The sequence below is a fragment of the Pseudomonas sp. SJZ077 genome (assembly GCF_007993905.1).
GTDB lineage: Bacteria > Pseudomonadota > Gammaproteobacteria > Pseudomonadales > Pseudomonadaceae > Aquipseudomonas > Aquipseudomonas mandelii.
Genome location: NZ_VIUJ01000015.1, coordinates 112322 through 168236 on the forward strand (window position 1 = coordinate 112322; position 55915 = coordinate 168236).

54 protein-coding genes and 3 pseudogenes (2 of these 57 cut by a window edge) are annotated in these 55915 nt (G+C 57.4%); 25 read left to right on the forward strand and 32 right to left on the reverse strand.

Annotation, left to right across the window (positions count from 1 at the left end):
- The 5 genes from FBY01_RS21605 to FBY01_RS21625 all read left to right on the forward strand — a co-directional run.
- A protein-coding gene (locus FBY01_RS21605; protein ID WP_084321445.1) for a xanthine dehydrogenase family protein subunit M crosses the window boundary here: on the forward strand, window positions 1-48 show its final stretch. Its footprint begins 759 nt before the window's first position; 48 of the gene's 807 nt are visible here — the last part of the coding sequence; the start codon falls outside the window, past its left edge; it ends in the stop codon at window positions 46-48.
- 2 nt (window positions 49-50) lie between these two features.
- A complete protein-coding gene (locus tag FBY01_RS21610) occupies window positions 51-557 on the forward strand; it encodes a (2Fe-2S)-binding protein (protein ID WP_145309397.1) in 507 nt (168 codons plus the stop codon).
- Window positions 557-2095: an AMP-binding protein gene (locus tag FBY01_RS21615; protein ID WP_145309395.1), complete on the forward strand. Its 1539-nt coding sequence runs from the start codon at window positions 557-559 to the stop codon at window positions 2093-2095. Before FBY01_RS21610 ends, FBY01_RS21615 begins: the two co-directional genes overlap by 1 nt.
- 19 nt (window positions 2096-2114) lie before the next feature.
- The gene (locus FBY01_RS21620) at window positions 2115-2918 is read left to right on the forward strand and encodes an enoyl-CoA hydratase/isomerase family protein (RefSeq protein ID WP_064596713.1); all 804 of its coding nucleotides are present in this window, start codon (window positions 2115-2117) and stop codon (window positions 2916-2918) included.
- A 185-nt stretch (window positions 2919-3103) separates the two neighbouring features.
- On the forward strand, window positions 3104-4456 hold the full coding sequence (locus FBY01_RS21625) for an MFS transporter (protein WP_145309393.1): 1353 nt from the start codon (window positions 3104-3106) through the stop codon (window positions 4454-4456).
- On the opposite strand, the gene FBY01_RS21630 is transcribed toward FBY01_RS21625, so the two are convergent.
- On the reverse strand, window positions 4449-5234 hold the full coding sequence (locus tag FBY01_RS21630; RefSeq protein WP_145309391.1) for an alpha/beta fold hydrolase: 786 nt from the start codon (window positions 5232-5234) through the stop codon (window positions 4449-4451). The genes FBY01_RS21625 and FBY01_RS21630 overlap by 8 nt on opposite strands.
- 90 nt (window positions 5235-5324) lie before the next feature.
- Here FBY01_RS21630 and FBY01_RS21635 point away from each other — a divergent pair, with 90 nt between their 5' ends.
- Window positions 5325-6296 carry an XdhC family protein gene (locus tag FBY01_RS21635; protein ID WP_145309389.1) on the forward strand — a complete coding sequence of 324 codons (972 nt, stop codon included), beginning with the start codon at window positions 5325-5327 and terminating at the stop codon, window positions 6294-6296.
- A gap of 188 nt (window positions 6297-6484) precedes the next feature.
- Window positions 6485-7339 carry an AraC family transcriptional regulator gene (locus FBY01_RS21640; RefSeq protein WP_010459419.1) on the forward strand — a complete coding sequence of 285 codons (855 nt, stop codon included), beginning with the start codon at window positions 6485-6487 and terminating at the stop codon, window positions 7337-7339.
- Between the two features lie 103 nt (window positions 7340-7442).
- Here the strand turns inward: FBY01_RS21640 and FBY01_RS21645 are convergent, their stop codons facing one another.
- Complete coding sequence (locus tag FBY01_RS21645; RefSeq protein WP_010459421.1) at window positions 7443-7733, reverse strand: DUF6388 family protein; 291 nt, start codon at window positions 7731-7733, stop codon at window positions 7443-7445.
- 70 nt (window positions 7734-7803) lie between these two features.
- On the reverse strand, window positions 7804-8547 hold the full coding sequence (locus tag FBY01_RS21650) for an SPOR domain-containing protein (RefSeq protein WP_145309387.1): 744 nt from the start codon (window positions 8545-8547) through the stop codon (window positions 7804-7806).
- Between the two features lie 586 nt (window positions 8548-9133).
- Between FBY01_RS21650 and FBY01_RS21655 the strand changes: the two genes are divergently transcribed.
- Window positions 9134-9730: a cation:proton antiporter gene (locus FBY01_RS21655; RefSeq protein ID WP_145309385.1), complete on the forward strand. Its 597-nt coding sequence runs from the start codon at window positions 9134-9136 to the stop codon at window positions 9728-9730.
- Between the two features lie 109 nt (window positions 9731-9839).
- Here FBY01_RS21655 and FBY01_RS21660 read toward each other — a convergent pair whose 3' ends face one another.
- Complete coding sequence (locus FBY01_RS21660) at window positions 9840-10823, reverse strand: LLM class oxidoreductase (RefSeq protein WP_145309532.1); 984 nt, start codon at window positions 10821-10823, stop codon at window positions 9840-9842.
- Window positions 10824-11579: 756 nt separating this feature from the next.
- Between FBY01_RS21660 and FBY01_RS21665 the strand changes: the two genes are divergently transcribed.
- On the forward strand, window positions 11580-12887 hold the full coding sequence (locus FBY01_RS21665; RefSeq protein ID WP_145309383.1) for an OprD family porin: 1308 nt from the start codon (window positions 11580-11582) through the stop codon (window positions 12885-12887).
- A gap of 319 nt (window positions 12888-13206) precedes the next feature.
- Window positions 13207-14022, forward strand: a complete 816-nt coding sequence (locus FBY01_RS21675) for a CmcJ/NvfI family oxidoreductase (RefSeq protein ID WP_145309381.1) — start codon at window positions 13207-13209, stop codon at window positions 14020-14022.
- Between the two features lie 230 nt (window positions 14023-14252).
- Here FBY01_RS21675 and FBY01_RS21685 read toward each other — a convergent pair whose 3' ends face one another.
- From FBY01_RS21685 to FBY01_RS21705, 4 genes and pseudogenes are all read right to left on the reverse strand, one after another.
- A complete protein-coding gene (locus FBY01_RS21685; protein ID WP_145309379.1) occupies window positions 14253-15353 on the reverse strand; it encodes a low temperature requirement protein A in 1101 nt (366 codons plus the stop codon).
- 520 nt (window positions 15354-15873) lie between these two features.
- Entirely contained in the window at window positions 15874-16401 is a 528-nt protein-coding gene (locus FBY01_RS21695) for a thioredoxin domain-containing protein (protein ID WP_010459441.1), read from the reverse strand.
- Between the two features lie 17 nt (window positions 16402-16418).
- On the reverse strand, window positions 16419-16955 hold the full coding sequence (locus tag FBY01_RS21700; RefSeq protein WP_017338525.1) for a redoxin domain-containing protein: 537 nt from the start codon (window positions 16953-16955) through the stop codon (window positions 16419-16421).
- Window positions 16956-16991: 36 nt separating this feature from the next.
- Window positions 16992-17297 (reverse strand): annotated as a pseudogene (locus FBY01_RS21705) (TolC family protein); the annotation flags it as partial.
- Between the two features lie 431 nt (window positions 17298-17728).
- Between FBY01_RS21705 and FBY01_RS21715 the strand changes: the two are divergent.
- The 3 genes from FBY01_RS21715 to FBY01_RS21725 all read left to right on the forward strand — a co-directional run bounded on the left by FBY01_RS21715 (window position 17729) and on the right by FBY01_RS21725 (window position 22974).
- Window positions 17729-20491 carry an ATP-dependent Clp protease ATP-binding subunit gene (locus tag FBY01_RS21715; RefSeq protein WP_145309374.1) on the forward strand — a complete coding sequence of 921 codons (2763 nt, stop codon included), beginning with the start codon at window positions 17729-17731 and terminating at the stop codon, window positions 20489-20491.
- 125 nt (window positions 20492-20616) lie between these two features.
- The gene (locus FBY01_RS21720) at window positions 20617-21051 is read left to right on the forward strand and encodes a phosphate-starvation-inducible PsiE family protein (RefSeq protein ID WP_049870760.1); all 435 of its coding nucleotides are present in this window, start codon (window positions 20617-20619) and stop codon (window positions 21049-21051) included.
- 141 nt (window positions 21052-21192) lie between these two features.
- Window positions 21193-22974, forward strand: coding sequence for a monovalent cation:proton antiporter-2 (CPA2) family protein (locus FBY01_RS21725; protein WP_145309372.1), 1782 nt, complete (start codon window positions 21193-21195; stop codon window positions 22972-22974).
- A gap of 22 nt (window positions 22975-22996) precedes the next feature.
- On the opposite strand, the gene FBY01_RS21730 is transcribed toward FBY01_RS21725, so the two are convergent.
- Window positions 22997-23887: a LysR family transcriptional regulator gene (locus FBY01_RS21730; protein WP_010459455.1), complete on the reverse strand. Its 891-nt coding sequence runs from the start codon at window positions 23885-23887 to the stop codon at window positions 22997-22999.
- A 110-nt stretch (window positions 23888-23997) separates the two neighbouring features.
- Here FBY01_RS21730 and FBY01_RS21735 point away from each other — a divergent pair, with 110 nt between their 5' ends.
- On the forward strand, window positions 23998-25005 hold the full coding sequence (locus tag FBY01_RS21735) for a zinc-binding alcohol dehydrogenase family protein (RefSeq protein ID WP_145309370.1): 1008 nt from the start codon (window positions 23998-24000) through the stop codon (window positions 25003-25005).
- Between the two features lie 83 nt (window positions 25006-25088).
- The gene (locus FBY01_RS21740; RefSeq protein WP_102593886.1) at window positions 25089-25397 is read left to right on the forward strand and encodes a putative quinol monooxygenase; all 309 of its coding nucleotides are present in this window, start codon (window positions 25089-25091) and stop codon (window positions 25395-25397) included.
- 55 nt (window positions 25398-25452) lie between these two features.
- Here FBY01_RS21740 and FBY01_RS21745 read toward each other — a convergent pair whose 3' ends face one another.
- Window positions 25453-26436, reverse strand: coding sequence for an LLM class oxidoreductase (locus tag FBY01_RS21745; RefSeq protein ID WP_010459461.1), 984 nt, complete (start codon window positions 26434-26436; stop codon window positions 25453-25455).
- A gap of 249 nt (window positions 26437-26685) precedes the next feature.
- Entirely contained in the window at window positions 26686-27243 is a 558-nt protein-coding gene (locus FBY01_RS21750) for an ATP-dependent Clp protease proteolytic subunit (protein WP_145309368.1), read from the reverse strand.
- Between the two features lie 264 nt (window positions 27244-27507).
- Between FBY01_RS21750 and FBY01_RS31950 the strand changes: the two are divergent.
- Window positions 27508-27669, forward strand: a pseudogene (locus FBY01_RS31950) (general stress protein); the annotation flags it as partial.
- Between the two features lie 459 nt (window positions 27670-28128).
- Window positions 28129-28410 (forward strand): annotated as a pseudogene (locus FBY01_RS31955) (hypothetical protein); the annotation flags it as partial.
- A 53-nt stretch (window positions 28411-28463) separates the two neighbouring features.
- Here the strand turns inward: FBY01_RS31955 and FBY01_RS21765 are convergent.
- From FBY01_RS21765 to FBY01_RS21805, 9 genes are all read right to left on the reverse strand, one after another.
- A complete protein-coding gene (locus FBY01_RS21765) occupies window positions 28464-29045 on the reverse strand; it encodes a hypothetical protein (RefSeq protein WP_145309530.1) in 582 nt (193 codons plus the stop codon).
- 96 nt (window positions 29046-29141) lie between these two features.
- The gene (locus tag FBY01_RS21770; protein ID WP_224795519.1) at window positions 29142-29396 is read right to left on the reverse strand and encodes a LysR substrate-binding domain-containing protein; all 255 of its coding nucleotides are present in this window, start codon (window positions 29394-29396) and stop codon (window positions 29142-29144) included.
- A gap of 713 nt (window positions 29397-30109) precedes the next feature.
- The gene (locus tag FBY01_RS21775; protein ID WP_145309364.1) at window positions 30110-31126 is read right to left on the reverse strand and encodes an AbrB family transcriptional regulator; all 1017 of its coding nucleotides are present in this window, start codon (window positions 31124-31126) and stop codon (window positions 30110-30112) included.
- A 189-nt stretch (window positions 31127-31315) separates the two neighbouring features.
- A complete protein-coding gene (locus tag FBY01_RS21780; RefSeq protein WP_010459492.1) occupies window positions 31316-31534 on the reverse strand; it encodes a PLD nuclease N-terminal domain-containing protein in 219 nt (72 codons plus the stop codon).
- Between the two features lie 173 nt (window positions 31535-31707).
- Window positions 31708-33123, reverse strand: a complete 1416-nt coding sequence (locus tag FBY01_RS21785) for a cytosine permease (protein ID WP_145309362.1) — start codon at window positions 33121-33123, stop codon at window positions 31708-31710.
- Between the two features lie 286 nt (window positions 33124-33409).
- The gene (gene argE, locus FBY01_RS21790; RefSeq protein ID WP_145309360.1) at window positions 33410-34558 is read right to left on the reverse strand and encodes an acetylornithine deacetylase; all 1149 of its coding nucleotides are present in this window, start codon (window positions 34556-34558) and stop codon (window positions 33410-33412) included.
- The gene (locus FBY01_RS21795) at window positions 34555-35232 is read right to left on the reverse strand and encodes a DUF1028 domain-containing protein (RefSeq protein ID WP_010459498.1); all 678 of its coding nucleotides are present in this window, start codon (window positions 35230-35232) and stop codon (window positions 34555-34557) included. Before FBY01_RS21795 ends, argE begins: the two co-directional genes overlap by 4 nt.
- Before the next feature lie 156 nt (window positions 35233-35388).
- Window positions 35389-35805 carry a RidA family protein gene (locus FBY01_RS21800; RefSeq protein WP_017338215.1) on the reverse strand — a complete coding sequence of 139 codons (417 nt, stop codon included), beginning with the start codon at window positions 35803-35805 and terminating at the stop codon, window positions 35389-35391.
- A gap of 24 nt (window positions 35806-35829) precedes the next feature.
- Window positions 35830-37140 (reverse strand): NAD(P)/FAD-dependent oxidoreductase, encoded by a 1311-nt coding sequence (locus tag FBY01_RS21805; RefSeq protein ID WP_145309358.1) that lies wholly within the window; start codon window positions 37138-37140, stop codon window positions 35830-35832.
- 269 nt (window positions 37141-37409) lie between these two features.
- Here FBY01_RS21805 and FBY01_RS21810 point away from each other — a divergent pair, with 269 nt between their 5' ends.
- A complete protein-coding gene (locus FBY01_RS21810) occupies window positions 37410-38393 on the forward strand; it encodes a GlxA family transcriptional regulator (protein ID WP_077750153.1) in 984 nt (327 codons plus the stop codon).
- A 29-nt stretch (window positions 38394-38422) separates the two neighbouring features.
- On the opposite strand, the gene FBY01_RS21815 is transcribed toward FBY01_RS21810, so the two are convergent.
- Together FBY01_RS21815 and FBY01_RS21820 are read right to left on the reverse strand one after the other, a co-directional pair.
- Complete coding sequence (locus FBY01_RS21815) at window positions 38423-38911, reverse strand: copper chaperone PCu(A)C (protein WP_145309357.1); 489 nt, start codon at window positions 38909-38911, stop codon at window positions 38423-38425.
- Window positions 38911-39516, reverse strand: coding sequence for an SCO family protein (locus FBY01_RS21820; protein WP_010459508.1), 606 nt, complete (start codon window positions 39514-39516; stop codon window positions 38911-38913). The genes FBY01_RS21815 and FBY01_RS21820 overlap by 1 nt, the downstream gene beginning before the upstream one ends.
- A gap of 328 nt (window positions 39517-39844) precedes the next feature.
- Between FBY01_RS21820 and FBY01_RS21825 the strand changes: the two genes are divergently transcribed.
- Together FBY01_RS21825 and FBY01_RS21830 are read left to right on the forward strand one after the other, a co-directional pair.
- Window positions 39845-40045 (forward strand): YbdD/YjiX family protein, encoded by a 201-nt coding sequence (locus FBY01_RS21825; protein WP_145309355.1) that lies wholly within the window; start codon window positions 39845-39847, stop codon window positions 40043-40045.
- A 191-nt stretch (window positions 40046-40236) separates the two neighbouring features.
- On the forward strand, window positions 40237-41043 hold the full coding sequence (locus FBY01_RS21830; RefSeq protein WP_145309353.1) for a hypothetical protein: 807 nt from the start codon (window positions 40237-40239) through the stop codon (window positions 41041-41043).
- A gap of 39 nt (window positions 41044-41082) precedes the next feature.
- On the opposite strand, the gene FBY01_RS21835 is transcribed toward FBY01_RS21830, so the two are convergent.
- The 4 genes from FBY01_RS21835 to FBY01_RS21850 all read right to left on the reverse strand — a co-directional run bounded on the left by FBY01_RS21835 (window position 41083) and on the right by FBY01_RS21850 (window position 44793).
- Window positions 41083-41826 (reverse strand): hypothetical protein, encoded by a 744-nt coding sequence (locus tag FBY01_RS21835; protein ID WP_145309351.1) that lies wholly within the window; start codon window positions 41824-41826, stop codon window positions 41083-41085.
- Between the two features lie 254 nt (window positions 41827-42080).
- Window positions 42081-42329: a hypothetical protein gene (locus FBY01_RS21840; protein ID WP_145309349.1), complete on the reverse strand. Its 249-nt coding sequence runs from the start codon at window positions 42327-42329 to the stop codon at window positions 42081-42083.
- Between the two features lie 189 nt (window positions 42330-42518).
- Window positions 42519-42944, reverse strand: coding sequence for a hypothetical protein (locus FBY01_RS21845; protein ID WP_145309347.1), 426 nt, complete (start codon window positions 42942-42944; stop codon window positions 42519-42521).
- A 172-nt stretch (window positions 42945-43116) separates the two neighbouring features.
- The gene (locus tag FBY01_RS21850; protein WP_145309345.1) at window positions 43117-44793 is read right to left on the reverse strand and encodes an MFS transporter; all 1677 of its coding nucleotides are present in this window, start codon (window positions 44791-44793) and stop codon (window positions 43117-43119) included.
- Between the two features lie 332 nt (window positions 44794-45125).
- Between FBY01_RS21850 and FBY01_RS21855 the strand changes: the two genes are divergently transcribed.
- Window positions 45126-45794 (forward strand): ATPase, encoded by a 669-nt coding sequence (locus FBY01_RS21855; RefSeq protein WP_145309343.1) that lies wholly within the window; start codon window positions 45126-45128, stop codon window positions 45792-45794.
- 276 nt (window positions 45795-46070) lie between these two features.
- Here the strand turns inward: FBY01_RS21855 and FBY01_RS21860 are convergent, their stop codons facing one another.
- A complete protein-coding gene (locus FBY01_RS21860) occupies window positions 46071-46952 on the reverse strand; it encodes a serine hydrolase (RefSeq protein WP_145309340.1) in 882 nt (293 codons plus the stop codon).
- A gap of 113 nt (window positions 46953-47065) precedes the next feature.
- Between FBY01_RS21860 and FBY01_RS21865 the strand changes: the two genes are divergently transcribed.
- The gene (locus FBY01_RS21865; protein WP_010459523.1) at window positions 47066-47854 is read left to right on the forward strand and encodes a DeoR/GlpR family DNA-binding transcription regulator; all 789 of its coding nucleotides are present in this window, start codon (window positions 47066-47068) and stop codon (window positions 47852-47854) included.
- Window positions 47855-48057: 203 nt separating this feature from the next.
- Here FBY01_RS21865 and yghX read toward each other — a convergent pair whose 3' ends face one another.
- Window positions 48058-48945 carry a YghX family hydrolase gene (yghX, locus tag FBY01_RS21870; protein ID WP_010459524.1) on the reverse strand — a complete coding sequence of 296 codons (888 nt, stop codon included), beginning with the start codon at window positions 48943-48945 and terminating at the stop codon, window positions 48058-48060.
- A 59-nt stretch (window positions 48946-49004) separates the two neighbouring features.
- Window positions 49005-49850 (reverse strand): LysR family transcriptional regulator, encoded by an 846-nt coding sequence (locus tag FBY01_RS21875; protein WP_145309338.1) that lies wholly within the window; start codon window positions 49848-49850, stop codon window positions 49005-49007.
- Window positions 49851-49993: 143 nt separating this feature from the next.
- On the opposite strand from FBY01_RS21875, the gene FBY01_RS21880 reads away from it, so the two are divergent.
- On the forward strand, window positions 49994-50941 hold the full coding sequence (locus FBY01_RS21880) for a DMT family transporter (protein WP_145309336.1): 948 nt from the start codon (window positions 49994-49996) through the stop codon (window positions 50939-50941).
- Window positions 50942-51418: 477 nt separating this feature from the next.
- Window positions 51419-51778, forward strand: a complete 360-nt coding sequence (locus FBY01_RS21885) for a DUF6124 family protein (protein WP_010459527.1) — start codon at window positions 51419-51421, stop codon at window positions 51776-51778.
- Between the two features lie 953 nt (window positions 51779-52731).
- On the opposite strand, the gene FBY01_RS21890 is transcribed toward FBY01_RS21885, so the two are convergent.
- A complete protein-coding gene (locus tag FBY01_RS21890) occupies window positions 52732-52995 on the reverse strand; it encodes a DUF2790 domain-containing protein (protein WP_010459529.1) in 264 nt (87 codons plus the stop codon).
- Window positions 52996-53170: 175 nt separating this feature from the next.
- Window positions 53171-53584, reverse strand: a complete 414-nt coding sequence (locus FBY01_RS21895; RefSeq protein ID WP_145309334.1) for an ester cyclase — start codon at window positions 53582-53584, stop codon at window positions 53171-53173.
- 101 nt (window positions 53585-53685) lie between these two features.
- Here FBY01_RS21895 and FBY01_RS21900 point away from each other — a divergent pair, with 101 nt between their 5' ends.
- The gene (locus tag FBY01_RS21900) at window positions 53686-54564 is read left to right on the forward strand and encodes a LysR substrate-binding domain-containing protein (protein WP_010459531.1); all 879 of its coding nucleotides are present in this window, start codon (window positions 53686-53688) and stop codon (window positions 54562-54564) included.
- Between the two features lie 59 nt (window positions 54565-54623).
- On the opposite strand, the gene FBY01_RS21905 is transcribed toward FBY01_RS21900, so the two are convergent.
- Window positions 54624-55915, reverse strand: partial view of an L-lactate permease gene (locus FBY01_RS21905; RefSeq protein ID WP_010459532.1) — the 3' portion only. 472 nt of this gene lie beyond the right edge of the window; 1292 of the gene's 1764 nt are visible here — the last part of the coding sequence; its start codon lies off the right edge, out of view — the gene reads right to left on this strand; its stop codon occupies window positions 54624-54626.

Genomic DNA, 55915 nt, shown 5'->3' on the forward strand with positions numbered 1-55915 from the left:
CGCCAACTGATTCGCGAGCTGGGTCACCAGCTGATCGAAGGAGTCTGAACATGCGTGTACCTGCCGACCAAACCTTTCCGATTCGCCTGGAACTCAACGGCCGCTCCCGCGAAGCGCTGGCTGAACCGCGGACCCAACTCTGCGACTTCCTGCGCCACGACCTCGGTGCCACCGGTGTCCATGTCGGATGCGAACACGGTGTCTGCGGTGCCTGCACGGTGCTGGTGGACGGAGTCGCCATGCGTTCCTGCCTGATGCTCGCGGTACAGGGGCACGAGCGGCGTATCGAGACCGTCGAGTCGCTGGCTGACGACGACACTCTGAGCGACCTGCAACAAGCCTTTCGCCGTCATCACGCCTTGCAGTGCGGCTTTTGCACTGCGGGCATTCTCATGTCCTGCGTGGATTTTCTCGAGCGGGTACCCAACCCGGACGAGACCCAGGTACGCGACATGCTTTCAGGGCATCTATGTCGCTGCACGGGGTACACCGGCATCGTCCAGGCCGTGCTTGAAGTCGCTGCCCAGCGCCAAACGAACAAAGGGGTAAAACAATAATGTTCGATCTCGGACGCAGTTTCCTCGCTGCCGTTGAACGCCGACCGCATGCCGTGGCGGTCAGTGACGGTGCGTTGAAGAAAACCTATGAAGACTGGTTCGTCGATATCCAGAGCGCCGCCTGGGGCTTGCAATGCCTTGGGCTGCAACGCGGTGACCGACTGCTGGTAGTGATGCAAAACCGCTGGCAGATGGCAACCCTGCATTGGGCCTGTCAGTTTGCGGGCATCGTCATGACCCCGTTGAACTGGCGTTCGACTGCCGAGGAACTGGGCTACTGCATCGAAGACGCGCAAATCCGTGCAGTGGCTTACGACGACGCGACCGTGACCGCCGTGGCCGGTTGCAGCGCCGCCACAAGGCTGCCACGGATCGCCACCGGTCTGCGTGCCGCCAACACCGACCTGAGTTTCGAGGAACTGTGTTCGCAGACCCCCTCCGGCATCATTTTGCAGGCCGACGCCGAAGACTTTTCACTGCTGCTGTACACCTCCGGAACCACCAGCAAGCCCAAAGGCGTGCCGCGTCGGCACCGTAGTGAACGCGCCGCGGCGGTTGCCCACGTAGCGCAAAACCTCTACCGCCAGGGCGAGTGCACGCTGGGTGTCATGCCGCTTTACCACACCATGGGCGTGCGTTCGTTGCTGTCCATGGCGCTGATCGACGGGCATTTCGTCTGTGTGCCGAAGTTCGATGTGGAGGCCACGCTGCAGGCCATCGAGCGGGAAAAGGTCAGCAACCTGTACCTGGTGCCGACGCTCTACCACATGCTCATCGAACACCCGGCCTTTACCCGCGAGCGAGTCGCCAGTGTGGAGAAAATCGGCTTTGCCGGTGCACCGATGAGCGACGGTTTGATGCGTCGCGTCGAGCGGGCATTTCAGCCGCAATTGTTCGTCAATCATTACGGCAGCTCGGAGATCTACACCTTTACCATCGACCAGCAAGCCAACCTCAAGCCCGGTTCGTCAGGGCGCAGTGCAATGAACCAGCGCGTGCGCGTGGTGCCGATCGATGCCGAAACGGTGGACGTACAGGTCAACCCATTGGAGGAGGGCCAGATCATCGCCGACCTGGCGAGTGACGAGGCGTTCGAAGGCTACCTGAACCGTCCCGAAGCGACCGCCAAGGCATTGCGTGACGGATGGTATTTCACCGGTGACATCGGCTACTTCGATCTGGAGGGCGATCTGTTCGTCACGGGGCGTGTCGATGACTTGATCATCACCGGCGGCGAAAACGTCAGTCCGGCAGAAATCGAAAACATGCTCTCCCTGCACCCGGCAGTGGAAGAGGTGGTGGTGGTCGGTCTGCCCGACGAGCAGTGGGGCAAGATCATCGCCGCGTTTATCAAGCTGCGCGCCGACGTCTCTGAAGGCGACCTTGATGCCCATTGCATCGCTTCGGGCCTGGCCAAATTCAAGCGGCCACGGCGTTACCAGTTCATCGATCAGATTCCCAAATCTCCAGTCGGCAAGGTGCTGCGGCGCGTGCTGCTGGCCCAATTCCAGGAACAGGCCTTGAAGGCCATCAGCTAATCATCCAGAGGAAACTCTCATGCAACAGCAAGCGATCCAGCAATTTCTCGACACTCAGTTCGATGGCTTCCAGGTTGAAGTCGATGTGTCCCGCGAGCGCGCCGACATCATCCTCAACCGCGCACCGTTGAACGTCATTTCCATGGGGCAGCGTGATGAACTGCGCCAGGTCTTCGAAGCCCTCGATGCACACAAAGGCGTGCGCGTCATCGTGCTGCGCTCGGTGGGCGAACACTTCTCCAGCGGTGGCGACATCAAGGGCTTCCTCGAAGCGTCGCCAGAGCACGTTTCGAAACTGGCCTGGAACGTCGCGGCACCGGCACGTTGCGAAAAACCGGTGATCGTGGCCAACCGGGGTTACACCTTCGGCGTCGGTTTCGAACTGTCCCTGGCCTGCGATTTCCGCATTGCTTCGCAAACCACTCGCTACGCCTTGCCTGAGCAGAACCTCGGTCAGATCCCGGGCTCGGGTGGCTCTGCGCGCCTGCAGAAAATCATCGGCATCACCCGCACCAAACACATGGTAATGCGCGCCAAACGCATCACCGGCGACCAGGCCTACGCCTGGGGTATCGCAACCGAGGTCGTGCCGGATACCGAACTGGAAAGCACCGTCGATGCGTTGGTCGATGAACTGCGACGCTTCTCGCCGTTGGCTCAGCGCACGGCGAAAAAACTGATCAACGACAACGAAGATGCGCCGCTGACGGTCGCGATTGAAATGGAAGGTCACTGCTACAGCCGTCTGCGTAGCTCCAAGGACTTCAAGGAAGGCGTCGAAGCGTTTCACAGCAAGCGTGCGGCCGTGTTCATCGGCGAATAAATGCGTACCGGCGAGCAGGCCCGGGAGTATGTCGGTAGCGGCGTACACCCCTACGGAGCGGGGCCTGCCGCTCCTTCAATGCAACTGGAAGGGCACATCAAGGTATCACCGCTGACCTGCTGATTCCCCGCAACCCGCCCACCGGGATGCAGAACGTTTCGATTCACCGTTTGTGTGAGGCAACCATGACTACGACAACAACAATAACTGCACCACCTAACAGCGCCGCTATCGATACACCACAGATTCCACCGGGCAAGGCCTTGCTCGCGGCATTTGCCTCGACATTCGGCTGGGCGCTGGATTTGTTTGACCTGTTCATTCTGCTCTATGTGGCGCCGATCATCGGCCGCCTGTTCTTCCCCTCGGACACCCCGACACTGTCGCTGGCCGCAGTCTATGCCTCGTTCGCCGTGGCCTTGCTGGTGCGTCCCCTGGGCTCGGCGATCTTTGGCGCATATGCCGACAAACACGGCCGCAAGCGTGCGTTGATGGTGTCGATGGTCGGCGTCGGTATTTCAACGGCACTGTTTGGCGCGTTGCCGACCATTCATCAGGTCGGCATATTGGCCCCGATACTGTTTTTGGTCTTGCGGGTGATTCAGGGCATTTTCGTGGGCGGCATCGTTGCCTCCACTCACACCATCGGCACCGAATCCATCTCGCCGCGCTATCGCGGCTTGATGTCCGGGTTGATCGGTGGCGCCGGTGCCGGCATGGGCGCGCTGTTGGCGTCATTCACCTATCTGGTGTTGTCAGAGATCTTTCCCGGGGAGGAATTTGACGTCTGGGGCTGGCGCTTCATGTTCTTCTGCGGCCTGCTCAGCACATTGTTCGGTCTGGTGATGTTCCGTTACCTGGAAGAGACCCCGGTCTGGCAGCAACTGCAACAAGCGCGTAAAACCAAGGGGCCGGCAGTAGTTGTCGTGTCGCCGCTCAAGCGTCTGTTCGGTCGCGAGTACCGCGGCGTGATGCTGGTCAATCTGCTGATTACGTTCGGAGGCGGTGCCACGTATTACCTGGCCTGCGGTTATCTGCCGACATTGCTCAACGTGGTCGCCAAAGTGCCTCATGCGCAGACTTCGCAGCTGCTCATGTACGGGTCGGTGGCAACCATTGTCGGAGCACTGGCCTTCGGTTACCTGAGTGACCTGATCGGTCGCAAGAAGACTTTCCTGCTGCTGGGTGTGATCAACCTGGTGAGCCTGCCGATGATGTTCCTTGGTGTCGCCGAATCGGGTTCGCTGACCCGTACTGCGCTGTATTGCGTGGGCATAGGCTTCATAGGTGGGGCGATCATCGCGCCGATTCTGATCTTTCTCAACGAACGCTTTGCCACCGAGCTGCGAGCCAGCGGCACCGGATTGTCCTGGAACATCGGTTTCGCCCTCGGCGGAACCATGCCGACCTTTGTGTCCCTGGTCAGCGGCAGCCCGGCGCAGATCCCCATGGTGTTGGCGATTTTCGCTGCCGGTCTGTCGGTGATCTATCTGATTGGCAGCGTGGTGATTCCAGAAACCCAAGGCAATTTCAAATAATGCCGGGGAGGTGCTCCAGGAACTCGCAGATCAGCCGCAAAGTCCGCTCGGGCGCTTCGGTTTGGGGAAAGTGCCGACAGTCATCCAGCAACACACAGCGGCACGGTCCAGGCACCTGTCGCTGGATGACCACCAGTTGCTCGGGCGTGGCGTAGTGGTCTTCGCGACCCTGAATGACCAGCAGCGGCTTTTCGATGTAAGCCAGCTGCGCTTCGAGATCGTCCAGGGAAAAGTCCGGGTGCAACCAACTGTCGCTCCAGCCGTGAAAAGCGCCATCGACATTGGTCCCGTGATGGCGTGCCAGGCGCTCGCGCAGTTCGCCCTGATGCCACACCTTAGTGGTATGGCGAATGCCGTCGAGGCTCTCAGCCTCGACAATCACGTGAGGCGCCAGTGCAATGCTGCCCAACACCCGTGGATCGTCGGTAGCGGCATAGGCAAGGACGATGGATGCGCCGTCACTGTGACCGAGCAAGACCACTTGCGGCAGTTGCAAGGCATCGAGCAGCTGCCGCAGTTCACGAGGGCCGTCGCTGCTCAGGTAGTTCAGCGGACGCGGCAGGGTTACCGGGCTCGATTGCCCATAACCCTGACGGCTGTAAGTGACTACACCGTAACCGCTGGCCTGGGCCAGGCGCTGGGGGAAGTCTTTCCATTGATCGGCGCTGCCGAGGCCTTCGTGCAACAGCACAAGCGTCGGTCGCGATGGGTCAGCCGCAGGAATTTGGCGATATTCCAGGCGCAGCGGCCCAAGTTGCAGAAATTGTTGTGGCGACATGTTGAATCAACGATTGAACAAGGTTGCTCGCAGGTTACCGTAAACGTAACCCTGCATGCAGCACCACGCTTTGCTTGAGGTACAGAAAACATGCGTCATCTCGATGTTCAGGTGATCGACCAGGCACTGCAATGGGCTCGCGAAGGGCAGGCCCAGTGGCTGTGCACAGTGCTGTCCACCTATGGCTCGGCGCCGCGTGCGCCGGGTGCGATGCTGGTGACCAATGGCACAGGCGAACACGTCGGCTCGCTGTCGGGTGGCTGCGTCGAGGAGGAGTTTCTCGAAAGCCTGACGCGCGGTGAGTTACGCGAACCGGCGCAGATCGTCAGTTATGGCGACAGCGTCGAGCAACGCCACCGTCTGCGATTGCCCTGTGGTGGCGTGCTGATCGTGCTGGTCGAGCACCGCGCTGCCAGTCTCGAATGGATCGCCCACCTGGAGAGTCTGCAAGCGGCGTTGCTCGGCCAGCGCCGTCTGATGCGTCACGTCGAGCTGAGCAGCGGTGCCTTGCGCCTGGACCCGGACACCGGACACGGCAGCGAGCGGGTGCAAGTCGTCGACGAAAGCGTGCGTATCAGCGTTGGCCCGGCGTTACGACTGATTCTGGCAGGGCTCTCGCCGGTCGCTGAAGTCTGCGCCGGTTTTGCCCGTGCCATCGGCTGCGAAGTCATCGCCTGCGATCCCCGGGAAGAGATGCTGCATATACATCTCGAAGGTGTGGAGATGCAACGTGTGCTGCCCTCAATGTTCATTGCCGCCGGAGGTTGCCATGCGGCGACCGCGGTGGTGGCGCTGACTCACGATCCGCGAATCGATGATCTGGCGCTGATGGAAGCGGTCCACACCCCGGCGTTTTACATCGGTGCCATGGGTTCTCAGGCAACCTCGGCCAAGCGCGCCGAGCGGCTCAAACGCATCGGTGGTCTGACGGATGAACAGATTGCCCGTTTGCACATGCCCATCGGCCTGGATCTGGGCAGCAAGGCCCCGGCGGAAATCGCTCTGGCGGTGGTGGCCGATATCCTGCGCGTTTATCACGGGAAAGAACGCCATGCCTTGTAAGGCGGTTTTTCCGACGAGTGTAGGGGCTGCGAAAGTCGAGGTAGACGCTCGGTCATTCGCGCGCGATAGTGGCCAGCCACGTGTTGCTGAACCATTGAGTGACCGTCGGGGTTGAGAAATAGATAGACGCCCCGATGATATGCATTGTGGTCGGTAACAATATCGCTTCTAGCGAGCGGAGGAATCTGATGTCGATTGCCCAACGGGTTTTCCACGGCAGGTTTGGACGGGTCGCCTTGCTGAATATGGATCGTTCGCTGGTCACCCACACCCATTCCGAATGCCATGTCCTGGTTAAAGTGTCCGGTGAAGACACTTACTTCAACGTCAACGGTCGGCGGGTTCCGCTCAGCGATCGCACGGCGGTGCTGGTCAACGCCTGGGAGCCGCATTTCTACGATCCGCAGCCGGGCGCCGGTGCCACCCTGATCCTTGCGCTCTACATCGAGCCCGCCTGGCTAGCCACTGCCCAGCAGTCGCTGGCGCTCAGCGGTCGGCCGGACTTTTTTGCCCGGTCGTGCATCGAGCTGTCGAGTCGTAATCGCACCTTGGCCGACATCCTGGTCGCCGAAGCGCATGGCTGCGGGATCGTGCCGAAAGAACGCATGGAATTCATGCTGTTCGACTTCCTGATCGAACTGATCGAGGACTTTTCCAGTTGGCGGCATTTGTCGATGCTGGGTGCGCCGAACTCAGGTGAGTTCCGGGACGCGCGCGTGCGCCGTGGCACCGCCTGGTTGCTTGAGCACCTCGATGATCCGACCCCGATCGACAACGCCGCGCGGGCTTGTGGACTGTCTCGGGCGCACTTCTTTGCGCTGTTCAAGAAAGATACCGGCATGACCCCGACCTTGCTGCTGAACGACGCGCGCATGCGCCGGGCTTTTACTTGGCTGGAGCGTGAGCGCAGTGGAACGTTGGGCCTGTTGTCGGAGAACCTCGGGTTCTCCGAGCAAGGTCATTTCACACGGTTTTTCCGCCAGCACATCGGAGCTTCTCCCAGCCAGTATCGGCGTGTAGTGGATTGTTATGCGACGGTTTGAACCGAGAGGAGGGCGGGGGTATTGGGCAATACTCCCGCCGATGAAGTTAGTCTTTCAACTTGAAGCTGACGGCTTTTATAGGCTACGTAAGTTGTAACATCTATTAATTGTCCAGAAAGTCATAAATCTCTTTCATGCGTTCTTCGCGCATCAACTCAAGTTCTTCCTTGGTTTCGGCCACCCACTGCAGGATAAAGTCCCAGCAATCGCAGCCGTGCGCGTCGGCTTCTGCTTCAAATGCTTCTTTCAGAAATTTAAGGCGATATTCTTCCGGCGAGAGCCCACAGTTTTCAGCGAGGCTGTAGTTCAGCTCGCTGAGTTCAAGTTGGATCCATAAGTTGGCGTCCAGAAACTTTTTCAGGGCGAGTTCGGCTCTAAGTTCTTTTGCGATCATGAATGCTCTCTTGTGGAATGCAATAAGTAGCTGGTTGTTCGAGGTCGGCCCAGCGATAAATCGGACTGTGTCAATTTCCTGCCATCATCCATCCTCGAACGCCATGACTTTCACTCAACTCTTTCACGACGCGAGCCGCGTCCTGCTTTTGTTTATACGGGCCGATGACGACAAAGTTGTTTTCTTTACGCGCTACCGGCAACTCCAACTGTTGAATGGCTTTTACTGCGCGATGGCGACTGGGTGTGTTCAATGCAATTTCGACCACCCAAACGCCGGATGAAGGCGTGGTTGAAGCTTCTTTTTTAGGGTGGAGAATATAGCCGCCGCATGTCAAGCACGGGCGTTCCAGCGTGATTAGCGAGCCTGGAATGGTACGAAAGACATGCCATTGCGTATGAATGGTTTTTTTACGAGCGAAGAGTGCCAAGAGCAGGCCGGTGAAAGCAATCAGACCGCTTAGAATAATTGTCCATTTGTGTGCCTGTGTGGGCAATGAAGGCAGCGTAAGTACTGTAGTTTCATCTGGCTTTTCCATCAAAAACTGTACGGCCTCAGCCTCCGTTGAGTCGGGTATGCGGGATTCGTTTTTCGCAAGGTGCGCGAGCCCGTCGGAATCTTTTGCACTGAGCTCTGCCGCAACTTTATTTGCGGTGTCATCGAATAGTTGTTCGAACTTTGTCACTTTTTGCTGGATGTGTGAATTGTCGACGTTATTTTGACAAGTTTGTCCTGTGGACGTGTAGGTCCATAGTAGTGCTGATAGTTGCCCAAAAACGCCAGTTACCAGGAAGCCCAAGCCAAGCTTTCGCACGACACCATCTCCAAATCAAATGAATTGTTATTTGTCCCGTTTGTTCTGATAAAACAAGGTTCTATTTTTGATCCTGGGATGGTCTAGATTCTTGAGCGCGTCAGTGTGCCCAAGCGCCAAAACGAGTTGGCTGCTTTTTGTTGTTTTAAAGAACATCGGGCATGCACTTTATAGACTGTTGGTTGACGAAAAAGGCTCAGGTGATCAAAAAAAAGCCGTATCAGATGGATTTGATGAGGGCCAATTAAAACACTTATATTTAAGGTTAATATCGTGGCCAAAGTACCTGGCCAAAGATTCAAGCCAAGCCTGCGCGCTCGGTATAAATGAAAGGATTGTTAGCCGGCCCTTTACGGTACGGACGGGGAGAAGCAACTGAATTTTTTGTCACCCTTTCAAACGATGCCGGTGTGCTGCACTACACTTCAGGTGTCATTCCTACCCTGGAGAGTTCCTGGTGAACCCTCCAGATATTGTGCTTGGTCCTGAAAAAATTGCGGGACTGAGCGCTGAGCTTTAAAGCTCTACTCGACACGCCTGGCCGTGGACGCATTACCGGTCCTGATGTGGGATGAGGGTCAATGCCATGGCTGTTGAAGGCAATGCAGGTCAATTATTTGCTGTCGTCACTTTGCTTGCCGCCGCCGTGGTGGCAGTGCCGCTGCTCAAACGCATCGGGCTCGGCTCAGTGGTCGGTTACCTGGCGGCGGGGCTGATCATTGGCCCCTTCGGACTGCAACTGATCAATAACCCCCACACCATCATTGAGGTGGCCGAGCTGGGTGTGGCGATGTTTCTTTTTGTGATTGGACTGGAGATGAAACCCTCGCACCTATGGGATCTGCGTCGGCAGATCTTTGGGCTGGGCAGCCTGCAGGTGGTGGTCTGTGCTGTTCTGCTCACTTTTGTCGGCATGGCTTTTGGATTCCCTTGGCAGGTGTCATTTGTCTGCGCAGCGGGCTTTGTACTCACCTCCACGGCCCTGGTTATGCAAGTTCTCTCGGAACGCGGTGACATTACCGAGCCGAGAGGGCAGCACGTCAGCGCTCTGATTGACCAAGGTGTTCTGCAGACCACTGTGGGCGAGCACTTCGGTGCGATTAATGCGGCCAACATGCGTCGTGCCCATGCGCTGGTCGAGAGCGGCAAGGCCCGGGGCAAGATCGTTCTAGAAGGTTTCTGACTTCACTCCTCGGGCGGGCTCGCTTGCGGGCCTCTGAACCGCCTGCGGCATCACTGCCATTTTTTATGTCGCAGAGTGGACGATGAATCCGTCCAGTAACGTATTGGTTTCAGTTCGCTTCAGAACGAGGCTGTACTCCGAATTGCGCAACGATGTGAGTGCCCAGCTCCTCAATGACTTGCGCAGCAGGGCGCTTTCCGTATTTGAGATTCAGGATAACGTGGTCCACTCCGATTTCCTCAAGCGACTCCAGCAAAAACCGGAGATGGTAGTGTCCAAGTTTGAACCCCAAATGAATGCGAGTGGGTGGCGTGGACGGGTTCTCATCGAGGTCGATGTAAAGCGACTGAGTGAAGGGCTTATAGACGGAACCACATTGCTTCATGACCTCCATCCGCCAATCTTCCACGATCAGTCGCTGCATTTTCGGCGCGCGTGGATAGTTGATCCATCCGACGCTTTCGCGCGCGATCCAATCCAGTGACTGGCGGCTATGCCCGGTTACGAGCATTGGAATCACTTGGGTTGTGGGTTTCGGAATGAGGTCTGCGCCCCGCAGCTCACCACCGCTCCAGCGGATGGGTTCGAAGCTGGTGCTGTGGGCTCGGCGAATCACCTCGTAATGTTCTCGAAAGACTTCTCCGCGCCTTTCGGCATCGACGCCAAAAGCCGAAAATTCCACAGGGCGATCGCCGGAAGCTACCCCCAGAATCAAGCGACCTGCGCTCAACTGATCGATGCTGGCTGACGCCTTGGCCGTGTGCAGTGGATGGTGTAAAGGGATGGCAATGGATGCGGTGCCAAGCGTTATCTCTGACGTATGAGCGGCTATATAGCCCAGGTAAACCCAAGGGTCGAAGACTTGGCCGACATCGCCGAAGCCAGGGTCGCGAAGAGGCACATCGCGAAACCAGAGCGCGCAAAAGCCCAGCTCCTCGGCTCGTTTGGCCAATGCGACCTGGTTGAGCATGCTCGGAGTGTCCCCATCGAAGGCCTCCAAAGGAAAGAACAATCCCAGGCTCAAATGACCCGGAGTGAAGGTTCGGCTGAACCCTCGATGCTCCTGATAAGGAATCGTGCTCGGCCGATACATACTAATCTTCCTCAATGGGGAGAACGTGAACAGCGCCCCTGTTTCCAGAGGTGCTGCGGCATCGGTCGCTTGGGAACGACAGGTGGGGTAGTGGGTGCAATCTTTGCCCGTTGCGCCGTACATGCTGGTCGGGTCGACCGGAGTGAGGGGCCAGTTGCTGGCGATACGCGCGGGCAGGTCCGGATTGGCATTGAGCGGGCGGTCAAAATAAATCAGATCGTTCCAACCCGATACATCGCCTGAGCAAAAGCATGGGGACCATCCAACAAGCGTAGGCGGCATTGCGGGGGAACCGCCATGTTCGTCGTCCGTCTCGGTACCTGTCGCAGATGATTACACCGCAGTCTGGGCCTTGGGCGTCGTGATCGGCGCGCCGCGGGTTGCTATAGAGGACAGTCGTCAGGTCAGCCCGCTGAGCCTTTGGGTACTCGACCGACAATTGGGTCCGGCCCCAATCCTGAAATTCAGACGATAAGATAAATTTTCAGACTGCAACGCAGAACTCCATTTCCCTAGGCAAGGCACTCCCTGCGCCTTTCTCACACAATCCGCTCTATCGCTATCGCGTTGCATAACAGAAACAGGTGCGATGAGCGACTTTGGAACTTGCATTAACAATATTAACTTGATGCAGGAGGGGCGAGGCATCGTCGATTTCTCGTTTTGAGCAGGATGTTAAGAATAATAAAAAAACGCGCACCTGAAAATCTTGCGTTGCTTCTATTACTTTAAAATAACAAATGGAGCGCTATATAAATGAGTGGAAAAACAATAACTGCAAGTTCGGTGTTTCTTAGTATTACCCTGAGTGCCCAGGTGCATGCGGACTTCCTGAGTGATAGCAAAGCCACCTTGGGAATGAGAAACTTCTACTTCAATAACGACAACCGCGATGGCGTCGCCGCACCTTCCAAAACCGAAGAATGGGCGCAGGGTTTCATGTTGGACTTCAAATCGGGCTATACCGATGGCATGGTTGGCTTTGGTGTCGATGGCTTGGGGTTGCTGGGGGTTACCTTGGACAGCGGCAAAGGACGGCATGTCGGCAGCAGCATGATGCCTTCTGACAGTGACAACCGTGCCGTCGACGAGTGGAGCAGGCTGGGGCTGACCGGAAAAGTCAAAATGTCGAAAACTGAACTTCGCTACGGCACCTTGATTCCGAAACTCCCAATTCTGGTCGCCAACGATGGGCGCGTGCTTCCGCAAACCTTCGAGGGCGTTCAAATCACCTCGAGCGAGCTCAATAGCCTGACCTTGACTGGAGGTCGGATCGAACATGCAATAGGACGTGGTTCGAGCGATCAGACGGGGCTGGCCGTTGCTGGTGGTACGCGGGAAAGCAATCAGTTTGACTTCGCCGGGGGCGATTGGAAAGTCACCAAGGATCTGACAGCTCAGTACTACTACGCCAGCCTCGACAACTACTATACGCAGCATTTTATGGGATTAATTCACACCCTTGCCCTCTCGGACAATCAGTCCCTTAAAACCGACCTGCGCTATTTCAAAACTGACTCGTCAGGGGCAAATAGCTCCGGGACGTCAGGCTACAGAATGAGTGGCTACACCAAAAACGGTAGTGGAGAGATCGACAACCGTACCTGGAGTGCCGCGTTGATTTACACACTGGGTGGTCACGCGATTACTGCGGGGTACCAAAGTGTGTCGGATGGCAGCAACTTCACTCAACTCAGTCAGGGTAGCCTGGTAGACAAGGGCGCCGGTGGAGCAAGCCTGTATCTGTATACAGACCGCCTGATCCAAACTTTCACCCGTGCAGGCGAGCGCACAGCTTTCGGTCAGTATGCTTACGACTTCGCCGCTCTGGGTGTCCCTGGCCTGAAAGGCTCGGTCATGTACCTCTCCGGCGATAATATTAAAACTACGTCAGGCAACAACCAAAAGGAATGGGAAAGAGACATTAGTCTGGACTACGTCCTTCAATCCGGAGCGCTCAAAGGCGTCGGGTTCGGCTGGCGTAACGGCAAGTCCAACAGCGAAGCATCTCGAAACGTAGATCAGAATCGAGTTTTTGTAAGCTATAGCATTCCGCTTCTCTAGATAGTGGTGCGGGAAGTTTGATTTAACCAACGTCCGAACCCGTTATGGCAGACAAACGATTGTAAAGGGCGGGCCGGGATATCGGATGCTCATGATCGGCGCAGACCCGGAGTGCGACACGCCAGTCATGGTCAAGCTGGTCGTCGATGCCGAGGTAAGAGTGGTCCTTTTCTACCGGTCGGGTGCCATGCACCTCGGGCTGCATTTGATAGTGTCCATTCGAAGGCATACGATTGAGCTGGAAGGTGTCTACGTACAAGTTACAGATCCGCCACGGTGACACCACGCCGGAAGCGGTCAGCAGACCGGGAGGTGTTACTTGAAGCACACAACTGATACGCCCGCTAGCGTCATCACGACACTTACCTACCTGGTCAAGCACGATGCGAAGCCCTATGTGCATACCGAGGCTTTGACCGGTGACAGTGAACCGCACTACTTTGCCGAGCAGGAGGAGCGCGAGGTCACGATACACAACGGTCGTCCGTTGGCAGGCAGCCTGTCTCTGGACAAGCAGGGGTTTGAGCTCCATCGGCGGGATACGGTGGTCGACGACCTCTACGACGATGCCTTGGTGGAAAGCGTCTACTATGACGAGGTCAAGGCCTTGATCAAGGAGCTGACGGGCGCGAGCCGGGTCGTCATCTTCGACCACACCAGGCGCAGCGACGCCGAGGGGCGGGATATTCGCGGCCCAGCCAGCCGTGTGCATAATGACTACACCGAGCGCTCGGGTCCTGAGCGTATTCGCGACGTGCTGGGCCTGGATCAGGCCGCCGCACTGGTGTCGGTGGCCCAGATTAACCTCTGGCGCCCGATGAGCGGGCCCGTCAAGCGCTCGCCGCTGGCCGTGCTGGACGCCTCGACGCTTGACTCCAATGACCTGCTGGCCACCGACTTGGTCTATCCGGATCGTATCGGTGAGATCTACCACCTAGCCTACAATCCGCAACAGCGCTGGTACTATTTTCCGGACATGCGCCGTGACGAAGTCTTGCTGATCAAGGGGTATGACTCACGTCACGACGGCCGTGCCCGCTTCACGCCCCATACCGCCTTCAAAGACCCCAATACGCCGCCGGGAGCCCCGCCGCGCGAGAGTATCGAAGTTCGCACCCTGGCCTTCTTTGATTAGGTTTTTGCCGCTTGGCGCGGGCCTCCCGCCGCGCGGTGTTTCCCCCCCGTGCTTTACCAGGCGACCACCCGCTTCTCGTTGGTAGGGATGTATAGCGACTGGGTGAAGGGCTTGAACAGCTAACCACATTCGGCACGATCCGCAGTGCGCCAGTCCTCGACAATCAGCTGCTGAGTCTTTGGTGCGCGCGGATAGCTGATTCACCCGTGATATGGCTTAATTATAAAGATTCAACGATACCTGAAATTTAGGAAAACATAGCAGATCATGGTTGCTGTCAGGCCGACCAATATGTACTCGACGCGGGGTAGGAATATAACCAACCCACCTAGAGAAAACACGATCAAGGTGTTTTGTAGTATGTATTTTCTTATTTTAGGTACCGCTATGAAGTAGCCATATTGCTTGCCTAAGAAAAATAAAGCCATGCCGATGATTGACGTAATCTGGAAATCGCGCATCGCAATGTCATTCAAGATCGCATGCCTGATCAAATTTGCGAGAAGTGCTAGCCCCATAAATAGAAAAAGGTGCGAGTAGATTAAGGAGTGTCCACTCATACTACTTTCGTTTTTGCTCAGTAGGTAAAAGCTATCAAAATAGATCCACCAGATACTGCAAGTCATGATAAATCCGGTGATTGCCGCCATCACATTATAACGATCCCATTGAATGTCAGATAACCCTCCAGAAAGGCTAATTACCGACTCGCCCAATAAGATGAGGGTGAGTAAACCTAGTCGTTCAACCAAGTGTTCTGTATGTGCGGGCAATGGCTTTAGCTTACCCCAAGAAAATAGAGGGAGCAGAATGTCAAGTAAAATCCCAATGTAAGCGACAAAGTAACGCATAGGTGGGTCAAAAAGAATGGATGAAAGACTAACAACTGCGCTAACTAACAGGGCGAAGCCAAGCCTGGAGGAGAATTCGCTACGGTGATCGAATTTATTTATGGACGAAATGTACATAATACTGATGATGGCACGTATACCAAAATAGCAGGCAATGACAAGCGCATAGTTTACTTCCAATTCTTCCCCAATCCGTGCAGACAGCACAATGAGCAGCAACATTAAAAATAATGTTGCCAAGCGGTGAAGGTTACTGTCTGTATCAAACCTATTTGAGTAAATCGTGTGGCTGGACCAGATCCACCATAATGGAACAAAAAGCAGTAAAAATGTCCATAATTGCTCCTGTTCAAAGTGGCCGTGATGAAGATGTCCAAGAGTATGCGTAACCTTGCCAATTGCAACAACAAAAATCAGGTCAAAAAACAACTCTAACCATGTGGCGTGTCGATTTTTTTCATAATACTTCAAAGATTTCATTCGCTGCTGGCTCCGTGTGCACCTCTTTAATGTAGAAGGAAACTAACGGATAAGCGAACGGGTGGACGGGTATAGGCGTCAACCTTGGGGACGGTCGCAAAAACTGAGTGCAACACCTGACCTAGTCCACCACCACGTCTGTTCGTACGGTCAATACAGAATCCAGCGTGCCATCGGGCCGATAGCAACATTGCGCACGGGCGGACCTTAGCGGGCAACTGGGCTGCTGTTCCGCCAACCATTCATTCAGCGCCTCGACCAGGACACGCGCCTCGACTATGGAATCTTCCGAGCTGTCAAAAATTAACATCGCCATTTTTTATGTCCTCGGTTCGCTGGGCTGATATTTTCGTGCCGCTGCTTTACGAGCGATGCTTATCGTTGGCAGCACCGTGGATTCCTCAATCTCCCGTATTGAAATATTATCGAATGCACACCTGGTGCGCGTGCGCAATGGGGCACGTTCGCCCTCGGCTACGGTGTGGGTGATGCCAAGCGATTTCACTATCTAGCGATTTCGTCAACTCACTAACGAAAGCTCAATCATCTGACTCATCTCGGTGAACTCTGGAGCCCCGTCATAGCGAAGCCCGTCAATGTAAAACGCTGGGGTGCCATTCACGCCGCTCCGTACGCCGCCATTAAAATCGGATTTTATTTTGGGTACGTAGGTACCGTCTTGCATGGCAAGATAGAGTTCTTCGTCGGAGAGGCCATGTTTTAGAGCGATGGCCCGAAACAGCGGCAGGCCCAATCGATCCTGATTTTCATACAATTCGTCGTGCGCCTCCCAGAAGAATCCTCGACTCCCGGCAAACTCAGCGGTGACAGCTGCAGCCATCGCATGCGGGTGAGCAGTGGTCAGTGGAAAATTACGGAACACGAACAGCAAATCATCGCGAAAATGCTGTTGCAGATTCTTGACTATCCAATACGCTTCAGCGCAATAGGGACATTGATAGTCGCCAAATTCCACCAGTGTGACCTTGGCATGCGCACTTCCCTGGCGATGGTCGCTGGCACTTACCGGGACTTTGAGAGTGGCCATGGGATCACCTGTTAATTTTAGGTTGGCGTGCTTTGTGATGAATTCGCCAGAGCATCCAGCGCATCCAGAATGCCGTCCGCCCCCGGATTGATTGCCATTGGTGAGATGTAGCTCCAGGCGATCACTCCCTCCTTGTCAATCACGAACAACGCCCGCTTACAAACTCCCAGGTGGGAGTCGTACGCTCCATACTGTCGCGCCACAGCCCCTTTGGGCTCGAAATCGGCGAGCAGGCTGAAGTGAAAATTCCGATCTTTGGAAAAGGCCTGATGACACCAAGCGCTGTCAACCGAGATACCCAGTAGCGTCGCACCGTATTCTCTGAATGTGGGTAGCAACTGGTTGTACAAGGTCAGTTGGTCGCCACAAACCGAAGTCCAGTCTGCGGGATAAAACGCCAGTATCACGGGATTTCCCTTTAGCTCGCGTAGCGACAACTGCTGATCAGGGGTTGCGTACAGAGTGAAGTCGGGCGCGACAGTGCCGGCCGGCAGCGGCCCCTGAACCAGGTCGCCATTCGTTTCTTTCGCATCATCCAATTCTGAAGTGTGCATGGCTTGAGCCCTTATAGATGGGCGGTTGGGGTCTGCTCAGCGGGATACGACTTGCCCGGGGGGATAACTCCATCCACCGCCAAGTGATTTATAAATGGCGACGATGCCTCGATACACCTCGTTTGAGGCCTGAGCCTGAGTGTCTTCGGTTGCGAGACGTTCACGATCCGCATCAAGAAGCACGAGGAGATCCGCCGTGCCTTCGCGGTATTGGATTGAGGCCAGGTTGGCAGCGGAAAGGCTGGATTCGCTCTGACGCACCATTGACTATAGTCGTTGTTGGCGCTTGCCGTAATCGCTGAACGCGTTCTCCGTTTCCTCCAATGCCGGCAAGACCTCGCGCGCTCGTTCTTTTGCTGTCATTTTCGGCGGCTTTTTTATCCGATGGTTTTGGTGCGAACCGCAATCATGTCCTTGCTGATCGATTCGCCCCTGCGAATTCCGACATCGAAGCGTTGCTCGATCACGCTGGTGATTCCATAGCCTCATTTGCTGATGAGTTGGTGGTTTACGACTGGCGGTATTTTTGAGCACGAATTTATCAGACGTCGTTCGTCGGTATCCTGGGTCGCCCATAGCGTGTTTTGATGAGATCCGACTATCGTTATTGGATGGCGTAGTCTGCCGAGACTGCCATTCCCTCCAACGTAATCGTCTTCCTGAGCAATCTCAGCGTATTGCGGATCTCATGCCCCTGTTGCTTGAGCATCGTTTACGGGGACGTAGATCCATCCGAATGAGTCCGTGTTATCCATCTTTGGAGACAACTCATCATGGCTACTCTCTGTGAAATATGTAATGCGAGACCCGCTGTAGCGCGAGTGACCGTATCGCAAAATGGCCAAGCCAGGACAATGTCCATTTGCGACCACGATTACCGTCAACTCTTACGCCATCAAAGCATGTTGAATCCATTCGACTCTCTACTGGGCGGGGGTGTGTCCCGCTTTTTCGACAGCATGGGCGGAGCAAAGGATCAAGCGGGTGATGACTTCAGGCTCTCTGCGCAAGTGCCTCGAGAATCTGTCGATGCAACCGATGCATTCAGTTCCCAGACGCTGGAAATCCTGCAACGCGCGGGTGAGAAAGCCCATGAGCTCAACCGTAGCGAGCTCGATACTGAGCATTTGTTGTATGTGCTTGCGGATACCGATGTGGGTACGGCGTTGCTTAAGGAGCTGAAGCTTTCTCCGGACGAGATCAAAGGCTACATCGATCAACATGCTCAGAGGGGCACAGCGGAGGCCCAGGCCCCGGTGGACCAGATGAGCATTTCGCCACGGTTAAAGAAAGTTTTCAATTTTGCGTTCCAGGCATCTCGTGATTTAGGACATTCGTACGTTGGCCCAGAGCATTTGTTGATCGGGCTTGCCTCTGTACCAGAAAGTATCGCCGGGACATTGCTTAAAAAATACGGCGTAACGCCTGAAGCCTTGCGGCAGAAGGTGGTCAAGGTGGTGGGTAAGGGGGCTGAGGATGGGCGAGTCGACACCCCGACGGGAACACCGACACTCGACAAGTTCGGTCGCGACCTGACGTCACTGGCTCGTGAGGGCAAACTCGATCCCGTACTGGGGCGCGCGCAGGAAATCGAAAATACCATCGAGGTGCTGGCGCGGCGCAGAAAGAACAATCCGGTTCTTATCGGCGAACCTGGCGTCGGTAAAACAGCCATCGTTGAAGGGCTTGCACAACGAATAGTAAAGGGCGATGTCCCTGAGATTCTGCGTGGCAGGCGGCTTGTTGAAGTCAATCTGAACTCAATGGTTGCGGGCTCTAAATATCGTGGTGAATTTGAGGAGCGAGCCAAGCAACTGCTTGATGAAGTCGCCGCAAAAAGCTCGGAGCTTATTCTGTTCATCGACGAGTTACATACGATCGTTGGCGCGGGGCAGGGTGGTGAGGAGGGCGGCCTCGATATTGCCAACGTACTCAAACCCGCATTGGCACGCGGAGAGCTTAGCTTGATCGGTGCGACGACACTCAATGAGTATCAAAAGCACATCGAAAAAGACGCAGCGCTTGAACGACGTTTTCAGCCTGTGCTGATAGCCGAACCCACCGTAGAACAGACCATCATTATCCTGCGTGGGCTGCGCGACAAGCTTGAGGCTCACCATCAAGTCACATTCGCCGATGAAGCATTTGTGGCGGCAGCAGAGCTGTCGGATCGTTACATCACCTCGCGATATTTGCCGGATAAAGCCATAGACCTAATCGATCAGGCCGCGGCCCGCGTTCGAATCAGTTCCTCGTCAAGGCCGGCCAGCATCCAGGAGCTGGAAGCCGAGATTACGCAACTTAAACGTGAACAGGATTATGCATCCTCCCGTAAACGTTTTGATGAATCCAAAGGCTTTGAAGAACGCATTGGTCAAAAACAAGCGCAACTGGGAGAGGAAACAGAAGCTTGGCAGCGCAAGACAGGTTCCGAAACCCTTGAGGTGACCCTGGAGTCAATTGCCGAGGTGTTGTCCCGTCTCACCGGTATTCCTGTGACCGAACTTACGCAGGAAGAGCGTCAAAAGCTTTTGAATATGGAAGACACTTTGCGTGATCGGCTGGTGGGGCAGGAAGATGCTGTGCTCGCAGTCAGCGATGCCGTTCGGTTGTCTAGGGCCGGTCTTGGCCAAGCCAACAGACCTATTGCCACGTTTCTCTTTCTTGGCCCTACGGGCGTCGGCAAAACTGAACTTGCCAAAGCGTTGGCGGAAACGGTGTTTGGTGACGAGCAATCGATCATTCGTATTGATATGTCGGAGTACATGGAGCGTCATGCAGTTGCTCGGTTGATCGGTGCGCCACCCGGTTATGTGGGATACGACGAGGGCGGTCAGTTGACAGAGCGTGTCCGCCGCAAGCCCTACAGTGTGATTCTGCTCGACGAGATCGAGAAGGCGCATCCCGATGTGAGCAACGTATTGCTTCAGGTATTCGACGATGGGCGTCTCACGGACGGCAAGGGACGTGTTGTGGACTTCAGCAATACGATCATCATTGCCACCAGTAACCTGGGCTCTCCCATCATCATGGAGAATCTCGAGCGCCCTGAAGATGAACGCCTTACGGAAAAAGCGTTACGTAATGAATTGATGGGAGTCTTGAAAGGGCATTTTCGTCCCGAATTCCTGAACCGTATTGATGACATCATCGTGTTTCATGCCCTTACCCGTGACAACATCCGATCGATTGTGAACATTCAGCTTGATCGGGTCATTCGAACCGCAGCTGCACAGAACATCACAGTGAAAATTGATGGTTCACTCATCGATCATCTGGCGGATGTTGGTTATCAGCCTGAGTTTGGCGCGCGCGAGTTGAAACGTCAGATTCGCCAGGCCGTCGAAACGCGGCTTGCGAAGGAAATGCTCGCTGGCAAGCTGCAAGCCGGCGACAGTGTTGAGTTGGGTTACGACAAAGAGCGTGGCGAAGTGGTCTTCAAAAAGGTCGAGGTGGATGCGTCAAAGACTTCCGAAAAGGGTAGTCCACCTGGCCAATCGGATGATCTGACACCTGCCGCGGAGACTGGGACTTAGCCTCATGCTTGGACGGGCCCGGCAGACTGAAGACGCAAGTGTGGAGGGTTATCGTGTCAAAGCCTGATTCTGAAAGGCGTGAGCGCAACTCGACGCTGAAAAATTTCAGACTTCAGTGGGCGCTGATGAGTGCTTACGAACGTTTCGAACAATTGGTTGTTCTTGCGCTCAGTCTCATCATCGCGTCTGTGATTATGATGGCGCTACTGCAGCTCTGTCGCAGGGTCGTGCCGTTGTTGATCAGTGGTGCGATTGATCCTCTGGACCACGATGTTTTCCAGGCCCTCTTTGGCTCAATCTTCACCGTGCTGATAGCCCTGGAGTTCAAGCATTCGATTGTGCGCCCCGCCTTAAGACGCAACAGCATCGTTCAGGTTCGCACAGTGCTGTTGATCGCCCTGCTGGCGCTCAGCCGGAAGTTCGTTATTCTCGATTCTGCCGCTACTCCTGCGCTCACCATTGCCGCACTAGGATTTGCCACCCTGGTACTCGGCATCGTCTGCTGGCTCTTACGAGAGCGTGATAAGGATGACTTACGAGAAAGTGATAAGGATGAATAGCTACAATTCTTGGTGAACGCTCCGGATCTGGTGCTTAGTCCTGAAGAATTTGCAGAACTGAGCGCTCAGCTTGAAAGCTCTGCTCAACACGCCTGGCCGTGGACGCATTACCGGTCCTGATGTGGGATGAGGGTCAATGCTATGGCCGCTGAAGGCAACGTCGGACAATTATTTGCTGTCGTCACTTTGCTTGCCGCCGCCGTGCTGGTAGTGCCGCTGTTCAAACGCATCGGGCTCGGCTCAGTGGTCGGTTACCTGGCGGCGGGCCTGATCATTGGCCCCTTCGGACTGCAACTTTTCAATGACCCCCACACCATCCTTGAGGTGGCCGAGTTGGGCGTGGTCATGTTTCTTTTTGTGATTGGCCTGGAGATGAAACCCTCTCACCTATGGGACCTGCGTAGGCAGATCTTTGGGTTGGGCAGCCTGCAGGTGGTGGTCAGTGCATGTCTGCTCACTTTTGTCGGCATGGCTTTCGGATTCTCTTGGCAGGTGTCATTTGTCTGCGCAGCGGGTTTTGTACTCACCTCCACGGCTCTGGTTATGCAAGTTCTCTCGGAACGCGGTGACATTACCGAGCCGAGAGGGCAGCACGTAGTGTCCATTTTGCTGTTTGAAGACCTGTTGATAGCCCCTTTGCTGGCGGTGGTGGCATTTCTGGCGCCCACGGAGTTGGCGAATGGACCCACGTCTCCACTTTGGCAGCGCATAGGTATCGCAGCGCTGTCCTTGGGTGCATTGGTGGCCATCGGGTTGTGGCTGCTCAATCCCCTGTTTCGGGTATTGGCCCAAGTCAAAGCGCGCGAGGTAATGACTGCCGCTGCGCTGCTGGTTGTGTTGGGCGCAGCGTTGCTGATGGAACTCGGCGGTCTTTCAATGGCGATGGGGGCTTTCGCGGCCGGTGTGTTGCTGTCCGAATCCACTTTCCGCCACCAGTTGGAGGCCGACATCGAGCCGTTTCGCGGCCTGCTGCTGGGGCTGTTTTTCCTCGGCGTCGGCATGTCGCTGGATCTGCAATTGGTGGCCGAGGCCTGGAAGCTCATCATCTCCGGCGTGCTGGCGCTGATGGTGGTCAAGGCGCTGTGTATTTATGCGGTCGCGCGCCTCGCGAAAAGCGGTCATGACGACGCGCTGGATCGCGCCTTGCTGATGGCGCAGGGTGGCGAATTTGCTTTTGTGCTGTTTGCCGAAGCGCTCAAACTCAGGGCCATCAGTCCTGAAGTCAACGCCAATATGACGGCTATTGTGGTGCTCTCCATGGTCATAACGCCGGTGACTTTATTGCTGTACAAACGGTTTGCTCGCGCGCGGACCGTTTCCCTGGACGGTGTGGAAGCCGCACAGAATCTGCGCTGCAATGTACTCATCATCGGTTTTGGCCGTGTGGGGCAGATTGCCTGCCAAGCGCCGCTCGCTCAGGGAGCGAAAATTTCCATCATCGATATAAATCCAGAGGTCATCCGCGCCGTGACACCCTATGGTTTCAAGGTCTATTACGGCGATGGCGCCCGCCATGAAATATTGCACGCCGCTGGCGCCCATCACGCTCGCGCCATCATTGTTTGTGTGGACGATAAAAAAGCCGCGACTCGCATTGTCGAAAGTACGCGGCACTTCTGCCCGCAGGTGAAATTGGTGGTACGCGCTTTTGACCGCGAACATGCGCTGGAATTGGTCAAACACGACGCCGACTACATAGTGCGGGAAACCTTTGAGGCCGCCCTGCTGCTCGGCCGTCAGGCCGTGCTGACTCTGGGTGCGTCGGAGCACGAAGCCGACGCAGTGATCGACGAAGTGCGCAAACGCGATGCCGAACGTTTTGCCTTGGAAACATCGGGCGGGCTGTTTGCCGGACGAGCGCTGGTACTGGGGAATATTGAACGCATTGATCCGCCGGACCACGACGCGCGGGATGCTCCGTGAGCATCAATCGCAGTCATTCGGTTCAACTGCGCTCCAGAGCAGAAAACTGGCTACTCAACCACGTATAAAGCTGAGAAACCGCAGGGCTGATCTGCTTGCGATGCGGGCATACCAGACTCAACGGTGACGCTTCGCCAGGATAATCCGGCAGCAGCACAAGCAGACGCTCTGCGGCGACATCTGCACTGACATCCAGCCAGGATTTGTTGGCGATACCTTCACCTTCCAATGACCAGCGCCGCACGACATCGGCGTCATCGCTGAACAGTGGCCCCGAAACCTGCACGGTTTGTCCGCCCAGGTTCCACTTGTCGTAGACCCGGCCATTTTGCAGATAGAGCAGGCAGGCATGCTTGCTCAAGTCATCCGGTGTTTGGGGAGAACCGCAGCGTTGCACATACTCCGGCGAGGCAACCAACACCCGCTGGTTCCACGGTGCAAGCGGCAGTGCCACGTAGTTGGCGTCTTCATTCGGGCCGTATCGAATCGCCACGTCCACCGGGTCGCGAAACAGATTGGCCATCTGGTCCGACAGGAAAAAACGCAACGTCAATTCCGGATGCTGACGGCGGAACAGCGTCAACCACGGCAGCAGTATGTTGCGCCCCAGATCGGATGGCGCTGTCACTTGCAGTACGCCCCGCAGCGTGGCGTTCTCACCACGCAGGTTTTCCTCGCCTTGCTTCAGGGTCTCAAGCACTGAGTGGGCGGTGGGCAGATATTGCTCGCCCTCGGCAGTCAATCGCAGGCTGCGAGTGGTACGGGCGAACAGGCGCACGTCCAGTTCGCGTTCCAGACGTTTGATGGCGGCGGCTACCTGACCAGGCAGTAGATCAGCCTCCAGCGCCGCTGCGGTGAAACTGCCCAGCGCGGCACTGCGGATAAATAAACCAAGATCATCGATGCGGATCATTTTCACTCCTGCAGTGAAAGTGTTGGCGCATTCTGCTTGTTTTTCTTTGTACATGGGAAGTCGAAGATGGCTGCAAGTGAGCGCATCAACCCTTCAGACAGCGAGTTTCCATGAAAGCCATCACCTTTACCCAACACGCCCTGCCCATCGACAATCCACAAGCATTGATCGACATCAGCCTCCCGGTGCCCAGGCCTGGCCCACGGGATCTGCTGGTCGAAGTTCGCGCGGTATCAGTGAATCCGGTCGATACCAAGGTGCGCGCCGGAACTTTCACAAAAGAACCGAAAATCCTCGGCTGGGATGCCACAGGCATTGTCCGCGAGGTCGGCTCTGAGGTGACGCTGTTTCAGCCGGGTGATGAAGTGTTCTATGCAGGCTCGATTGCCCGCACCGGCAGCTACAGCGAATTCCATTTGGTCGATGAGCGGATCGTCGGGCACAAGCCTCGTTCATTGAGTGCAGCCGATGCGGCCGCGTTGCCGTTGACCTCAATCACTGCCTGGGAATTGTTGTTTGACCGGCTCGGTGTCGTCGAGGGTTCGGGGGAGGGCAAGTGCCTGTTGATCACTGGAGCGGCTGGCGGCGTCGGTTCGATGCTGGTGCAACTGGCCCGACAGTTGACCCGCCTTACCGTCATCGGTACCGCCTCACGCCAGGAAACCGCTGATTGGGTGCGGCAGTTGGGCGCGCATCACGTGATTGATCACAGCCAGCCACTGCTCGCACAGTTGCAAGCGCTCGGCGTGGCGGAGATCGACTATGTCGCCAGCCTGACTCACACCGAACAGCACTTTGCACAACTGATTGACGTGCTCAAGCCGCAAGGGCGCCTGAGTGTGATTGACGATCCCGAAAGCCTCGACGTGATGCCGCTCAAGCGTAAGTCGCTGTCGTTGCATTGGGAGCTGATGTTCACCCGGTCCCTGTACGAAACCCCGGACATGATCAACCAGCATCACCTGCTCAATCGGGTCAGCGCTCTGATTGACCAAGGTGTTCTGCAGACCACTGTGGGCGAGCACTTCGGTGCGATTAATGCGGCCAACATGCGTCGTGCCCATGCGCTGGTCGAGAGCGGCAAGGCCCGGGGCAAGATCGTTCTCGAAGGTTTCTGATTTCACTTAAGGCGGGTCGCTTGCGGGCCCGCTGAACCGCCTGCGGCATCACTTGCCATTTTTTTAATGTTGGAGCGTTGACGATGAATACGTCCAGTAACGTGTTGGTATCGATTGCCGTGCTCAAGGCCAAGGCAGGCAAAGAACTGGCATTGAAACAGGAATTGCTGGCGCTGGTAGAGCCGACCCGCGCAGAGCCGGGCAATCTCGACTATGTGTTGTTCGAGTTGCGTGATGAGCAGGGCACGTTCTACATGCGCGAGGCTTTCAGGGATCAGGCGGCGCTGGATGCGCATTTTTCGATGCCTTACTTTCAGCGCTTTGCCGCGACGGCAGATGACCTGCTGAAAGAGCCGTTGCAACTGATATTCCTTGAGCAGGTATCGGCTTGATCATTCAACCTGCTGAACCGCACCACCTCGGCCGGGCGTGGACGCGGCCGGCGTATCAATTTGCTCCAGGGCGCGGCTTTACTCCGAATTGCGGAACGAGGTGAGCGCCCAGCTCCTCAATGACTTGCGCAGCAGGGCGCTTTCCGTACTTGAGATTCAGGATAACGTGGTCCACCCCGATTTCCTCAAGCGCCTCCAGCAAAGCCCGGAGGTGGACGCGTCCAAGCCTGAACCCCAAATGAATGTGAGTGGGTGGCGTGGACGGGTTCTCACTGAGGTCGATGTAAAGCGACTGAGTGAAGGGCTTATAGATGGAACCACATTGCTTCATGACTTCCAGTCGCCAATCTTCCACGATCAGTCGCTGCATTTTCGGCGCGCGCGGATAGTTGATCCATCCGACGCTTTCGCGCGCGATCCAATCCAGTGACTGGCGGCTATGCCCGGTCACGAGCATTGGAATGACCTGGGTTGTGGGTTTCGGAATGAGGTCTGCGCCCTGCAGCTCACCACCGCTCCAGCGGATGGGTTCAAAGCTTGTGCTGTGGGCTCGGCGAATCACTTCGTAGTGCTCTCGAAAGATTTCTCCGCGCCTTTCGGGATCGACGTCAAAGGCCGAAAACTCCACTGGGCGATCGCCGGAGGCTACCCCAAGAATCAATCGACCTGCGCTCAACTGATCGACGCTGGCTGATGCCTTGGCCGTGTGCAGAGGATGGTGTAAAGGGATGGCGATGGATGCGGTGCCTAGCGCTATCTCCGACGTATGAGCGGCCATATAGCCCAGGTAAACCCATGGGTCGAAGACTTGGCCAACATCGCCGAAACCAGGGTCCCGAAGAGGCACGTCGCGAAACCAGAGCGCGGAGAAGCCCAGTGCCTCTGCTCGCTTGGCCAATTCGACCTGGTTGAGCATGCTCGGAGTGTCCCCATCGAAGGCCTCCAAAGGAAAGAACAATCCCAGGCTCAAATGACCCGGAGTGAACGTTCGCCTGAACCCTCGATGCTCCTGATAAGGAACCGTGCTTGGCCGATACATAATCATCTTCCTCAATGGAAGAACGTGAACCGCGGGTCGACCGGATTGAGAGGCGAGTTGTTGGCGATATGCGCGTGCAGGTCCGGATTGGCAAGGAACGGGCGGTCAAAGGCAATCAGATCGCTCCAGCCCAATACTGATCACTCAGCAACAGACTTAGATTCATGCAAGAAGCGTAGGCGGTTTTGCAGAGAACCGCCATGTTCTGGGCGTGCGGAACTCGGATTTTGGCGCCAAGACTAAGATTGATCATCCACCACTGACCTTCCAATGTTTCACGTCATCCGCAAACACCATCTGCTTCATCTCATGCGCTATGCCATAGGCCAGCGATTCATGGGCGGCGATGACCTTTTCCTCCGCGGACAAGCAATGAAAAATGTCGAGTTTGGTCGCTGCATCAGCGGTTTCGAGCATGAAGATTTGCACGTAGCGCGCAAGGTCATTGTCGAGACTGGACAGGTATTCCCGCAGTCGTTGATGGTCGACGGATTTTTGGCTGAAGTACCAGTTCATCGGGTGAATCAAAAAGCGTGCGTGAGGCGATGTGATGCGCCGGCCTGCCGCCAGAAACATGATGATGCCCATCGATTCGATATTGCCGGCGTTGATTGCACAAAGCGGTACGGGCAAGGACTTCAGGAACGTGTAGAGCGTGAAGCCAAAATTGGTGCTGCCCCCGCAAGTGGACAGGTTCAGGAGAAGGGAGGTGGCACCCTGGTCGATAGCTTCAAGGCAGCAATCCCTGAAGCGCTCGGTCGTTGCCTGGTCGATCTGGCAATGAAAATGCACGATGTGTTCAGTCATTGATTGACCTCCTGGGTGCGATGCGGGGGAGGGCTTCCAAGCGCTATTGAGTCTAGTAAACATCGCTTATTCAGGGCGAAAAACCGCCGTAAGGTGACACCGACGAATGGGACAGCCGTCAGTCGACTGGTCGCCGTTTCCAATGGAACCAAACGCCCGAATCCGCTCGTCGCGAGCCCCGTATTTCCGTTCAAACTTTCCGTTTTGTGGATCCTCCGAATTGTACGGGCCCATGCTCGTGCCAACGATGTAGAGGTGAACAAAATGGCCAATACAGGAAATAACAATCCAGGCAATTTTTCCAATGATCCTGACAAGGCTTCAGAAGCCGGAAAGAAAGGCGGAGAAGCGTCTGGCGGCAACTTTGCCAACGATCCACAACGCGCGTCTGAAGCGGGTCAAAAGGGAGGTCAAGCTTCTGGCGGACAGCCCTCGCGCGATAAAGACAGCATGTCCGGAGGTGGGCAGGGTACAAATCGCGGAGGGGAATTTGCCGATGATAAGGAAAACATGTCCAAGCCAGGCCAAAAAGGCGGCCAGGCTTCCGGCGGACAACAGTCCAACAAGGCTGATCAATCGTCCAGCGGCGGGCAAGGAAGCGGACGCGGTGACAATTTCGCCGATGACCGCGATAAGTCGTCTGGAACGGGGCGCAATGATGATGGGATGAGCGGAGGTGGAGGACGTAGGTCTTGATGTCGTCTGAGCCGATCAAGCCCCGAATTTTCGGGGCTTGATATCGATGGTAATGCTCGTCTTATCTTGCTTAAGTCATGCTGATGGGGCTAGATCGCCTTCACCCATGTCTCCTCGCTAGGATCAATTTATGCCACTGAGATTTCACAAGATGCACGTCAATGGCGATGATTTCGTTGTGGTGGACTCGCCATTTCGGGCACTTACCAAGGCGGGCGTATCCGTATCGGTAATCAGGTTGGGCGCGTGACAGGCCCCGATACTATTGAGCTTCTTTATCAGTGTTTGACCACGGATGGCGAGATTCTTGCCGGCTGGTCTCGTGGCACGGTCGGCGTGGATCGCGCAGGACGTACCACGCTGACCTTCGTATGGGGTTGGTTGTCGGGTGCGACTGGAGGAGGGGAGTCGAGTTACGTGGAGCTTGCCGCGCTTCAGTACGTTGCCCCAGTGGGGGAGACATTTACATAACGCGTGCGATGGCGAATATTGCGCGGTTTCTTTCGCCGCCTTAGACATCACTGTTACGTAAGGTCAAATCGCTCCAACGCATAATCCTTACCTGCCAAGGTCAGTTCAAAAATGGTGGCGCCAAACGTACCTCGGGTCACTTTTTGCGTCACCAGACGTTTAGCCTGGAGTTGCTTTAGACCGGCTTCAACTTCTACCGTGCTGAGGGAGACAAGTTTGCAAACCGAGTTCAAGTTTGCAACTTTTCTGAAGTTCGCATGATAGGCCAAAACTTCCATCAGCAGCGTTTGGTTATCGGTCAATTTTGGAAACTGAGGGTTGTTCTTTTTGTAAACCTTTCGCTCTATCTCGTGTAACTCGCCGTCAGTTCCATCAGGGATGCGGACGTAGTAAATCGCTACAGACAGCGTGCTGATGAAAATCGCGATAATCACCAGCAACGACCAATTCGGCATTGGCGTTTCCAGCAAAAGCCAATCCCCCAAACGTAGCAGCCAGCTCGTGGTGTCGGCCAACAATGTCAGGTCGAAATAAGTTTCGAGCGACGTTATGGCCACCCAAGCGACAACGAAAATGCCAGCCAGGAAGGCCATAGCCTTGGGCGTGAACGAGGAATGCTTGCCTTGTGCTGCCATGCTACTCGTCTCGACCGCAGAAACTGATGCTATCAGCATAGCAGTGGAAAAGCGGGCGTCTGGCACCTCACCTGCAAGGTCCAGCATTTGGCCTTATCAAACCAACGGACTCCCGCGCATCCCCCGCGCCGGATCATCCAGCAACCTGAATTGCTCCACCATGAAATCAATCAACATCCGCATCGACGGCAGCATCCCTTGCCGGCTCGCAAACACCGCATAAATCATCTCGGTCCGCGGTGCCCAATCAGGCAACACCACCACCAGCTGCCCGCGCTCGATAAAGTCATGCACCAGCGACATCGGCATCTGCGCAATGCCGACGCTGTCTATCGCCGCGCAGCGCAGCATTGGATGAGGTCGTCCCTCAGGTATTGTTATCGCCGCCGCTCCCTGTAGGAGTGAGCCTGCTCGCGATGGCGGTGGATCAGCCAACATTTCTGTTGAATGTAAATCCGCTATCGCGAGCAGGCTCACTCCCACATTGGATGGTGTCGTCCCTCAGGTATTGTTATCGCCGCTGCCCCCTGTAGGAGTGAGCCTGCTCGCGATGGCGGTGGATCAGCCAACATTTCTGTTGAATATAAATCCGCTATCGCGAGCAAGCTTGCTCCCACATTGGATGGTGTCGTCCCACAGGTATTGTTATCACCGCTGCTCCCTGTAGGAGTGAGCCTGCTCGCGATGGCGGTGGATCAGCCAACATTTCTATTGAATGTAAATCCGCTATCGCGAGCAGGCTCGTTCCCACAGGCCTCGCGCTGCTCGGCAGCGGCTACACGTCCAGCATCTGATCCGTATTTTCCTTCGCCATCTGCCTCTGTCATGCACCCACCCTCACGCTCACAATGACAGCACGGTCCGCAGTCGCGCACTCACTGCACCGTAAACTCATAATGTAGGAGGCCCCATGGGCAAGATGGCAATTTTCCTCGGTGGATTTCTGGTGTTAACCATTTTGATTGGTGCCCTGGCCACCATCTCTCCCGTTTAGTCCCGTCCTCCTGGCAGCACAAAGCAAAATGCCTCCACATCGGGAGGTGTTTGCGATTTGTGTTCGGCAATCACTCCGCCCGCCAGCGCCGCGCCTGCACAATCAGCGCCGGGGCAAAGTGCAGCACGACCATTCGCACCAAATGATGCGTCAGGATGAACACCACATTCAGCCCGCCACTGAACGCGACGATGGCGATGGTTTCGATGGCGCCCGGCATATACGCCAGCCACAACGACATCGGATCGCTGCCCAGCAACTGCCCGGCTACACCGGCAAACGCGGCGGCGATCAGCAACATGAGGCCGACGGCGAGCAGCCCGGCGCGGCCATGGCGGACCAGCTCGGCGAAGCTGATGTCCTTGAATTTCGAGCCAATCAGCACGCCGATCAGCACGGAGGCGGAGTCGACACTCCACTGCGGCAGGTGGAATGTCTGGAGGTAGCCCAGCTTGATGCAGGCGGCGGTGAGCACGATGGCGGTGAGCATGAACGGCGCTGGCACGCCGACGCTCAACAGCACGCGGCCGAGCAGCAGGCACAAGGCGATCAGCGACAGCAGGGTCAGCGCCGTGCTCACGTTCAGCGGGCTGCTCTGGGCCAGCGCCACGTCGACATGCCCGGGAATGCAAAAACTGACCAGCAAGGTGATCGACAACAGGCGGACCAGGTGCACGACGATCACTTTGCTGGACGCGCGTTCAGACTCGATCAAGTCGAAGACGGCGGCGAGTGCGCCGGGGTACACGGATAACAGCGAGTCCTTGAGGTTCCAGCCCGAGACTCTGAACAACCAGAAACCGGCCACGGAACTCTGGACCATCAGGCACAGCAGCATGAAGCCGAGGCTGGGCAACATGGCCGCCACGGTGTGGTTGTCCCACGAGGTAAACATCAGGCCGGTCGCAATCCCCAGCACGATTTGCACATAGCCAAGGCCGAAGGGCAGGGTGGGGGAAAATCGCAGATTGCTGGCGATCAACGCGCTCGCGAGTATCGAGCCCAACAACAGGCCGTGGGGGATACCGGCGTATTGCAACACGGTGCCGACGCCGGTGGCGATCAGCAAACACACCAGGGTTTTCATGAGTCTTCCTTGATTCGTGAAGTGCGCCAACGCTTCCATTTGGGCCGTGCACGTTTTCCCACTTAATGGCGTGAGGCGTCAAGTATGTGCGTCTCAGTGTTGTCAGTGTGAGTTACCGGGTATGGCGAGCGGCCGTCCGTGGGCCCGCCCCTGTCGATCAGAAGCGGGTTATCGCGAACCCTCCCGACTTCATTGCCTGGCCTGGGGTGAATGCGGGTTGTGGTCGGTGTGTTTCGGTCCAGCCAATGCCCACGCCACCACCCCAATCAGCGGCACAAACACGATCACCACGATCCACAAGAGTTTGTTGGTCGATTTGCCTTCGGCTTTGCGCACTCGGTTGATTGCCCATAGCTCGACCAGCAACAGAACGGCTGTCAGCACGATCCAGATTGTTTCGATTTGCATGAGTCACCCTCCAGATAGTCCTTTTGTTAGGTGAGTCGTGGTGGGCAGGGTTCATTAAATTTTGGTGGAGGCTTGTGCTGGGTTGCTCGCGAGGGTGATCTGTCAGTCAAATCTGTTTTGACTGTCAGGGCCTCATCGCGAGCAGGCTCGCTCCTGCAGGGATTGCGGGGGCATTAGATCGAGTTGGCGAGTTTTCCGGTGGAGAGACGGCGTTTGTAGGCGCTGTCGCGGTTGGCCAGCCAGTAGTAGAGCGGTGAGGTGATGAGCAGGCCGACCAGCCAGGACAGGTCAGCGCCGTTGATGTGTTCGGAGATGGGCCCAACGTACAGCGGCGTGTTCATGAACGGAATCTGCACCGCGATCCCGATCGCATACGCCAACAACGCTTGCGGGTTGTAGCGTCCATAGATCCCGCCATCGACCTTGAAGATCGAATCGATGTCGTACTGACCTTTGTGAATCGCGTAGAAATCGATCAGGTTGATCGCGGTCCACGGCACCAGCACCACGAGCAGCACCAGCACCATGTCGACGAAATGCCCGATGAAGTTGGCGGAGGCGCCGACGGCGGCGAAGCAGCACGCGGCGAGGATGATGAGGGAGAGGACGGCGCGGCTTTTGGCGGTCGGGATCCAGCGGTAGGCGAAGGTTTGCACCAGGGTGATGACCGACAGCACAGCGCCGTAGAGGTTGAGGGCGTTGTGGCTGATGACGCTGAGCAGGAACAGCACGAGCATCAACGGGCCGATGGAGCCGGTGGCGAGTTTGACCGCGTCCATGGTGTCCATGCCCACGGGCGTGGCGAGGACGGCGACGGCGCCGAAGATGAACGAGAGGCTGGAACCGAGGACGGTGCCCAGGTACGTGGTCCAGAACGTGGCGGCCACGGGCACGTTGGACGGCAGGTAGCGCGAGTAGTCGGAGACGTAGGGGGCGAAGGCGATTTGCCAGAGCGCGGCGAGGGAGACGGTGGCCAGCCAGCCGGAGATGTTGAAGCTGCCACGGGTGAGGAAATCGGCGGTCTGCACGTGGGTGAAGATGTAGCCGAAACCAAGCACGATGCCGGCGCCCAGCACCCAGGTGCCGATGCGGTTGAGTACGTGGATGAACCGGTAGCCGATGATGCCGATGATGCCGGAACCGAGGGCGCCGATGACGATGCCGACCGGCACCGGGACGCTGTCGACCACGCCGTGCAGGGATTTGCCGGCAAGAACGATGTTGGAAGCGAAGAAGCCGATATACATGATGCCGGCGATCAGCACCACCAGCAGGGCGCCGAGGGAGCCGAACTGGGCGCGGCTCTGGATCATTTGCGGAATGCCCATCTGCGGGCCTTGCGCCGAGTGCAGCGCCATCAGCACGCCGCCGACCAGGTGGCCAACGAGGATGGCGACGATGCCCCACACCAGGTTGAGGTGGAACATCTGCACGCCAAGGGCGCCGGTGACGATGGGCAGCGGGGCGATGTTGCCGCCGAACCAGAGGGTGAACAGGTCACGGGTCTTGCCGTGGCGATCTTCGGGCGGCACGTAGCCGATGGTGTGTTTTTCGATGAGCGGGGCGGCGGTTGTTGCGGTGGTAACCATGACGGACTCCAAGGCAATTTGAGTACGTGGACGTACTTCGGTGAGCGCCGCACGGGGGCGACGCTTTTCTTGTTGGAGTGATGATGTGCGGTGGGGGCGGATAGATAAATTAGTAAGATTGTGGGTATAGACGTTAAAAAAAGTAGGTCGTTTGGTCACCGCAAAACCCTGTGGGAGCTAGCCCGCCAGCGATAGTGATTTGACAGTCAACATTGATTTGGCTGTCAGATCGCTATCGCTGGCGGGCTAGCTTCCACAGGGATTTTTTGGGTGTTCGGAATCTTTGTTATTCAGTGATCGATAGCAGCATCCGTTGCAACATGGCGTCGCAGGCAGTGAGTTGTTCGAGGCTGACGAATTCGTCGGGTTTATGGCCCTGGTCCATGCTGCCGGGGCCGCAGACGACGGTGGGAATGCCGGCGGCATCGAACAGGCCGCCCTCGGTGCCGAAGGCCACGGTGCCGAACGCTCGGGAGCCACAGAAACTGGCGATCAACTCGGCCGCTTCGCTGTGTGCATCAGTCGCCAATCCCGGATACGCCGACAACTGGCTGAATCGAATCTCGCTCTGTTCACTCACGGCACGCATGCGCGGCAACACCTGTTGCTCGGCAAAGGCCTCCAACGCCTGTGCAACTTCACTCGGATCATACGAGGGCAACGCGCGGATTTCGAAGTCGAAGCGGCAATCGGCGGGGACGATGTTCAAGGCCTTGCCACCGCAAATCACCCCGGTTTGCACGGTGCTGAACGGCGGATCGAACCGCGCATCGTGATGCTCGGGGGCTTTGAGTCGGTTGCCGATCCGCCCTAGCTCACCAATCAGTTCGGCGGCGTATTCGATGGCATTGACCCCCAGCGGCGCGTAGGCGGAGTGGCACGCTTCACCGTGGACATCGCAGCGCATCGCCAGTTTGCCTTTATGCCCGAGCACTGGTTTGAGTTCGGTCGGCTCGCCGATAATGCATAGCATCGGTTTGACCGGGCGCTGTTCCAACTCCGCCAGCAACGAACGCACGCCGAGGCAGCCGACCTCTTCATCGTATGAAAGCGCGATGTGCACCGGCAGCCGCAACCGGGCGTTCACCAGCGACGGAACGAGGGCGAGAACACAAGCGATGTAGCCTTTCATGTCCGCCGTGCCGCGCCCAAACAGTTTGCCGCCGCGCTCGGTGAGTTCAAACGGCGCAACAGTCCACGGCTGGCCGTCGACGGGCACCACGTCGGTGTGCCCCGACAGCACGATGCCCGGCCGATCCGCCGGGCCAATGGTCGCGAACAGATTGGCCTTGCTGCGCTGCTCGTTGTAGATCAGCTCGCAAGGCACATCGAAACCCTCGAGGTAGTCGCGGATGAACTCGATCAGGTGCAGGTTGGATTCGCGGCTGGTGGTGTCGAACGCCACCAGGGTTTCCAGCAAATCACGGCTGCTCATCGGTCGTCTCCGGCGACGCCGTAGCCGGGGGACTTGTCGGGGGCGAGGGCGCGGTCGATGTAGTCCTGAACTTGCGGGCGATAAGCGTCCCAGAGTTTTTCCAGCTGGCCGATGGGATTTTCGTCCGCCCAATCGACCCGCAGGTTGATGATCGGCCAGGTCAGTTCGCCGACCACCACCATCGCCGCCGAATGCACCGGCCCGGCTTCGCCACCGGCGGCGATGGCCGCTTTCATGGCAGCGAGCAAGCGGTCGGCGAGTTGTCCTTCGCCGTGTTCGAACGCTTGGACCATGGCCTCGATGACCGAACGGTCGGCAAGCATGTTGCCGGCGGCGACGCATTGTTCACCGGACACGGCGTTGTGGTTACCGAGGGTTTGCGCGCCGCTGAAATGCGCGGTCTGGCCGAGGTGGTCGATGGCGGTAATCTGACGGTATTGGCTGTAACCGTTGCGGGTCAGGACTTTGTCCAGCGCCTCGGCCGGCGCCAGGCCTTGTTCCATCAGGGCGAGCACTTCCGGGCCTAACGACGGCAAGGTGATGTTTTGTGTGGAGACGGCGCCGACACCCGGTAACAGCCAGGGGCAACGGGCGCCGACGGCGATGCTGGAGGAACTGATCGCAATGCCGAACTGACCGGTTTCGGGGCATCGGGCGGCGATGGAGAAGGTCATGGGTTTAGCTCCTTGGTTTGCCTTGGAGAAATAGGTGTTGTGGGGGCCTCATCGCGAGCAGGCTTCGCTCCTGCAGATGATCGGGGACGTGCATGAAATCGAGATCTACCGTAGGAGCGAAGCTTGCTCGCGAAGGCCGCGACTCGGTCTAACGGCTTACTCAGGAATCACCGCAATCACATCAATCTCCATCAACCACTGCGGCTGCCCCAGCGCCGACACCACCAGCCCGGTCGAAATCGGAAACACGCCTTTGAGCCACTTGCCCACTTCCTGATACACCGGCTCGCGATACCGCGGGTCAATCAGATAAGTCGTGGTTTTCACAATGTGGCTGAGGTCGCTGCCTGCCTCTTCCAGCAACTGCTTGACGTTGCGCATGGCCTGCTCGGCCTGCGCACGCGGGTCACCCAGACCCACCAGCCGGCCCTCGAAATCCGTTCCGACCTGGCCGCGAACATAAACGGTATTGCCGGCCCGGACCGCCTGGCACAGGTCATTGTCCAGGCTCTGGTTCGGGTAGGTTTCCTTGGTGTTGAACATGCGAATACGGGTATGGGTTGGCGTGGACATTTTTAGCTCCTGACAGAAAAAGGCTTAGGCACTGACCGTGGTTTTGAGGGCGACCGGGGCCTGTTCAGCCTCGCGTTGCGCCGCATCGTGGTAGTCGAGATAAGAGCGCTGAATGGCGATGTGATCTGCCACGTACTTGGCGTCGTGCCAGACACCCCAGATGAACGACGAGCCGCGACGCGACTGCCACGGCAGGCCGAGGAAATACACGCCAGCCTCGCTCGACACGCCGCGCTGATGCTGGGGCTTGCCGTTGTCGTCGAAGGCATCGACCTTGAGCCAGCTGTAATCCGTGGCGAAACCGGTGGCCCAGATGATCGAGGTGACGCCGACCTTGGTCAGGTCGAGTTCAAGAATCGGATGGGTCACGCATTCGGGATCCGGGAACACGTGGCGGGCTTCAGGTTCTTCCGGCAGGTCCAGGCCATTGCGTTCGATGTAGGCATCGGCGGCATTCAGCAGCGCCAGATAGTTCTCATCGCCACGCGCCAGGTTGTCGGCCAGGTTTGGCTGGAACGTCGCTACGCTACCGTTGAACGATTGAGTCAGCCCCACCAGCGTCATGCCGCGATGGGCGAGTCCACGGAAGTCCACCGTGCGCCCGCCATGGGCACCGCTGACCGCGATGGTCACGTGCTCCCGTCCCGGTTTCATCGCCGCCTGATCCCACTCGCCCAGCACACCCAGCCACCAGCAGAAATCACGGTTGCGGTAAGCGCGAGGAGGGCGGTCGTGGGCGCCGACGGAGAGGTAAACCTTCTTCCCAGCACGCTGCAATTCATCGGCAATCTGCACGCCGGACGAACCCGCGCCGACCACCAGCACCGCGCCTTCAGGCAGTTGCGCCGGGTTGCGGTAGTCGGCCGAGTGGATCTGCATGAAAGGCTGATCTTTCGGCGCAATCGGCGGAATGACCGGCCGCTGGAAAGGCCCGGTGGCCGCCACCACGCGGTTGGCCTCGATCACGCCTTCAGAGGTTTCAATGGTGAAGCCCGGGCGACCGACATTGCGCTCGACTTTCAGCACGTCGACGCCGGTGCGGATCGGCGCGTTGAATTTCCTGGCGTAGGCTTCGAAGTAATCGGCGACGCGTTCTTTCGGGGCAAATTCGTCGGGGCTGAGGTCGTCGAAATCAAGACCCGGGAACCGGTCATGCCACGCCGGACCATTGGCCACCAGCGAATCCCAGCGCCCGGTGCGCCAACGCTCGGCAATGCGGCTGCGCTCCAGCACCAGGTGCGGCACCCCGAGTTTGCTCAAGTGTTCACTCATGGCCACGCCAGCCTGACCGGCGCCAACTATCAGCGTATCTGTTTTTATTTTTTCGGTGGTCATCTCAATACCCTTCGAAGTTGGAGTGAGGTCGCGAACGACCCGCCATTTCTTGGGCTCAAGACTAGGGATGACCCTGGTATCGGTAAAATATTATTAAGCTGGCATTTGAGTATAAATAACTGAGGCAGAGCGCCGTCTGGCGCTCGGGTGGATACGCCGAAGAGGCGCCACGGGTTAACATGGCGCTTTATCAGCGCACCATACAACCGGTTGGGTAATGTAATGGAGTGGATCGAGCATTGATCGAACGACGCCAATTCAGCGGAGGCATGAAGGGCAAAAACCTTCGCTATCTCAATGAACACCCTGATGGGACCCGGCAAACGGTCCGCGCAGGCTTTCTGCTGCTCGAACATTTCTCGCTGCCGGCGTTCACCCAGGCGCTGGATACGGTCGTCACGGCCAATCTGCTACGACCCGACTCGTTCTCTTCTCGCACCTTTGGTTTGAACGATGGCGAGGTCGTCAGCGATCTGGGCCTGGTCATTCGGCCCGATGCCCGTATCGATTGCGCAGCGGTCAAAGCGCTGGACCTGCTGGTGATCTGCGGTGGCTACCGGACAGAACTCAAGGCCAGCGAAGGCTTGATCAGTCTGTTGCGCACGGCGTCGGACCAGGGCGTCAGCCTGGCCGGGCTGTGGAATGGTGCATGGTTTTTGGGGAAGGCCGGTCTGCTGGACGGTTACCGTTGCGCGATTCACCCGGAGCATCGCCCGGCGCTGGCGGATTTCTGCAAGGCCACGCAGGTCAGCAGCGAGCCCTACATCATTGATCGAGACCGGCTGACGGCTTCGAGCCCGTCCGGGGCCTTCCACATGGCGCTGGACTGGATCAAAGGCCTTTACGGCAAAGCGCTTGTCGAGGGGATCGAGGACATCCTGGCGTTCGAGGAGTCGCGCTACCGGCGCATCAAGCCTACGGAAAATGTCTGTGTGAGCGCGCCATTGCGCGAGGTGGTGAAGCTGATGGACGCCAACCTCGAAGAGCCGCTGGAGCTGGAGCAACTGGCGGTCTACGCGGGTCGTTCTCGTCGACAGCTCGAACGGTTGTTCAAGGAGCAACTGGGCACGACACCGCAACGGTATTACATGGAACTGCGAATTACCGAAGCGCGACGGCTGCTCCAGCATACGGAGCTGTCCCAGGTGGACGTGCTGGTGGCGTGTGGCTTTGTGTCGCCGAGCCATTTCAGCAAGTGCTATAGCTCGTATTTCGGCTACCGGCCTTCCAAGGAGAAGCGACTCGTCAAATAAGAGCCGCTCGCCCCGAGAAACCCCGACCGTTAATGCATCTTGCTGTGATCAGCCATGCCGAGTGCCCGGGCCTCGGCTTCCACCTTAATCGTCTCTTTCTCGCCCTTGGCGTTTTCCACGGTCAGGATCAACGGGACTTTATCGCCTTCCTTCACCTGCGCCGTCAGGTCCATCAGCATCACGTGATAGCCGTGGGGATCAAAGTTCACCGGTTTGCCGGCCGGCAGCTCGACAGACTCGACCTGACGCATGCTCATCACATCATCTTTCATGCTGGATTGGTGAATCTGTACGGTTTTGGCGACAGGCGATTGCACGCTGAGCAGCTTGCTGTCGCTGTCGGCTTGCAGGGTCATGAAGCCGCCGGTCGATGGCTGGCCGGCAACGGTTGCGCGGACCCAGGCGTCGTCCACTCTGGTTTGCGCCGATACCTGCCAGGCCATGCCGATCAGGGCGCACCCCAGGACCAGTTGTTTGACGCGTCGCGAGAAAGCGGTGTTGGCGTGGATCGAATTCATCAGCAGACTTCCATGACGGTGAGCAGGTCTTCTGCGCACTCTTGAGCCGTAAGGGACGCGGACAGCCCCAGGCGCAAGTTGCCCCGGGAGTCGAAGACGTAGCTGGTCGCGGTGTGGGAAAGGGTGTAGGTCGAACCGCTCGGGATCTTTTCGAAGAACACGCCGAACTCCTTGGCGGTGGCGGCGGTTTCTTCCAGCGTGCCATGCAGCGCCTCGAAGCTCGGGTCGAACGTCTTGACGTAGGCGTCGAGCATTTGCGGCGTGTCGCGTTCCGGGTCGAGGGTGATGAAGATCACCTGCAGCTTCTCGCCGTCTCGGCCCATCAGTTTCTTGGCCTGTGCCGCGCGGGCCAGGGTCGTGGGGCAGACCGCCGGGCATTGGGTGAAACCGAAGAACACCATCGGCATCAGGCCGCGATAACTGGTGAGCATCTTCGTTTCGCCCTGGGCGTCTTTGAGCTTGAAGGTACGCCCCATGATCTTGTCGCTGAGGTCCTTGCCGTACTTGAACGACAGCCTGGAGCTGTCATCGCAGCCGGCGAGCAGGCCAAGACTCAACAAGCCCATACCGCGCAGGACCGTGCGGCGGGTAAACAACGTACTCATGGAAAAGCATTCCTGTGTTGCGACGGGAAATCTGTAGCGCCTGATGAGTCAGACGAAAAAAGCGCGTGGATATTAACAAACTGTGGCCGTGTTTCGCTCATTGTTGGACGAGGGGTGGTTTTGGTACAGCATCAGAAGCTGCAGAAAACTACGGATCAACGTCGGACCTGTAGGAGCCAGGCTTGCCGGCGAAGGCGCTCTCAAGTACGCCTTCGCCGGCAAGCCTGGCTCCTACAGGTTCCGATACATATCTCGGCCGAACGGACACATTCCAGATACAAAAGTGCGCTTTCATGGCCCTGTCCCCCCTCACAATGAGAGCGTTGCCATGATCCGTAAACTGCAGCAAGCCGCCCGCTTCCTCAGCCAGAGCGCGCGTTTGATGGTCGGCGTCCCTGATTACGACAACTATGTCGCCCAGATGGCGCTCAAACACCCCGAAGAACCGGTGATGAGCCATTCGACGTTTCTTCGCGAGCGTCAGGAAGCCCGCTACGGCGGCAAGCAATGCACCACGCGTTGCTGCTGATTACCCGGGCAAACGCCGCGATCAGCACAATATCTTCGCCATTGCGTAACCACTGCTAAGCTTCGACGTTGCAGCGTCCGAGCCTTTACGGGATCGGGCGTTGAGCGTGGCCATGGAGTACGACTTCAGTATCAATATCCACTTCTACAGGGGTGGCGAGCGATTGTCGGTAACCTGCACGGAGGCAGGCAATGGTAATCAAGCACGTAGGCCATTCAAGTGCCGAGGGCGTTCACGAGCCACTCGATCACGAAGAGACAGAGCGGGTGCTGGCGCTGTTGCTGGCCAGTCCGGTGTTTGCCAAGTCCAGGCGCATGGGCAGTTTGCTGCGTTTCCTGGTCGATCACGATCTTCAGTTTTCCACTATCCCACTCACCGAGCATGCCATCGGCATCGCCGTGTTTCGCCGTGACCCGGCTGTTTATTGCACCGGAGACGATCCGGTGGTGCGCGTGCAGGTGGGCCGGTTGCGGCGCAAACTCGCGATCCATTACGCCACCCTCGGGCAGCAAGACCCGGTACGCCTGAGCATTCCGGCCGGTTGTTATCGGCTGGCTTACCAGCGGATCAGACCCAAAACCATCTCGATGCGCCATCCTGTTTTGCAGATTCAGCCGTTTACCTGCATTACTCGTGACGGCGATGACTTCACCAAGGGCTTGTCTGAAGAATTGAGCTGCCGGCTTTTCGAGTCGTTCGAGCAGACGCAAAGCCATGGCAACCACGTGTTGATGAAAGTGTCACGCTCCAGTGTCAAGGCACTGGACGTTGTGCGTGCCGGGCGCGGTAACTATTCCCTTGAGGGCAGCGTGCGGGTGGAACCGAGCCGAGTCCGGGCATCGGTGCGCCTGATTGATGTCGCACAGGGGCGGATCCGCTGGTCCGAGCAGTTCGATCGCAATCAACCTTACGGCATCGCGACCCAGGAAGATCTGGCGGAGTCCATCTGTCGGTCGTTGACGGGCTATTTCGCCCGGGGAAGCGGTGATGTTTCTTGAGAGGAAGGGGCAACCGCGAGGTTGCCCCCGGTGCGACGATTACACGGTTTTCCATGCACCGCCTTCGTAGAGACGGGTTGCTGCGTTAGCGACAGTCAGGTCGATTTCGATGGCCTTGGACCGCGACGTGCTGAACATGGTGCTGGTCTGCACGTTCTGCTCGAACCACACGAGAATGGTCTCGACAGGGGTCAAAACAGTGTTGCCGGTAACCACCTGGTTGGTGGCGACGTAGATCGGCGTGCTGACCTGCGTGCCGTCGATGCCGACTGACAACTGGTTGATGCCGGGGTGGATCGGACCGTATTCGTTATCCAGGGTAATGGATATGTCTGGGCCGCCGGTTACCGCCTGGCCCAGCAAGCCTTCCGGGCTGAGTATCGATTGTTGCCCCAGGCCGATCGTGACGATGTTGGTCGACACCTTCACCGTCACGTCAGCCTGAAAAGTATTGGACCCGAACAGTTGGTATTGCGGGGTCCAGCTGAAGCCGTTGTTGCTCAGGTACTTGTCATAGGACTGCCAGACAACGTTATAGGCTTCGTTGCCGACTTTCTTGGCGAAGCACAGCTTGTAGCCTGACTGCTTGAGAAGGGTCAGGTCATCGGCTGCGATCTCGATCGTGACGGACTTTTGCGTGGCTGCCAGGGTTGACGTCAACACCTTGCAGTAGTCCGACGTTTTCAGAGCCGTGGGGGCAATGCTCTGGAACGACTTGAGGGCCTCTTGCACATCATTGTGAAGTTGCAGAGCTTGCTTGCTTACAGCGCTCGACTTACTCATGGCTTTCCTCTTCCTTGGTTGTGTTGGGCAATCAATGGGCAGCGGGCAGCGAATCCGACAAGTGATCGGGCAGCACCCTCTAAACACATTGACGGCTTCACAGTAGGCGCAGGATTCAGGGCGGCGAAGTGTCTTGGCGTTACAGCGGGGAGGGCGGTTAAACCAGCAAGGTAACAGCCAGCGTAACCGGGTTGTATCAAGGGAATCTGTGAGTTGAAACAGCGGAGCGGCCGTGCGACCGCCCCACCGTGGCTTCATGCAGTCGGGCTACTCACCTTCGCGTCGGCCCAGACGAAGTTCCAACTGGTTCGTTTGCCCTTGGCAATCTCGATCAGCTTGTTCTCATATACGGTGTGATTGACCGTGCCGATGTAAGTCAGCTTCCGGGCCGCGTTGGTCCCGGTGACATCCCCGGGTTCGCCGCCAGATTCAGTCATGGCCTTTTTCATATCGGCTTCCGACGGGGCGCTGCTCTGGTTTTTTTCAACGGTTACGAAACTCATGGTGTCACCTCTTCCGTGATGGGGGGATCGGCGGACAGTCGGGTCAAGACGTTCTCGACCCGGCCAACACACCGAAGCCAATACTCTATTGGCCCGCCGGGCACCGCAGAAGTGACAACACGGTCGGTAAGGTAACACCGCGGATACAGCGAATCGTGCGATGTAACGGCGACGTATCAGCCAGTGGCATCATTTCGCTTTCCAGTGTCCACCGCCCGATTCGCAATCAGTCTTCGATTGGGCCAAGTGTTCCGCACCGTAGTAATACGTGGTGACCTGGGCGTTGTCGGGGATGTTCAGCGACTTGCTGTTCTTGTCCTTGCTGGTGGAGTGAGGGTTGGCCAGGGATTCCTGGGTCAGGGTCGCGATGCAGGAGGCCTGATAATGATCGTCGCACTGGTCGACTTTTTTCTTGGTGCTGGTGAGCATGTCCTTGCTCTCGTTGCTGCATGACCAATCGATGGCATTTACCGGCATGCCTTCGTACTCATAGCAACTATGGGACTCGACCACCGGAATGGAAGGGCTTTGGGATCGGGTCAGGACGTCACAGCCTTCAGCGAATACCAGCGTAGGGCTCAGGCTGGCGAACAGAAACAGCAGTCTACGGTTCATCGGGAATTCCTCTCCAATGGCGCTGCTCGTGATCAAAGATCGGCGCTTATGGAGTTTCGAAAACACGATGAGGCGTGGGGTTCAATTCGTTTTTGAGCCGCGACGGCATTTAATCCATCAGCACGCAGTAAAAAGGGCTGCCCTCTCGCTCACGAGAGGGCAGGTGTCCGTTTTATGTGTGATGAATCTCCCGATCCTTGGTTTCCGGCATGAAGAATATGCCCAGGACGGCGGTCATCACGGCGATGACAATCGGGTACCAGAGGCCGTAGTAGATATCACCCGTGGCCGCGACCATGGCGAACGCCACCGTCGGCAGGAAGCCGCCGAACCAGCCGTTGCCGATGTGGTAGGGCAGCGACATCGAGGTGTAGCGGATGCGCGCCGGGAACAGTTCCACCAGCCAGGCGGCAATCGGACCGTAGACCATGGTCACGTAGATCACGAGGATGGTCAGAAGCAACAGCACCATCGGGTAGTTGGTCTTGGCCGGGTCGGCTTTCTCGGGGTAACCGGCTTCTTTGAGGGCGGTGCCGAGAGTGGCGGTGAACGCGTCGTTCTTGGCCTTGAAGTCGGCGGCCGGCATGCCGGTGCCCTCGAAACTCTGAAGCACTTTATCGCCGATGCGCACCTGCGCGACCGTGCCCGGTTCAGCCTTTTCGTTCTTGTAGGGGATGGCCCGTTTGGCCAGCACGGTCTTGGCGAGGTCGCAGGAACTGGTGAATTTGGCCTTGCCGACCGGGTCGAACTGGAACGAGCACTGGTCGGGATCGGCGATCACCGTGACCGGGTTCTTCTCCTGCGCGATGAATACGTCGGGGTTACCGTACTGAGTCAACGCATGGAAGATCGGGAAGTAGGTCAATGCTGCGAGGATGCAGCCGGCCATGATGATGCCTTTGCGGCCGATACGGTCGGACAGGCTGCCGAAGATGACGAAGAACGGCGTGCCGATCAGCAGCGAGCCAGCAATCAGCAGGTTAGCCGTCTGCGCGTCGATCTTCAGTGTCTGCAGCAGGAAGAACAGCGCGTAAAACTGCCCGGTGTACCAGACGACGGCTTGGCCGGCCGTACCGCCGAGCAGGGCCATGATCACGATTTTCAGGTTATCCCAGCGGGCGAAGGATTCGGTCAGCGGCGCCTTGGAAGACTTGCCCTCAGCCTTCATTTTCACGAATACCGGTGATTCGCTGAGCTGCAAGCGGATGTACACCGACACAATCAGCAGCAGGATCGACAGCAGAAACGGAATCCGCCAGCCCCAGGCCTCGAAAGCTTCGTTGCCCAGGATCGTCCGGCAAGCAAGGATCACCAGCAGCGAAAGGAACAGGCCCAGGGTCGCGGTGGTTTGAATCCATGAGGTGAAATAACCGCGTTTGCCTTTCGGCGCATGCTCCGCGACGTAGGTCGCCGCGCCACCGTACTCACCGCCCAGCGCCAGGCCTTGCAACAGGCGCAAGGTGATCAGGATGATCGGCGCCGCCACGCCAATGGTCGCGTAGCCGGGCAGAAAACCGACGACGGCGGTGGAGACACCCATGATCACAATGGTGATGAGGAACGTGTGCTTGCGCCCGATCATGTCACCCAGGCGCCCGAACACGATGGCGCCGAAGGGACGCACCGCGAAACCTGCAGCGAACGCGAGCAGCGCAAAGATGAAGGACGTTGTCTCATTGACCCCGGCAAAAAAATGCTTGGCGATGATCGCGGCCAGGGAGCCGTAAAGGTAGAAGTCGTACCACTCGAACACGGTGCCCAGGGACGAGGCAAAAATGACCTTGCGCTCCTCCTTGGTTATACCGCGTTGGGGCGCGCTGCCCGTGGAGATGTTGTCGATTGCGGCCATGAGTCTTCTCCGTCGTTCTTGTTATAGGCCGGAGTACCTTGTTACCTCTTTGCCGCACCCAGGCCCTTGGGCTGATGTCGTCGGATTACGGATTGCACGAAGCATGCACACAGGTTGACGGCCTCGCATCGCTGCAAGGTTTCTTGAAGCATAATCGGCTTCACGCAGATATCCACTCGACGTCACTTCTCACCCCAGGGAGTCACGCCTGACGCCTCGGTACGCAACCATTCGTTTAATCAATAATCACCATCAAGGAATGCAAGTTCTGTTTTTTTGTCATGAGAGGAGGATAGCGTCATACCAAAGTCGCCTCTGAAGGAACCTGCGCGATGAGAATCTCTACCTTGCTGGCCCTTGTCTCCGTATTGACCGGCAGTGTTGCCGCCACCGTGCCGGCCTACGCGGCCGACCCGTCCTGCCATTTCCTGCCGATGGGCGACAGCCCCGCCAGCTTGCAGCACACTCAATCGGTGGGCGTGCTCTACAGCGAAAACACCCTCAACACGATCGAATACCTTGAGCAGTACCATTCGGTCGCGCTGAATGGGGCGAAGAACCCGGCGCTGGATTCGCGCATCAGCAGCGCCTTCGTCAACAGCTCCGATCCGAAGCGGGCGATCAACTGGCTGATGGGATCGCTGCAAAAACAATTTGCTTCGGTGACCGTCTACGACAATCTCGACGCCCTGGTGCAAGCCCATCCCGATGTGGTGGTGATGCTCGACACCTACAACCGTCTGGTGTCCAAGCGCAACAACCAGGTCGAAGCGCGATTCCTCGCCAAGTTCTACGACTCGAACCTGCAATACATCGGCAAGGCTGAAGGCTCACGTGAGCAGCAGATGCCTTCGGTGTGGGTGCATGGCAAAGCTGCCCCGGAAATTGCTGCGCAAATCGACCAGCAAAATGCGGTGCAGGTGAATGCGTTGAAGCAGTTTGATGCGTCGTTGAAGGCGTTGGTGACGTCTGGTAATGGGGCGCAAGTCGCCAGTTACTGATGCACATTCAACGTGATCAATAACTTACTTGTGAATTCCACACATTGAGGTGTGACCGCTTCTGTACCTGTGGCAAGGGAGCTTGCTCCCGTTCGGCTGCGCAGCCGTCGTAAATCCAGTGCACGCGGTTTATCTGAATGATCCGGGTTGCGGATTTTGGGGCCGCTTCGCACCCCAGCGGGAGCAAGCTCCCTCGCCACAGGATATTGGTGAGTTCAACGTATCGAGGTCTCAACGCTCCTTTTTTGAGGATGGGCGGTCAGGTGATTTTCAGGTTTATTCAAGTGCCGCGCATATCAGGTGGCGCACGACCTCGGCCTCCACAGCCCCTTCGTTGCCGCTTTCATCAAAAACCGCGCAACTCGCCGTGCGGTTTCCATCAATGCAGCGGTAAACCGCAATGATGCTGCCCGGTCCGACTCCCGTGTGACCACTCAAGGTCAGGCCACTTTCCACCGTGCCCTGCATCAGACCGAGGCCGTATCCCGGGACAACCCAGGGACGCCCAGCGATCGGTCCGCCCAGCGTGCGTACCGTTTGCATCTCCCGCAGCAGTGATTGCGGCAACAGATGCCCGTCCAATAGACGATCCAGACACAGGGCCGCTTCAACAAGCGGGCCGACCAGCAAACCGTGATAAACCCAGCCCGGGTCGTAAGTCGAAGCCGCTCCCATGTTGACGTACGCCAGATCGGCGCGGGTCGTGGCGAGGCGGATGCGCGATAAACCGAGCGGGGCAAACACGCGTTGCGTCAGCGCTTCTTCAAGTCTCAGCCCGGTGACGCGCGCAATGAGCCTGGCGATGAACAAGTAGCCGACGTTCGAGTATCGCCAGCCGTCTCCGGGTGCATAACGTAACCTGGTCGCATCAAGACGCTGCAGCATTTCAGCGGCTGACCACGGTGTCTCATGGCGCGCGACGGCGGTGTGGTAATCGGCGAGTTCACTGTAATCCGCCAATCCGGCTTCATGCCGCAGCAGTTGACGCAACGTGAACGGGCCTTCCGGCACACCCTCATCCAGACCGATCAATCCATCACGCACCAGCGACAACGCTGCGGCGGCGAGAACCGTCTTGGTGAAACTCCACCAGGGCACGGTTACGTCGGGCTGCTCAGGCGTGAGGAGTGAACCGTTTGAGACAAGGGCGAAGGGCATGGGCTGACTGCTCTGGGGGAGACGCCGGGGAGTTTGCCAGAAAACAAAACCGCGATTGTGTTTACGCAACGGTTTGGCTAATCTCGCACAAACACGCAAATTCAGGCATAAACATGCAAGATCAGCATTCGGCCACCGAGCTTCCTTCCGTGCGCCGGCAAAAAATCCTCCTGATCCTCGAGCGCGACGGCAAGGTCATGGCCTCTGAATTGAGCCAGCATTTCGCCGTTTCGGAAGACACCATTCGCCGCGACCTGTCGGAGCTGCACAGCGCCGGTCTGGTGCAACGCGTGCACGGTGGCGCGCTGCCTCGGCCCAAGGATACGGGCAAGGATTTCCTCACTCGGGTAGGTGAAACCGACGAGGTGAAAGTGCACCTCGCGCAACTTGCCGCGCGACACGTCCGGGATGGTCAGATCGTGATGTTCGATTCGGGGAGTACCACGCTGCAGATCGCCCGGTCCTTGCCTTCGACTATTTCCATCACGGCCATCACCACATCGCCGTTAACCGCGATTACCCTCGCGGAATACCCAGGCATCAAGGTGATTCTGGCGGGTGGGCAACTTAACCTGGCGACGATGTCGGTCAGCGGTCACGAGACCGTGCGCTTGTTGCAGGGCATCAAGGCTGACGTGCTGTTTACCGGGGTTTGTGCGATTCATCCGGAGGTCGGCATCAGCTCGCTGCATTTTGATGAGGTGCCAGTGAAGCAGGCGCTGTTTGACAGTGCCTCTCAAGTGATCGCCGTCACCACGGCGGACAAATTGGGTGCGGTGGAACCGTACATCGTCGTGCCGTGCTCACGTTTGCACACCCTGATTACCGAGCGTCACGTGGCGTCAGGCGACATCGACGACTATCGCAAGCTGGGAATCGAAGTGGTGCAAGCGCACGCCTGAGCGATCAGCCATGCCCCAGGGCAATCGCAAACGACACCACGATCAAGCACGCAAACGCAAAATTGATGTTCATGAAGCTTTCGCCCGAATGATCAGAAGTGGCGCCATCCTGAACTCGCCGCTGAAAAATAAGAAATTCGGCTTCATGATTTAAAAGATCGAAGCAATTGATAACGGTGTAGCCCACACCTGCAAACAGCAGCCTAAACCAGGTATTTGTTGAACCAGGCCACGGTCCTGTCCCACGCGAGCTTCGCGGCGGCTTCATCGTAGCGAGGCGTGGAATCGTTATGAAAACCGTGATTGCAGCCTGCGTAAATGAATGCCTCGTAAGTTTTGCCCGACGCTTTCAACGCTTTCTCATACGCCGGCCATCCTTCATTGATGCCCTTGTCCAGTTCGCCGTAATGCAACAGCAGCGGCGCCTTGATTTTCGGCACATCCTCAGCCTTTGGCTGACGGCCATAAAAGGGCACGGCCGCCGCCAGTTCCGGGTAGGCCACCGCCGCCGCATTGGAGACGCCGCCGCCATAGCAGAACCCGGTGATGCCGACCTTCCCCGTGGTCTTGTCATTTTTCATCAACCAGTCAATGGCGGCGAAAAAGTCATTCATCAGCTTTTCCGGATCGACAGTCGCTTGTAACTCCTTGCCTTTTTCATCGTTGCCCGGATAGCCGCCCACCGAACTCAGGCCATCGGGTGCGAGGGCAATAAACCCCGCTTTGGCAACGCGCCGGGCGACGTCCTCGATGTAAGGGTTGAGCCCACGGTTTTCATGCACGACCAACACCGCCGGCACCTTGCCGGTGGCTTTGGCCGGGCGCACCAGATAGCCGCGGACATTGCCGTGGCCCTTGGGTGAGGGATAGGAAATGTACTCGGGGAGGATGTCCGGGTCGGTGAATTCAACCTGCTCGGCGAGCGCGTAGTTCGGGCTCAGGGAGGCGAGGAGGGCGCTGGCTGTCAAACCGCCCAGGGTGAACAGCGCTGCTCGATCAAGAAACTCGCGCCGGTTGATCTTGCCGTGGGCGTAGTAGTCGTAGAGCTCCAGCAGTTCCGGGGCGAAGTCTTTGGCGGTGAGACGTTCCATGGGGGCACTTCCCGTTGGTTCAGGATCTGAATCAGTAAAGCAGCGTTTGGCGCACTGACTCAGTTTTCGAAACAGGACGCGAGGAAACTCATCACCGCCTGCACCGACGGGGTGTGCCGGATGTCGCTGTGGACCACCAGCCACACTTCACGCGCCAGCCCCGCGCCCACGGTCTCCATCGCTTGCAATCCGTAGTGCTCGCCAAGGAAGTACGGCAGTGCCGCAACGCCGGCGCCTGCCTGGGCAATGGTTGCCTGGATGTTCAGATCATTGCTGCGCAGCAGGATCGGCCGATCCCCCGCTTGTTGCTTGAGCCAGATCTGTTGCGGGGTTTGCTCCATGGTCTGGTCGTAAGCGATGAACGCCAGATCTTCCGGGGCGGTCTTGGACAAGTAATCTGCCGAGCCGTACAGGTGAAACTGCACCGTCGCCACCTTGCGCGCCACCAGGTCCGGCTCCTTGGGGCGGCTCAGGCGCACGGCAATATCGGCTTCGCGCCGCGACAACGAAGCGCTGTCGAGACTGCCGATCAACTGCACAGACAGTTGCGGATGCAGGGTGCACAACGCCTTGATCCGCGGCGCTATCAACGCGCAGGCCAGGGCGGGCGGGGCACTGACGGTGACTTCGCCGGTAAAGCTTTCCTGCCCGGCGAGCGCCGAGCGTTGCACCGCGAAGGACTCGCTTTCCATGCGCTGCCCGAGCTGGGCAATTCGCTCGCCGTCCTCGGTGATGACATAGGAACGAGGGCGCCGGTCCACCAGCTTGAGGTTCAGCGAACTCTCCAGCGCGCTGATGCGCCGCGCCACGGTGGCGTGGTCGACCTTGAGCTTGCGCGCCGCCGCCGACAACGACTGCTCGTGGGCGAAGACGATGAAGTAGCGAAGATCCTCCCAATCGAACATGGGCGTTTTCTCACATGAAGGGTGAATAAATGGGGAATTTTGCCCCACCGCCAAGCCTGCAAGAATTCTTCTACACCTGACAAGCAGGTCTGAAGCGCGCCGTGTGCGGCGTGTTCATCGCACGACTTGACGAGGAAACAGCCATGTCCAAATCAACGCCTCTCGCGTATGCCGGCATCGTCGGCGCCACGTTTTTCTGGGGCACCAACTTCAATGCCGGTGCCTATATCATCAAGAGCATGGCACCGATCAGCGCGTCCATTGAGCGCTTTGCCATTTCTACCCTGTTGCTGTTGCTGATTTTCGGCCTAGCGGGCAAGTTGCGCCTCACCACGCTGAAAAACAATCTTGCCGCGTTTATCGGTCTGGGCCTGCTGGGCTTTACCGCGTTCAACCTCGCGACCTTCTTCGGCCTGCAAACCACCACGCCCATCAACGGCGCGCTGATCCTGGCGACCACGCCGCTGTGGACCATGATCTTCGCGGTGCTGCTGGAAGGCGAACGCATTGATCGCGGCCGCGCCATCGGGCTGGTGCTGGGATTGCTGGGCGTGGGACTGGTGATCACGCGCGGGGATATCCAGGTGCTGCTCGGGCTGAAAGTGGCGACCGGCGACGCGATCATTCTGGCCGGCAGCATCGCCTGGGCAGCCAACATGGTCGGCACCCGACGCTTCGTCAAAGACTCGACACCGCTGGAAACCACCACGTTTTCGATGCTGTTCGGTGTCATTGGCCTGATCGTGTTGGGCTTCATCTATGAAAGCCCGATGGCCTCGATCAGTACGGCTTCGCTGTCTGTGCATGGAGCGGTTTTCTACTTGGCGGTCTGTGGTTCGTTGATTGCCTACTTGCTGTGGTTCAAAGGCATTCATGCGATCGGTGCGGCGCGCACGTCGATCTTCTTCAACCTGGCGCCTGTGTTCACCATGCTGGTGTCCTCGATACTCGGTGTGCTGCCCAATGTGTGGCAGTTGCTGGGGGCGGGCGGCGTGATTCTTGGGGTGGTGTTTGCTTCGGGGTTGGTGTTCGGTGCGGGGCAATCTTCGGCGGTGAAGGTCCGTACTGGCCTGGCAGATAAGGCCGCCTGATCCCCCCGCCAGCTGCTACAGATCGCGTTTTGGCTTACATGATTTTCGAACTCGGCAGCTCAAATGCTTCGTCGATTATCGAGGTTTCGTCTGGTGTGGGAAGCACGCGCCACGTCAATAAACATCGCCGCAGATTTTTTGTTTAAAACCTCCAAAGGTTACGTCCTGAAAGCTACAAAACCTTGCGCCGTTGCCTACGGCTGCGCCAGAATCCGCCGGCTTGTGCGCCTTGGGGTCACTCGGTAACTTGATTCGTGTCACTGCCCATCAGTGATCGGGTTTAGCAGCCCGGGATATCTCGGCTGAACGTGCATCTGTTATGCAGGTATTTCATTGCCTGTACTTAATGGTAGCTGTACGTAGGGCGCCCTTGGGCGCGCCGGATTGCTGAGTGTCCCGGTCTGCTAACCTGCGTGCAGTTGCCACCCTCTTCGTTTAGCAGCAGGAGGGATGGCACACCATTAGGACACTCAGCAAATGATAAAGCCTTCACCAAATCCGCCTGACACCGATCCGGCCTCCCCATACGAACCCGATTCAAAGAAGCTCAATGAGGCCGCCGAGCGGGCTCTCGATTACCACTTTCCATCGAACGCCGACATCAAAGCCACCCCGCGAACACGCAGCACCCTGTTTTCCGTAGACCCTGAGACTACGGTCGAAACCCTGGCGGTTTATTTGGTCGAGATACTGGCGTCGGTTGACGTGATGGTCCATCAGTTGGTGGATCATTTAGAGGGGGAATCGCGCTACGCTTTGCTGGGCATTTCCAACAGCATCATGGTGGCGGAGATCACGGCGAATCGGGTGTTGGATAAGATCGATCTGCCTAAGTAGGTGCTGTCTTCTGTGAGTAAGTAGCGGACGTTGGGCTGTGCAGCGGTGCCTTTTTGGGGCCGTTGCGCGGTCTAGCGGGAGCAACCTCTCTCACCACAGGTTTCTCGGTGCTTGGTGTTTCTGCTAGCTGTCTGGCGTTTGGGCTTGTACGTGATGTGATTAGTCTGGACGCCGCGTTATCGTCCTTCGCAAGTAAGTTTTGCTCCTACAGGGGCGCGTTGTGAGAAAGCGGTTATGCTGCCAACCAGGAATGGGTAGTCGATGGAGTGGTTGGTGATTGGGGGGGGAAGTTGAAGCGTTCAAGCTATTAGCCAGGCATACTTAACTCGTTTCTCAGAAGAGTGCGTCGCGACTGCTTCTAATATAATTTCAATGGTGTTACGTCGAAAAGTTATAAACAACTGTCATTTCTTACAGGTGATATTGAACAGTTGTCGATTTAGGATGAAGCCTCTATGAATAGATGGAGCTATTGAAATGCCATACTCACAAGATTCGTTCACTAATATTACCGTCGACACCCCTATCGATGTTCAAACACCTACTAGCCATAAGGGCAGTTTTAAATCTGCTACTGCTACTAAAGTGGTTATGCACTGGAAGGGAGAGCTGAGGGAGTTTGAATATTGGGAGATTAAGCAAGTTAATGTCGGGGTTCTATTGGACGACTTTTTGAGGGAGGATGGAACCGTATGGACACGACCTGATCATGACCTGTTAGTACGATCACCCATATGACTATTTGATCACCACCAAGCTGCATCATCGCCGCGTATTGTTTGTTGCTGTTGACCCAGTCCAGAGCTGGCGGTGGTGCGGGTGGCTTGTTGCAGGTGTTGGTGGCCGGCGCCTGATCTTCATTAATTCGTCGTAAAAAAAGATCCGCTGATGCAATGCAACAGCGGGTCAATTGGCTTTCCGTTCAATCCGGCTTTTGTTGTACAGCCCCCCATTCAGTTTTGCTCTTCACAGGCCTGGGCCATTTTGAAGTAGGTAAAGGCCTCGACATTTCCGGAGGTGTCCAGATAAGTGAGTTTGGCGCTGACCACTTCGCAATCGGCGGAACGAGGCTCCTCAAGGGAAATGACTTTCGCCACGTGGATCGGCATGCCATAGCGATAAGGCTTGGCGGGTACATTGGGCGTGTCTGCAAACGCGTTATGGGTGAGTACTACCAGGGCAACAGCAGCACTGGCGAACAAAGTACGAGTATTCATGGTGTGTCTCCGGTTACTTCATATAGGTCGGCGGATACTGCAACGCCGACCCTTGCAGAAGACTTCTGACATCCATCACAATTTCAGGTGGACGCGCACCGTGTGGGGGAGTCAGGATCTGCAGAAGCAATATGAAAAAAGTTGCGGGCTTCATGTTTCACTTCAACTTGGCTACTCAGAGCCCGATCAAATCGCGATGAACTTCCAGCGAATTACGCTCAACCCAGTTATGCGCCAGCAGCCCGTCCGGTCGAACTTCCCAGACCGCAGTGCCGAGCATTTCAAAGGGGCTGTTACACGTGCGGCCACCAATAAAGCCCTGGTTCTTTCCGGCCAGTTTCCAGCGGGAAGCGACGCGAGTGCCTTCGGCGTTCTGAAACGTCTCGATACTGCTGAATTCGAAGTCTTCGATCTTCGACAGAAAGACACCGATCCATTGAATAAAGGCATCGCGGCCGACGATATCCATCCCGCCAGACGTGATCACAAAGTCTTCGGCTACAAAGCGCGCTGCGGCTTGCGGGTCCTTGGCTTGCCAGACTTCGCGCCAGAAACTTTCAACAATATCTACTGCTTTATTGACTGCCATTTTCGAACGCCTCGTATTGGATTGAGTACGATGTTCGGCAATTGCTATCTAGAACACAAACGCATAAATTTAATGGCATTCAGTAGAAAGGCGAATCCATCATGCAAGCCAGCGACCTTGAGATCGACCTGCTTCGGGCGTTTATCGCCGTGGCGGAGACCGGCAGTTTCACTGCTGCTGCCGAGGTGATCGCGCGGTCGCAATCGGCAGTGAGCCAGAAGATCATCCGGCTGGAGGAGGTGCTTGGTTTTCGTGTCTTCGAACGCACCAGCCGCGCCCTGACCCTGACCCCGGACGGCGAGCGACTGCTGGCAGGCGCACGCCGAATGATGGTGCATTTCGACACCTTCATGCGGGACATCAAGGCGCCGGCGACCGTCACCCTGCTGCGCCTGGGGATCTCGGAAAACCTCGTGCCGACCCAGCTGCCCAAGCTGCTGTCGCGCTTCACCCAGTTGTATCCAGACATTCAACTCGAACTCACCACAGGCTTGAGCGACGACCTGCTCACCGACTACGAAGCCGGGCTACTGGACGTGGTTATTTCCAAGCGAAAATTCAGCTCCGGCACCACGCGAGGCCGAGTCATCTGGCGTGAGCCGCTGGTGTGGATTGCCGCGAAGGATTACCAAATCGAATCGTCGAAACCGGTGCGGTTGGTGATGATGCGGCCGCCCTGTGCGTACCGCGCCATCATGATCGAAGCCCTGGCCACGGTCGGGCGGGAATGGGCATCCGCGTGCCTGGCCAGCAATTTGATGGGGGTGCAGGCGGCGGTTGCGGGGGGGTTGGGGATTACGGCGTTGGGAACGTCATTTTTGCAGGAAGGGATGCGCATACTGGAACCGTCGCAGAAGTTGCCGACTTTACCCAGCACCGAGGTGGCGGTGATTGGTGATGATGTTCGGACTCAGCATCTGGTGCAGCCGTTGGTGTCGTTGCTGACCGAGGGGTTGATGTCGGGCGGCCGTCTGACTTGATCCGCGCGTTATCAAGCCCTGACCCGGGCGACTCGCCCGGGTCTGGGACCTTTTGACGTCTAGTGTCCGCCCACCACCATACTGCTGAACGGCGCCACATAAGCCTGCAACGTCACCAACCCACCGACCAAGATCGCCAGCACAATCGAGTGGAAGAACACATATCGCAGAATCTCCCCTTCATGCCCGTACCAGCGAGTCGCCGTGGACGCGACCACGATCGACTGGGCGTCGACCATTTTGCCCATGACCCCACCGGAACTGTTGGCTGCGGCCATCAGCACCGGGCTGATGCCCAGTTGCTCGGCGGTCACTCGTTGCAAGCCGCCGAACAGCACGTTGGAGGCGGTGTCGGAGCCGGTCAACGCCACGCCGAGCCAGCCCAGGAGGGTGCCGAACATGGGGTAGAAGATGCCGGTCGCGGCGAAGGCCAGGCCCATGGTGGCGTCGAGGCCCGAGTAGCGCGTGAGGAAACCGAGCGCAAGCATGGCCACGATGGTGATGAGTGAGTAACGCACCACCCACAGCGTTCGCAGGTATTGGCGGGCCAGTTGCGGGATGGAATAGCCCATCAGCAGGCCGCCGACGATGGCCGCCAGGAGGATGCCGCTGCCGGTGCTGGTGAACCAGGTGAATTTGTAGACCGCTTCCTCGGTTTTTGCCGCGGGCACCACGGGCGGCACCTTTTCGATTTGCTGATGAATGGTGGTGAAGGTCACGATCGGGGCGAAGATCGGGTTGGCTTCGCGCACCGGTTTGCCCTGAGGGTCGAGCTTGGCCGAATTGGTGGCCGGATCGATTGCCGGGCGGGTATCGAACATGTTCTTGAAGCCCTGGGTGCCCCAGGCGAACACAAACACGGTGAGGATGATCCACGGCATCCAGGCGCGCATCACCGCCGGTTTGGCATCACTGGCGAAGGTCCCGCTGGCCTCGGGTTTTTGCTGATGCTCCTCGTCGATCTTCGAGTTGTCGACATGCCCAGTCAAGGCCGCCGAGGTGTGGATCGTGGCCGGTTTCCAGACCTTGAGGAAACCGGTCAGGCACGCCATGGAGATCAGCGCGGCGATCACGTCCACCAGCATCGGCCCGTGGTAGTTGGACACCAGAAACTGCGGCACGGCGAAACTGACCCCGGCTACCAGAATGGCCGGCCAGATTTCCAGCATTTTGCGCCAGCCGGCAAAGGCCCAGATCAACCAGAACGGCACGAGCACCGAGAAGAACGGCAACTGCCGGCCGACCATCATCGACAGCTCCATTTCATCCAGGCCGGTGACCTTGGCCAAGGTGATGATGGGCGTGCCCAGTGCACCAAACGCCACGGGCGCGGTGTTGGCGATCAGCGCCA

Excerpts from the sequence above, each read along its gene's own strand:
- FBY01_RS21640 (WP_010459419.1), top strand. The coding sequence starts at position 6,485 with ATGTCGATTGCCCAACGGGTTTTCCACGGCAGGTTTGGACGGGTCGCC.
- FBY01_RS21665 (WP_145309383.1), top strand. The coding sequence starts at position 11,580 with ATGAGTGGAAAAACAATAACTGCAAGTTCGGTGTTTCTTAGTATTACC.
- FBY01_RS21660 (WP_145309532.1), bottom strand. The coding sequence starts at position 10,823 with ATGTATCGGCCGAGCACGATTCCTTATCAGGAGCATCGAGGGTTCAGC.
- FBY01_RS21875 (WP_145309338.1), bottom strand. The coding sequence starts at position 49,850 with ATGTTCGATTGGGAGGATCTTCGCTACTTCATCGTCTTCGCCCACGAG.
- FBY01_RS21815 (WP_145309357.1), bottom strand. The coding sequence starts at position 38,911 with ATGAATTCGATCCACGCCAACACCGCTTTCTCGCGACGCGTCAAACAA.
- FBY01_RS21775 (WP_145309364.1), bottom strand. The coding sequence starts at position 31,126 with ATGAAAACCCTGGTGTGTTTGCTGATCGCCACCGGCGTCGGCACCGTG.
- FBY01_RS21645 (WP_010459421.1), bottom strand. The coding sequence starts at position 7,733 with ATGATCGCAAAAGAACTTAGAGCCGAACTCGCCCTGAAAAAGTTTCTG.
- FBY01_RS21615 (WP_145309395.1), top strand. The coding sequence starts at position 557 with ATGTTCGATCTCGGACGCAGTTTCCTCGCTGCCGTTGAACGCCGACCG.
- FBY01_RS21840 (WP_145309349.1), bottom strand. The coding sequence starts at position 42,329 with ATGAGTTTCGTAACCGTTGAAAAAAACCAGAGCAGCGCCCCGTCGGAA.
- FBY01_RS21850 (WP_145309345.1), bottom strand. The coding sequence starts at position 44,793 with ATGGCCGCAATCGACAACATCTCCACGGGCAGCGCGCCCCAACGCGGT.
- FBY01_RS21865 (WP_010459523.1), top strand. The coding sequence starts at position 47,066 with ATGCAAGATCAGCATTCGGCCACCGAGCTTCCTTCCGTGCGCCGGCAA.
- FBY01_RS21715 (WP_145309374.1), top strand. The coding sequence starts at position 17,729 with ATGGCTACTCTCTGTGAAATATGTAATGCGAGACCCGCTGTAGCGCGA.
- FBY01_RS21725 (WP_145309372.1), top strand. The coding sequence starts at position 21,193 with ATGGCCGCTGAAGGCAACGTCGGACAATTATTTGCTGTCGTCACTTTG.
- FBY01_RS21835 (WP_145309351.1), bottom strand. The coding sequence starts at position 41,826 with ATGAGTAAGTCGAGCGCTGTAAGCAAGCAAGCTCTGCAACTTCACAAT.
- FBY01_RS21845 (WP_145309347.1), bottom strand. The coding sequence starts at position 42,944 with ATGAACCGTAGACTGCTGTTTCTGTTCGCCAGCCTGAGCCCTACGCTG.
- FBY01_RS21880 (WP_145309336.1), top strand. The coding sequence starts at position 49,994 with ATGTCCAAATCAACGCCTCTCGCGTATGCCGGCATCGTCGGCGCCACG.
- FBY01_RS21890 (WP_010459529.1), bottom strand. The coding sequence starts at position 52,995 with ATGAATACTCGTACTTTGTTCGCCAGTGCTGCTGTTGCCCTGGTAGTA.
- yghX (WP_010459524.1), bottom strand. The coding sequence starts at position 48,945 with ATGGAACGTCTCACCGCCAAAGACTTCGCCCCGGAACTGCTGGAGCTC.
- FBY01_RS21895 (WP_145309334.1), bottom strand. The coding sequence starts at position 53,584 with ATGGCAGTCAATAAAGCAGTAGATATTGTTGAAAGTTTCTGGCGCGAA.
- FBY01_RS21720 (WP_049870760.1), top strand. The coding sequence starts at position 20,617 with ATGAGTGCTTACGAACGTTTCGAACAATTGGTTGTTCTTGCGCTCAGT.
- FBY01_RS21635 (WP_145309389.1), top strand. The coding sequence starts at position 5,325 with ATGCGTCATCTCGATGTTCAGGTGATCGACCAGGCACTGCAATGGGCT.
- FBY01_RS21770 (WP_224795519.1), bottom strand. The coding sequence starts at position 29,396 with ATGCTGCGCTGCGCGGCGATAGACAGCGTCGGCATTGCGCAGATGCCG.
- FBY01_RS21765 (WP_145309530.1), bottom strand. The coding sequence starts at position 29,045 with ATGGCAGCACAAGGCAAGCATTCCTCGTTCACGCCCAAGGCTATGGCC.
- FBY01_RS21805 (WP_145309358.1), bottom strand. The coding sequence starts at position 37,140 with ATGACCACCGAAAAAATAAAAACAGATACGCTGATAGTTGGCGCCGGT.
- FBY01_RS21885 (WP_010459527.1), top strand. The coding sequence starts at position 51,419 with ATGATAAAGCCTTCACCAAATCCGCCTGACACCGATCCGGCCTCCCCA.
- FBY01_RS21825 (WP_145309355.1), top strand. The coding sequence starts at position 39,845 with ATGATCCGTAAACTGCAGCAAGCCGCCCGCTTCCTCAGCCAGAGCGCG.
- FBY01_RS21625 (WP_145309393.1), top strand. The coding sequence starts at position 3,104 with ATGACTACGACAACAACAATAACTGCACCACCTAACAGCGCCGCTATC.
- FBY01_RS21900 (WP_010459531.1), top strand. The coding sequence starts at position 53,686 with ATGCAAGCCAGCGACCTTGAGATCGACCTGCTTCGGGCGTTTATCGCC.
- FBY01_RS21795 (WP_010459498.1), bottom strand. The coding sequence starts at position 35,232 with ATGACCTTCTCCATCGCCGCCCGATGCCCCGAAACCGGTCAGTTCGGC.
- FBY01_RS21780 (WP_010459492.1), bottom strand. The coding sequence starts at position 31,534 with ATGCAAATCGAAACAATCTGGATCGTGCTGACAGCCGTTCTGTTGCTG.
- FBY01_RS21745 (WP_010459461.1), bottom strand. The coding sequence starts at position 26,436 with ATGTATCGGCCAAGCACGGTTCCTTATCAGGAGCATCGAGGGTTCAGG.
- FBY01_RS21730 (WP_010459455.1), bottom strand. The coding sequence starts at position 23,887 with ATGATCCGCATCGATGATCTTGGTTTATTTATCCGCAGTGCCGCGCTG.
- FBY01_RS21740 (WP_102593886.1), top strand. The coding sequence starts at position 25,089 with ATGAATACGTCCAGTAACGTGTTGGTATCGATTGCCGTGCTCAAGGCC.
- FBY01_RS21810 (WP_077750153.1), top strand. The coding sequence starts at position 37,410 with ATGAAGGGCAAAAACCTTCGCTATCTCAATGAACACCCTGATGGGACC.
- FBY01_RS21800 (WP_017338215.1), bottom strand. The coding sequence starts at position 35,805 with ATGTCCACGCCAACCCATACCCGTATTCGCATGTTCAACACCAAGGAA.
- FBY01_RS21610 (WP_145309397.1), top strand. The coding sequence starts at position 51 with ATGCGTGTACCTGCCGACCAAACCTTTCCGATTCGCCTGGAACTCAAC.
- FBY01_RS21750 (WP_145309368.1), bottom strand. The coding sequence starts at position 27,243 with ATGACTGAACACATCGTGCATTTTCATTGCCAGATCGACCAGGCAACG.
- argE (WP_145309360.1), bottom strand. The coding sequence starts at position 34,558 with ATGAGCAGCCGTGATTTGCTGGAAACCCTGGTGGCGTTCGACACCACC.
- FBY01_RS21820 (WP_010459508.1), bottom strand. The coding sequence starts at position 39,516 with ATGAGTACGTTGTTTACCCGCCGCACGGTCCTGCGCGGTATGGGCTTG.
- FBY01_RS21830 (WP_145309353.1), top strand. The coding sequence starts at position 40,237 with ATGGTAATCAAGCACGTAGGCCATTCAAGTGCCGAGGGCGTTCACGAG.
- FBY01_RS21685 (WP_145309379.1), bottom strand. The coding sequence starts at position 15,353 with ATGAAATCTTTGAAGTATTATGAAAAAAATCGACACGCCACATGGTTA.
- FBY01_RS21700 (WP_017338525.1), bottom strand. The coding sequence starts at position 16,955 with ATGCACACTTCAGAATTGGATGATGCGAAAGAAACGAATGGCGACCTG.
- FBY01_RS21655 (WP_145309385.1), top strand. The coding sequence starts at position 9,134 with ATGGCTGTTGAAGGCAATGCAGGTCAATTATTTGCTGTCGTCACTTTG.
- FBY01_RS21695 (WP_010459441.1), bottom strand. The coding sequence starts at position 16,401 with ATGGCCACTCTCAAAGTCCCGGTAAGTGCCAGCGACCATCGCCAGGGA.
- FBY01_RS21620 (WP_064596713.1), top strand. The coding sequence starts at position 2,115 with ATGCAACAGCAAGCGATCCAGCAATTTCTCGACACTCAGTTCGATGGC.
- FBY01_RS21855 (WP_145309343.1), top strand. The coding sequence starts at position 45,126 with ATGAGAATCTCTACCTTGCTGGCCCTTGTCTCCGTATTGACCGGCAGT.
- FBY01_RS21735 (WP_145309370.1), top strand. The coding sequence starts at position 23,998 with ATGAAAGCCATCACCTTTACCCAACACGCCCTGCCCATCGACAATCCA.
- FBY01_RS21785 (WP_145309362.1), bottom strand. The coding sequence starts at position 33,123 with ATGGTTACCACCGCAACAACCGCCGCCCCGCTCATCGAAAAACACACC.
- FBY01_RS21860 (WP_145309340.1), bottom strand. The coding sequence starts at position 46,952 with ATGCCCTTCGCCCTTGTCTCAAACGGTTCACTCCTCACGCCTGAGCAG.
- FBY01_RS21630 (WP_145309391.1), bottom strand. The coding sequence starts at position 5,234 with ATGTCGCCACAACAATTTCTGCAACTTGGGCCGCTGCGCCTGGAATAT.